The sequence below is a fragment of the Camelimonas lactis genome, assembly GCF_004342915.1.
Lineage (GTDB): Bacteria > Pseudomonadota > Alphaproteobacteria > Rhizobiales > Beijerinckiaceae > Camelimonas > Camelimonas lactis.
In genome coordinates this window covers 1-57,323 of the sequence record NZ_SLWL01000005.1, presented here as the reverse complement: position 1 = coordinate 57,323, position 57,323 = coordinate 1, and the positions used below count along the sequence as shown (strand labels likewise).

Sequence of the window (57,323 nt, the reverse complement as noted above, 5' to 3'; positions counted from 1 at the left end):
TGGCCTGGTGGTGACGCACGCCCACGAGGACCACATCGGCGCCATCGCCCAGTTGTGGCCCCAGCTTGGCGTGCCGGTGTACGGCACCCGCTTCTCGCTGGGCCTGCTGGAGGCGCGCCGGCTGTCGGAGTTCAATGCGCCAAAGATTCCGCTGCGCGAGGTGAAGCAGGGCGGCGTGCTGACCCTTGGGCCGTTCAGCATCGAGTTCGTGCCGGTGTCGCATTCGATCCCGGAGGCGAACGCGCTCTGCATTCGCACGCCCGCCGGCACGGTGCTGCATACTGGCGACTGGAAGCTGGACGCCACGCCGGTGGTTGGCCGCGCCACTGATGTGGAGCGCCTGAAGGCGATTGGCGATGAGGGCGTGCTGGCCCTGGTGTGCGATTCCACCAATGTGGTCCGCGCCGGCTCAAGCCCGAGCGAAGCGGATGTTTCCCATACCCTGAAGGACCTGATCGCCGGCGCCAGCAACCGTGTTTGCGTGACGGCCTTTGCCTCCAACGTGGCGCGCATCCGCTCGGTGGCGGAGGCTGCGGCGGCGTGCGGTCGTGAAGTGGTGGTGGTTGGCCGTGGTATGGACCGGGTGATCCAGGTCGCGGACGAATGCGGCTATCTCAGCGGTCTGCCGCCGTTCCGCGCGCCGGATGCGCTGGCGCGCCTGCCGCGCAACAAGGTGGTGGCGCTGCTGACCGGCAGCCAGGGCGAGCCGCGCGCCGCCATGTCGCGCATTGCCCGCGACGATCACCCGGCGCTGAAAATCTCTCCCGGCGACCGGGTGATTTTCTCCTCGCGCACCATCCCGGGCAATGAACGCGCGGTGGGTGAGATTATCAACAGGCTGATGCTGAAGGACGTGGAGGTTCTCACCGACCGGGATCACCTGGTCCACGTCTCGGGTCACCCGCGGCGCGGAGAGCTGGAGCAGCTTTACAGCTGGATTCGTCCAAAGATCGCCATTCCGGCCCATGGCGAGCCGCTGCACCTTACGGAGCACGCCGCTTTCGCCCGGGCCCAGGGCGTGCCGACGGTTATCCGCGCCCTGAACGGCGACGTGGTGGCGATCGCTGAAGGCAATGCCGGCGTCGTGGGCAAGATCCCATCCGGCGTGCAGTACAAGGACGGCGACATTGTCGTTCCGTCAACCGAGCCGGCGATCGCCGAGCGCCGGCGGCTGTCGTTCGCCGGGGTGGTGTCGGTCGCCATTGCGGTGGACGATGGCGGCAATGTCATTGGCGAAGCCGAGATCCAGATCGCTGGCGTGCCGGCCAGGTCGCCCCAGGGCGAGGAGCTGGCGGGGCTGATTGGCGAGATCGTCGATGAAACCATCGACAATTTCCCACCGCGCAAACGGCGTGATTCCAGTGCGTTCGCCGGGGCTGTCGAGCGGGCGGTGCGCAATGAGCTGCGCAACATCTGGGGCAAGAAGCCGATTTGCCATGTGATGATCGTCGGCGTCTGACCTGACGTCCCGCGTTGGCTGGCGCCGCCAGCCGGGACGACCCGCCGGGTCCGGGAAGCCGGGATGGATTGCCCTTCAGCGCGCGCCGCGCCCGGACGTCGTCCACGCCGCCGCTGCCGGCGCCAACTGGCCGCATGGACAGGCGATGCCTGGCATGGGATGCGCACCGATATTTCACGAACGCCCGTGGGCGTCGCCTGCGCTGGTTGCTGGTCACGCCGGATCAGCAACCCGTTCCGGCATTCTGTTTTGGCGCGTTCTGGCGGCGCATCCATGGCCGCCGGAACGCCGCAGTCAGGGAGAGAACATCATGATCGGTCGGCTGAATCACGTGGCGATTGCCGTCAAGGACATTGAAGCGGCGACGCGCGTTTACAAGGAAACGCTCGGCGCGACGGTTTCCGCCAAGGTGCCCCAGCCCGAGCACGGCGTTTACACGGTCTTCGTCGAACTGCCGAACACCAAGATCGAGCTGCTGGAGCCGCTGGGCGACGATTCGACCATCCAGAAGTTCGTCGACAAGAATCCTGACGGCGGCATCCATCACGTCTGCTACGAGGTGGAGGACATCATCGCCGCCCGCGACCAGCTGGTGGCCAGGGGCGCCCGCGTGCTTGGCGGCGGCGAGCCGAAGATCGGCGCGCACGGCAAGCCGGTGCTGTTCCTGCATCCGAAGGATTTCTGCGGCACGCTGGTCGAGCTCGAACAGGTCTGACCAGGCTGGGGCAGGCGGAGGTTTCGCTGCGCGCGACGCGAAGCCTTCCGCCCCCTGTACGCTCCGGGCGCTTCCCAGTGGTTTTTCTGGGAGCGCCCGCAGGCACACGCCATATCAGGGTGGTTTTCTGCTGCCTGGTTAGACCCGGGTCGTTTCGCCCGAAAACCATCTCATCGGGCATGACGCTCCGAGGCGGAACATGCTCCTGAACAGGAAACCGTTGCCGGCATGAACCTGACCCTGTCCATCGCCATTTATTTCGTGATGTGGTGGATCACCCTGTTCGCGATCCTGCCGTTTGGCGTGCGCAGCCAGCATGAGAGCGGCGAGGTGGTGGAGGGCTCCGAGCCCGGCGCGCCGGCGCGGCCGCTGTTGTGGTGGAAGGTGCTGTGGACGACCGTTGTTTCAGCCGTGCTGTTCGCCTGCCTGTATGGCGCCTATCCCTATCTGTCGTTCTGAGCCGCGTTTCGCGCCAGGGCCGGATCGGTTCGCGCCGGGCGCAAGGAATGTGGCCCTGAGACGCCGGCCGGCGCGTCAGGGCAAATCATCTATGGTCATTGCGTTGCTGGCGCTTGTCTTGCGCGCCGCGCGCGTGTGATCTTCCCTGCGATTCTCCCCGTTCCAGCCTGTCCGGAGCCGTCATGCGCCTCAGCCGTTATTTCCTTCCGATCCTGAAGGAGAACCCCAAGGAAGCCGAGATTGTCTCGCACCGGCTGATGCTGCGCGCCGGCATGATCCGTCAGGAAACGGCGGGCATCTACGCCTGGCTGCCGCTGGGGCTGCGCGTGCTCAACAAGGTGACGGGGATCATCCGGGAGGAGCAGAACCGGGCCGGGGCCGTCGAACTGCTGATGCCGACCATCCAGCCGGCGGACCTGTGGCGGGAATCCGGCCGCTACGACGCCTATGGCAAGGAGATGCTGCGCATCACCGACCGCCACGAGCGCGAGATGCTGTTTGGCCCCACCAACGAGGAAATGATCACCGAGATCTTCCGCGGCTATGTGCGTTCCTACAAGGATCTGCCGCTGAACCTGTACCACATCCAGTGGAAGTTCCGGGACGAGATCCGGCCGCGCTTCGGCACGATGCGCTCGCGCGAGTTCCTGATGAAGGACGCCTATTCCTTCGATCTGGACAAGGAGGGCGCGCGCCACGCCTACAACGCCATGTTCACCGCCTATCTGCGCACCTTCGCCCGCATGGGGCTGAAGGCGGTGCCGATGAAGGCCGACACCGGGCCGATTGGCGGCGATCTCAGCCATGAGTTCATCATCCTGGCCGACACTGGCGAAAGCGCCGTGTTTTGCCACAGCGATTACCTGTCGTTCGACACGCCCGCCGCAGACACGGATTTCGGTGACCGCGCCGGCTTGCAGCAGCTGGTTGACCGATGGACCTCGCTTTACGCGGCGACGGAAGAAATGCACGACGAAGCGGGGTTCGCCGCCGTTCCGGAAGACAGGCGCCTTGCGGCGCGCGGCATCGAGGTCGGGCACATTTTCTATTTCGGCACGAAGTATTCCGAGCCGATGAACGCTGTCGTCGCCGGACCTGACGGGCAGCTGCGTCCGGTGCACATGGGCTCCTACGGCATCGGCCCAAGCCGCCTCGTCGCCGCCCTGATCGAGGCTAACCACGACGAAGCCGGCATTATCTGGCCCGACGCCGTGGCGCCGTTCAATGTGGCGATCCTCGACCTCAAGGCGGGTGATTCCGCCACCGCCGCGGCGTGCGAGGATCTGTACCGGCAGCTGTCCGCCCGCGGCCTCGATGTGCTGCTGGACGATCGCGACGAGCGCGCCGGCGGCAAATTCGCCACCGCCGACCTGATCGGCGCGCCCTGGCAGATTCTCGTTGGCCCGAAGGGGCTGGCCAACGGGCAGGTGGAGCTGAAGCGCCGCGCCACGGGCGAGCGCGAACTGGTTTCGCCGGCCGACGCCGTGGCCCGCATCTGCGGCTGAGGTCCGGCCCGGCTTTCCGGCGTTGCTGGCGAACCGTTCACGGGGTGAGGGCCAGGCGCTGACGTGGAAGCCGTCGCTATGGAAAGTCGCCGCCATGGAAGTCGTCCGGCTCCCCCTGGCGGCTTTCTTCGCCTGACGCTGGTGAAACGTCCCGGGCGCGGAGCTGGCTCAGCAAATTTTAAGCATATTTGGCTTTATTGTCGCGATGTCAGCGCCATCATCCCGCCGGCGGCGACCATCGCCACGGGATGCGCGCACGGCGCCTGTTGCGCCGGGTCTGGCGCGACGTCATGGCGCTTCTTCGTTTCCCCGCAGAAGCGCCATGCTTTTCTGATTTGTCGCAATTTCGGCCGCGAATGGCGGCGGCGGGTTCGCCGGAATTGCAGCGGCTGGTCTGGCGCGACGGGAAAGCGCCGCACCATCCGTCACCGGAGGCGCAGCGTATGACCAGCCCTGCAGGCATATTGGATCAGGACAGGTTCGCGGGGCCGCCGGAAGGGCGCGCCACCCGGCCATTTTCCGCCTTCGAGTGGCTGATCGCCGGCCGTTATCTGCGCGCCCGGCGCAAGGAAGGTTTCATTTCGGTCATCGCCGGCTTCTCGTTTCTCGGCGTCATGCTTGGCGTGGCGACGCTGATCGTCGTCATGTCGGTGATGAATGGCTTTCGCCAGGAGCTGTTGTCGAAGATCGTCGGCGTCAATGGCCACATCTTTCTCCAGCCCATCGACAGGCCGCTGGATGATTACCGCGACCTGACCCGCCGTCTCGACGCCATGAAGGGCATTTCCTTCGCTTTGCCAATGGTGGAGGGCCAGGCGTTGGCCTCCTCGAAGGGCGGGCCGGCCAGCGGCGTGCTGGTGCGCGGCGTGCGCGGCGAGGATCTGGCGCGGGTCGCGTTCATCGCCAAAAACATTCGCGAGGGCACGCTGGAGGGCTTTGACGCCAAGGAGGGCGTGGTGATCGGCAGCCGGCTGGCGATGAACCTCGGCCTGCACGCTGGCGACACCCTGACCCTGGTGGCGCCCCAGGGCGCCTCAACGCCGTTCGGCACGGCGCCGCGGATCAAATCCTATACGGTTACGGCGATTTTCGAGATTGGCATGTCGGAGTTCGACGCCAGCTTCGTCTATATGCCGCTGGCCGAGGCCCAGGCCTATTTCAACAAGGGCGACGAGGTGAGCGTGATCGAGGTGTTCCTCAAGAACGCTGACGCGGTCGACGCCGCCCGCGATGTGATCGACGCCCATATCGGGCGGCCGGTCATGCTGAGCGACTGGCGCATCCGTAACCAGACCTTCTTCAACGCCCTGCAGGTGGAGCGGAACGTCATGTTCCTCATTCTGCTGCTGATTGTGCTGGTGGCGGCGCTGAACATCGTGTCGGGCCTCATCATGCTGGTGAAGGACAAGGCCCAGGACATCGCCATTCTGCGCACCATGGGCATGACGCGAGGCGCGGTCATGCGCATCTTCCTGATCACCGGCGCGGCGATCGGCGTTGTCGGCACCGTGACCGGCGCCATCCTTGGGGTAACCCTGGCGTGGAACGTGGAGGCGATCCGCACGTTTCTGAACCGGGCGATGAACTCCAACATGTTCCCGGCGGAACTTTATTTTCTGAGCCGGCTGCCGGCGGTGGTTGACCCGGTCGAGGTCGCGATCATCGTCATCACCGCATTCGTGCTGTCGTTGCTGGCCACGCTTTATCCAAGCTGGCGCGCCGCCCGGCTCGATCCTGTCGAAACCCTCCGCTACGGCTGATCCTGGAGCACGGCCATGAATGAGCCTCCCGCGCTTTATCTGACCGGCATCATGCGCAGCTATGCCCAGGGCGAGCGTTCCCTGGACATCCTGCGGGGCGCCGAACTGGCGATCTGGCCAGGCGAAATTGTCGCGCTGGTCGCGCCCTCCGGCACTGGCAAGTCAACGCTGCTGCATGTCGCCGGATTGCTGGAAAAGCCTGACGCGGGTGAAATCTACGTGGGCGGCGAGCCAACCTCGTTGCTTGATGACCGGGGGCGCACGTCGCTGCGCCGCACGCACATCGGCTTCGTCTACCAGTCGCACCATCTGTTGCCCGAATTCTCGGCGCTGGAAAACGTCGTGCTGCCGCAACTCGTCGCTGGCCTGAAGCAGCGGGAGGCGGAGCGTCGCGCTGGCGAGCTTCTTGGCTTCCTGGGCCTTGGCGAGCGGCTGAAGCACCGGCCGGCAGAAATGTCCGGCGGCGAGCAGCAGCGCGTGGCGCTTGCCCGCGCGGTGGCCAACGCGCCGCACGTGTTGCTGGCCGATGAGCCGACCGGCAATCTGGACCCCGAAACGGCCGAGCACGTGTTCGGCACGTTGGTGACGCTGGTGCGGGCGACGGGTCTGGCGGCGTTGATCGCCACCCACAACCTGTCGCTGGCGGCGCGCATGGACCGGCGGCTGACGCTGCTTGACGGACGTGTCGTCGATATGGATGAAGCTGCGGCGCGCCAGTAACTCCCGGACAGGTTGGCGCGGCGATTCGCGAAAGGCGCGGCGTGGCTGGCGGAGGCGGGGGCATGAGTGACAGACTGCGTGGCGATGGCGTCGCAGGCGCGGCCCGTTCCGTGAAAGAGGCGCGCCCCGCGAAGGAGCGGATGGGCAAGCCGGGCCGGGCAGGGCTGGGCGCCGTGCGGCGCGATTTCGCGCCGTGGGCTGATCCTGCCGCCGCGCCTGTTATCCGTTTTGAAGGCGTGTGCAAGCGTTTTGGCGACGCCGTCGCTATCGACAACCTCGACCTGTCGATCTACCGCGGCGAATTCTTTTGCCTGTTGGGGCCATCCGGCTGCGGCAAGAGCACGCTGATGCGCATGCTGGCCGGTTTTGAACAACCCGACGCTGGCCGCATCCTGCTGGATGGCGTCGACCAGGCCGGGATTCCACCGCACAGCCGGCCGGTGAACATGATGTTCCAGAGCTATGCGCTGTTCCCGCACATGAGCGTGGCCCAGAATATCGCCTTTGGCCTGCGCCAGCTTGGGCTGGCAAAGGCCGACATCCAGACCCGCGTCGATGAAATGCTGGCCATGGTGCAACTGGCGCCGCTGGCCCGGCGCAAGCCACACCAGCTTTCCGGCGGCCAGCGCCAGCGCGTCGCGCTGGCCAGGGCCCTGGCGCGCCGGCCGCAGGTGCTGTTGCTCGACGAACCCCTGGGCGCGCTGGACAGGAAGCTGCGGGAAGAAACCCAGTTTGAACTGATGGACATTCAGGAGGAACTGGGCGCGACCTTCCTGGTGGTCACCCATGACCAGGAAGAGGCCATGGTGATGGCCGACCGCATCGCGGTGATGAACCATGGCCGCATCGCCCAGCTTGATACGCCCGGCCGCATTTATGAGGAGCCGGCTAACCGTTACGTGGCCGATTTCATCGGCGACGTGAACCTGCTTGAAGGCGTGGCTGTGGGCCGGGTGGACGATCTGTGGCGCATTGCCTGCCCGGCGACGGGCGGCGAGGTTCTCGTGGCCTCGGACGCGATGTTGACCGCAGGGCAGCAGGTGGCCGTCGCCGTGCGACCGGAAAAAATCCGCATCGATCGCGCCCGGCCCCCGGACGCTGTCAACGTCATTCCCGGCGAAGTCTGGGATATTGGCTATCTGGGCGACTGGACAACCTATGTGCTGAAACTTGCCGGCGGCGAAACCCTCAAGACTTCGCGGGCGAATGTGTCGCGGCGCGTGGCGGAGCCGGTAACCTGGGAAGAAACCGTGTTCGCGAGCTTTGCCCCGGATGCGGCGGTGATTCTGACCGGTTGACCCGTGGATTTCCAACAAGGTCGCCGGTTCCGTTCTTCCGTCGCGGCGGGATATTCGCCAGCGCCGGAAGGTCTGGTTGAACCCGCGATGGTTTCATGAACAGGGTGAAGCCCGCGCTGGTTTCCGTTCATCGCATATCTCCGGGTGGCGCCGCATGACGCTGTTTCCAGATCACGATCCGTCCGCGCCATTGGCTGGCCGCCGCGCGTATGAGGCCCGTCCGTGAGCCGGCGCGGCTATCGCGCGCCGGGCGCGCAGCGTCTGGTGCGCTGGGCTCCGGCGATCTGGCTGACGCTGTTCTTCGCCGCGCCGTTTCTGCTGGTGGTGCGTCTTGGGTTTTCGGAGGCGGCCACGGCGCAGCCGCCCTATCGTCCCGTTATCGACTGGAGCGAGGGGCTCGCCGGCGTCTGGGCCGCGTTGCAAGGCTTGCGGCTGGACAACTACGCCCTGTTGCTGTCCGATCCCCTGTATGTCGCCTCGGCGCTGACCTCGCTGCAATACGCCAGCGCCGCGACCGTGCTGCTGCTGCTCGTCGGCTTCCCGATCGCCCATGTTCTGGCGCGTCAGCCGGAGGGGCGGCGGGAGCTGCTGCTGCTGCTGGTGATCCTGCCGTTCTGGACCAGTTTCCTGATCCGGGTTTACGCCTGGATCGGCATTCTGAAGCCGGAAGGTCTGCTGAACGCGGCGTTGCTCTGGCTCGGCCTGATTTCCTCGCCGTTGCAGATCATGAACACCGGCGTCGCGGTGATGATCGGCCTCGTTTATTCCTATCTGCCGTTCATGGTGCTGCCGCTTTACGCCACGCTGGTCAAGATGGATCACAGTCTTCTGGAGGCGGCGCAGGATCTGGGCGCCACGCCGGCGCGGGCTTTCCGGAGCGTCACGCTGCCTCTGGCGGCGCCAGGCATCGCGGCTGGAGCCTTGCTTTGCTTCATCCCGATGATGGGCGAGTTCGTGATCCCCGATCTGCTCGGCGGCTCGGACACGCTGATGATTGGCCGCACCCTGTGGAGTGAGTTTTTCAGCAACCGCGACTGGCCGATGGCGTCGGCCATCGCTGTGGTGCTGCTGGCGGTTTTGCTGGCGCCGATTCTGGCCTGGCGACGGCTCGAAGACCGGGCTGCTGACGGGGAGGCGGGGCAATGACGGCCTTGCGTCGCGCGGCGTCGCCGCTGGTTCTCGGGGGCGGCCTGTTTTTTCTGTATGCGCCCATTGTGATCCTGGTGTTGTGGTCGTTCAACGATTCGCGCCTTGTCACGGTCTGGGGCGGGTTTTCGCTGCGCTGGTATACGGCGTTGTTCAGTAACGCGCCGCTGATGGAAGCGGCTTGGGTCAGCATCCGCATCGCCCTTGTTTCCGCCGCGCTGGCGACGGTTCTCGGAACCATGGCGGCGCTGACGTTGACCCGGCACGGGCGTTTCGCGGGGCGGACGGCCTTCACCGGCATGGCCTATGCGCCGCTGGTGATGCCGGAGGTGATGATCGGCCTCGCGCTGTTGCTGCTGTTCGTGGGCCTGGGCGTGGACCGGGGCTTCTGGACCGTGGTGATCGCGCACACGACGGTCAGCATGTGCTTCACCATGGTCATTATCCGGGCGCGGCTCGCCGGTTTCGACACCAGCCTGGAAGAAGCGGCCATGGATCTGGGAGCGACGCCGGCGCGCGCGTTCTTCCTGGTCACCGCGCCGCTGATCGCGCCTTCCATGGCCGCGGCCTTCCTGCTGGCTTTCACCATGTCCATGGACGACCTGGTGATCGCCAGTTTCGTTTCCGGCCCGGGCGCCACGACGCTGCCCATGCGAATCTATAGCCAGGTGCGCCTTGGCGTGACGCCCGAGATAAACGCCGCCTCGTCCGTGTTGATCGCGCTGGTGGTCGTGGGGCTCGCCGTCGCATTTTTACTGATGCGGCGCAGGAAACCCGCGTTGCGCTGATCCCGGACCATCCGCTTTTTCCCGCTCTGACCTTGCCGTGAAACATACGCCGGCCGCCGCTGCAGGCCGGGCGCGCGTGAGCGTGCGTGCGGCATTAGATATATAAAGTATACACATTTTTTCTGATAATCATCAAAAGTATTTTTAATGAATACCCCAAGAATAATACTTGAAAAAATCAGCTATTCTTTTGATACTTTCATCGTCGCGCAGCAGCGTAGACGACGAGGTGAGCGATGTTCAACTTTCGGACGAGCGGCTGGCGCCGACATGCGGACCGGGTGAACGAAGCGACGGTCCCATTCCCGGAGACGGATTCCGGCGCAGGGGATGACGCCAAGGCGGTCGCGGCGACCCACGAGGCGGCGGGACGCGCCCAGGAGGTCATCCGGGCCCAGCTTGCTGATCTGTCCCAGCGGCATCTGGTTCTCCGTCAGGCTGGGGAGACCCTTGAGGGGCTTGAGCGCTCCGTTGTGCAGTTGTTGTCCGACCACCAGCGGGTGCGGTTGGCGTCCGAGGCGACGCATGGAGAGCTTGAAGCGGAGCGGGAGCAACACACGCGTTTGCGGCAGGAATTCGCAAGGCTGCAGGAAGAGGCGCACGGCCATAAACAGGCCCGGCTACAGCTGGAAACCTCCCTGGATAACCTGCAGCATAATGTTCAGGGGCTGGGCGGCGAACTGGCCGAGGCCAAACGCGAGCACGCCGCATTGCAGGGGGAAGCCGGGCAATTGCGCGGCGACCTTGCCGACGCCTTGGCCAGGGCCAGCGACGCAGAAGACAAGGTCGCCTTCTACCGGGACAAGTTTGAAGAGCGGCAGTCACAGATCAGCGCGCTGGATGCGTCTCTCAAGAAAGAACTGCAGCAGAACGCCGTGTTGAGCGAGGAGGTCCGGGCGCTACAGGAAAGTCTGGAGAACCTGAACCGGACCCTGGCGCGCCGGGACCGGGAACACGCGGCGGCGCAACTGGCGCTGGAACAGGCGGCTGAGCGGCGCAAGGAGCTGGAAAACGCTCTGACCGAGGCCGAGCGAAAACACAAATCGGCTGAAGAAGAGCTGCGCGAGGCGCTGGAAACCACCCGGGCAACCTCAGGCTCGACCACCAACCGGCTGGAAGCCATGGCCTCGCGTTTGCAGGTCACCGAAAATCTGCTTGCCCAGGCGCGGGAGGAAATCGGGACCCGAACCGAGGAGCATTCAGCCGCCCAACGCCAGGTGCTGCAGGTTACCCTGGAGAAAACTTCACTTGAAAAACGCGTCGAAGACACGCGCCGCGAACGGGACCGCGCCGACAGGCTGGCGCGCGAAACCAGCGAGATCAACGCGCGTCTTGCCGAAAGAAGCCATGCCCTGGTTGCAAGTCTGAAAACCCGGGAGCGTGAGCACGAGGTCGCCAAGCAGAAGCTGATATCGCTGACCGAGGAACTGTCCCACCTGAAGGAAACGATGCGTGTCTCCGAACAGCAGTTCCAGTCCCATGTCGCGGAACTGAACGCCCAGGTGGCGCACGAGCGCAGCAGCAGGCAGATGGCCGATGGCTCGCTGGAGGCGGCGCGCAGCACCATCGACAATCTCCGGCAGGAGATCGCGCGGATGCGCCCTGGCGGCGTCCCGGATGCCGGCGCGCATGAGGCGCGCGACGAGCAGGCCAGGCTGCCTGTGGCGGCGCGGATCATTACCCGCGATGAGCTGGACCTGGCGGAAGATGGCCCTGATCTGGCGGTTGATGCGGATCTGGCGGCCGGGGTGGGCGACGAGAAGGCCGGCCGGGCAGCGGACAACGGCGGCGCATCCCGCCGCAATGGCGCCCGAACCCCCATGGTGGTGGTGCAGGCCGAAGACACCGAGCGCTTTCACAGCTAAGGCGGACGCCGGTTCCGCAGACCTGTAACAGGCGCTAGAGGCGCCTGACGAAGGATTCCCGGCCTTTCCCAGGAAGGAATATGGACGCCCGTTATCGGGGCGGCGCCCGACGTCACGCGATGCGGTCAGGGCTCCGGTCGCGTTGAACGGCGTTTTTTCCTCTCCGGCGCCAATGGCGCCGCGCCCCCCCGCCAGATTGCCTGAAACATGCTTTAGCAATAGCAAGGAGGAGCGTTGTCTTGTGGCCATCGTTTGAAAGCCCCCTGCACCTGATCCGCCATCTGAGCGTTTTGCAGAGTCACACAATCCGGATTGGGGCCAATGGGTCCGAGCCCGCCAATGTGCGCCCGCTCTCGATGTTTTTGCGGTTATTCGCCACGCAGGATTGCACGATCTGCCTGGAGAACGTTAACGGCGTCCGCCAGGAAATCGAGGTTGGAGCGCGGCAGGCATGGTTTGTTCCTGCCGATGGCATCTCCCATGTCCATGCCGCCCCAGGAAAAAACTCCGGACGTCTTTACGTCAACGAGTTCGGCTAGCGTTGCGTTCTGGCTGCGCTGCAGGCTCTTCCAATATTCCAAACCGGGGCGACGTTTCGGCATGCGGCCGCATGCGATGACCTGAAGGCCGCTGGTAACGGCGCGGAGGCCGCGCGATCCCGTTGTGGGGGCTGACGCCACGCAATCGACGGCAGGGTTACCACCATGGTTCAGGGAGAACGGGGTTCCGCGCTGTCGGCGGCTGGGAGGCGGGGCGTAATGATGGGCGCCTGCCATGGGCCCGAAAGCTGAAACCGGGCGGCTTGCTTCGCGGCTTCGGGGCCCGCGCCAGTCGTCAGGTCGCCATCCAGCGCCAGAACGCCGTCCGCGTCCATGCTGCCGGCGAGGCGCAGGTTGCCGGCGGCTCCCTGGATCAGCGCCTCGTCAATCATGACGTGGCCGCCGGTCAGCGACCAGTTGGCGCGGAGGCTGGAGAATCTGGTTTTGCCGCGCATTTTGGCCAGTTCCACGGGGCCGTTCTTCTGGCTCGCCAGGTCAGTGAGGCTGATCCCGGACAATTCGCCTTCCCCCATCTGCGCATGGCCGCGCCCGTCCAGGCGCAGGCGCAGTTCCGCCATTGTCGCGCCGCGCGTTTCCAGCGTAAAGGCGCCGGACAGGTTGCCGCTGATGCGCTCTGATCCGCTAAGCCAGGTGGATAGCTGGCTGGCGGCGAGGCTGTCGCCAGAAGCCTGGGCGCGTATTTCCACGCCATTGCTGCTGGCGGGAATGATGGTCATCCGCCCTTTCACGCGGCCGCCAAGCGTTTCCGCCATGCCCAGAACAGCTTCCAGCCTGCCATTGCGCAACAGCAGGCTGGCGGCGGCGTTGCTGACGGTGGGGGCGTCGGGGAGTTGCAGGCGCCCAGCCGAGACTCTCAGATCGATATCCCAGGCGCGCCAGCGTTCTGGCGAGGTCATGACGGCGCCCAGTTGCCGCGCCAGCCCCGGCGCCTGGCTCAGGTCGAGATCGTCCGTCGCCAGCGTGCCGCCGAGGCTCCATCCATTTTCCACGCCACGCAGGCTGAGGGCGCCCTCAAGCACGCTGTCGTTGATGTCGACCGTGGCCGAGGTGAGCGCCATGCCCCGCGCCGTCAGGCTACAGGTCGCGTCGATCGCGAGGGCTGTCGCCACCCCGGTCAGGGGCAAACGCAGGTCTAACCACTCGTCCATCCGGGAGATGCTGGCCGCGGTGAGTCTGGTCTTGCCGTCGAAACGGCGACCGCCGTCCGTGAGCGCGCCGCGCAGGTCAATATTGAGCGGCTCGCTGGCGAGCCGGACGGTCAGGTCGGTGTCGCCGCCGCCAGCGATGGCGCGCGGCGTGAGGCCTCCGAGGCTGAACTGGACGGGCTGGCCGCTGAAGATAGCATTGCCGGACAATGAGAGGGCGGCGTCCGGCGATGACCAGGCAAGCGTGGCGTTGATGTTCCCGGCCAGCGGGCGTTCTCCGCCCGCATCCGTGACCGTTCCGCCGATCACCGTCAGGCGATTGAGATGGGGTGCTCCGCTGCTGGCGCGCCGGTAAATGCCGGCGAACTGGGCCAGCAGACCGCTCCATATGCGTTCGCCGGAAATCCGCGCATCACCTGCGCGCGCCACGGGATCAACCAGGGCCGCATCCGCAAGCACGAAGCGGCCTGAGAGCAGAGGCGCGAGTTGCAACTGGCCGCGCAACTGCCGGGCCACGACCTGTGTGGCCCCATCCGCCGTCGACAGGACGATATCGTCAAATTTGATTCGCGGGGCGGGAAGCACGGCGAGCGTGACAGCGCCCCTGACCTCCAGCCTCAGGCCGGTGAGCGCATTGACATATTTGCTGATCTGCCGCGTGGCGTGGTCGTCGGCAAGTGTCCACGGCGCCATGCCGACGCCAATGGCCGCCAGGCCGACGGCTGCCAGAATCAGAACGCTGCGTCGGCGCATGAGCCTTCCCGGAACATTTCTCCTCCGACGTGGATACCACGTTCCTGAGGAAAAATGCGTCAACCCGATGACCGGCCAAAATTTATGGCCGCGCCGACCGGCGTTTTACCCCATATCCCCGAAGTTCAGGGGGCGGCCGGCTGGCGCGACCGATCTCCGTGGACTCAGGTTATCACCCGCACCATACGCTTGCCGCGATTCTCGCCAGCCAGCAGCCCGATGAGGGCGGCCGGCAGATTCTCGAGGCCATCTATGATGTCCTCCTGAACCTTGAGCTGGCCCGAGGTCGCCCAGGCGCGCAGGTCGGCGAGGGCGGTGGACGCCTCGTCCTGGAAATCGTGGACGATAAAGCCTTCCATGCGCAGGCGCCGGACAACGATCAGGCCGGGAACGCCGCGCACGCCGCGCGGCGTGGCCGTATCATACTGGGAAACCGCGCCACAGCAGACGATGCGGCCGCGCTCGTTCATGCGGAACAGCATGGCTTCCAGCACGTCGCCGCCGACATTGTCGAAGTACACGTCGACGCCGTCTGGCGTCGCGGCCTTCAGGGCTTTGTGGAAATCGCCGGCCTTGTAGTCGACCGCCGCATCAAAGCCGAGCTCACGCACCAGCCAGTCGCACTTCTCCGCCCCGCCAGCCACGCCAACGACCCGGCATCCCTTGATCTTCGCGATCTGGCCGACGAGCGAGCCCACCGAGCCAGCGGCGGCGGAGACGACGACCGTTTCACCGGCCTTCGCCTGACCCACCTTGAGGAGGCCGAAATAAGCGGTGAGGCCGGGGGTGGTGTAGAGGCTGATGAGGTGGCTGAGCGGCTCCGCCCGCTCCAGCCTGGTCAGGCCGACGGCCGGAACGGCGGCATATTCCTGCCAGCCGGCATCGGCAAAGACCAGGTCGCCGGGTTTGAAGCCGTCGGCGCGCGATTCGATCACCTCGGCGAGGGCGCCGCCGGCCATGACCGCGCCAGCGCCCAATTCGGAGCGATAGGTGGCCGCCTGCATCCACGCGCGATTGGCGGCGTCGAGCGAAACGAGCAGCACGCGCAGCAGCGCCTCGCCGTTTTCGGGGCTGGGAACCTGGCCATCGACCAGCCTGAAGTGATGAGGCGCCAGCTTTCCGGATGGCTTCTCGAGCAAGAGAATCTGGCGATTGACGGCCGGCGTTGGCGACATGACTGGCTTCCTCCCGTTTTATTGGTTGCCATTGGCGGGGCGGAATGGCCGCAGGTCAAGCGCGGCGCGCGGGCGGCCGGCGGGAGATTTGAATGGCTGTTAGTTTTTGTTGAAAAAAATCAATAAATTACAACTGGTCGTTGAGATTGCTTGTCAATGTTGAGAATTCATCTAACCAGCATGGAGCCTGTATCTCCGGGACAGTCTGCCGCCAATCTCGCGTGCTGATCGAATGGTTGATGAATTGTCCGCAAGATGTTGATAAAAATAAAGGACGCCGGATATATCCGGCGTCCCGCATCATCCGTCAGGGATGGATGAGATCAGAGGCGTTCGACGATGGTGACGTTGGCGAGGCCGCCGCCTTCACACATGGTCTGCAGGCCGTAGCGCTTGCCACGGGCCTGAAGGGCATGCAGCAGCGTGGTCATCAGCTTGGCGCCGGAGCCGCCGAGCGGGTGGCCGAGGGCGATGGCGCCGCCGTTGACGTTCAGGCGCTCCGGGTCGGCGCCCAGTTCCTTCAGCCACGCCATCGGCACCGACGCGAAGGCCTCGTTCACTTCGTACAGGTCGATGTCGTTGATCGACATGCCGGCCTTCTTCAGGGCGACGCGGGTCGCCTCGATCGGAGCCTCGAGCATGATCACCGGATCGCCGCCAACCACGGTGAGGTGGTGCACGCGGGCGATCGGGGTCAGGTTGTGCTCCTTGAGCGCCTTCTCGTTGACGACCAGCAGGGCGGCCGAGCCGTCGCAGATCTGGCTGGAGGTGGCGGCGGTGATGCGACCGCCTTCCTGGAGCAGCTTCACACCCTTCACGCCTTCCAGCGTGACGTCGTAGCGGATGCCCTCGTCGATGTCGTGCATGACCTTCGAACCGTCATCGAGGGTGACCTCGACCGGAACGATCTCTTTCTTGAAGGCGCCTTCCCTGGCGGCGCGGATCGCCTTGAGCTGCGAGTTATAGCCAAACTCGTCCATGGCGTCCTTGCTAAGACCGTGCTTGACGGCGATGGCTTCGGCGCCAGCGAACTGGCTGAACTGCACGCCCGGATAACGGGCTTCCATGCGGGGGCTCTTGTAGATGCCGAAGCCGTTCTTCATCGGCAGGATAGCCGGCAGGCCCATCGGCACGCGCGACATCGATTCGACGCCGCCGGCGATGACCATGTCCTGGGTGCCGGACATCACCGCCTGGGCGGCGAAGTGCAGGGCCTGCTGCGAAGAGCCGCACTGACGGTCAACCGACGTGGCCGGAACGCTCTCGGGAAGGCGCGAGGCCGAAACGGTGTTGCGGGCGACGTTGGTGGCCTGCTCGCCGGCCTGGCCGACGCAGCCCCAGATCACGTCGTCAACGCGGCTCGGATCGATGCCGGTGCGGTCGAGCAGGGCGTTGATGACCTCGGAGCCCAGGTCAACCGGGTGCCAGTCCTTGAGGCGGCCGGCCTTGCGACCGCCGGCCACGCGCGCCGCTGCAACGATATAAGCTTCTGCCATTTTCTCACTCCCACGGACCAGTCAGGCCCTTGATCTGCGCCATACGGCCGACGCCGCTGGGTCAGGATTTGTTGCCGCGCGGGCCGCACGTCAAGCGCCCCTGGGGGCGGCCTCATGCGGCCAGCCCCCGCATGGGGCGGGCGAAAGCACGCCGGAAGCGCACAACAGCGCGGGCGGACTGTTCACAGCCGCCGCCCGGCGTTCACGCTTCCTTGCATATACACACTTGAAATTCTAACGATCGTTTGGTCAATGTTGTCAAGCTCCGCCGGCATCGTCCTTCGGCCAGGGCAAAAAAAGCGACGGCGGCTTCCTGGCGCAGCGCCTTTCATGGCGCCGGGGCAAGAGGCCAGTCTGTGGCCATATGAGCGCCCGTTTGGGCGCATGGGAGGAGGGCAGCGCAACGATTGCGCCGTCTCAGGAGGAAAAAGGGTATGGATTTCAATATTCCGGCCGATATCAAGGCGTATCTGGGCGTGCTCGACAAGTTCATCGAGGACGAGATCAAGCCGATCGAAAACGCTGATGACAACATCCGCTTCTTCGATCACCGCCGCGAGTACTCCCGCACGGATTTCGAAAACAAGGGCCTGCCGCGCAAGGAGTGGGAAGAGCTGCTGACCCGCGTCAAGCGCCTGGCGGACAAGGCGGGTCATTTCCGTTACGCCCTGCCGAAGGAGTTCGGCGGTCAGGACGGCACCAATCTGGGCATGGCGATCATCCGCGAGCACTTCGCCTCCAAGGGGCTTGGCCTGCACAACGACCTGCAGAATGAGCATTCGATCGTCGGCAACCAGCCGATCGTGCTGATCCTGCGCGACTTTGGCACCGAGGCGCAGAAGCAGGCCTTCATTCCCAAGCTGCTCGACGGCACGATGCGCATCACCTTCGGCCTGACCGACCGCCATCACGGCTCGGACGCCACGCACATGGAGACGCACGCGGTTCCCGAAACCCGCGACGGCGTTCCGGGCTGGCGCATCGATGGCGAAAAGATGTGGATTACCGGCATGCATGTGGCCACCCACTGCATGATGTTCGCCCGTAGCCACGGCAAGGATGGCGACGCGTCCGGCATCACCGCATTCCTCGTTCCGGCCAATGATCCGGGCATCACCATCGACGAATACATGTGGACGTTCAACATGCCGACGGATCATCCGCGCATGACGATCCGCAACGTCTGGGTGCCGGAAACCGCCATTCTCGGCCCGATGGGCGGGGGTCTCGCCCTGGCGCAGCACTTCGTGCACGAGAACCGTATCCGCCAGGCGGCTTCGTCGCTCGGCGCTGCGGTGTACTGCATCAATGAGAGCGTCAAATACGCCCGCCAGCGCCAGCCGTTCGGCGAAGCGCTCGCCGTCAACCAGGCCATCCAGTTCCCGCTGGTGGAGCTGGCCACCCAGGCCGAGGGCCTGCGCCAGCTGATCCGCAAGACCGCCTGGGAAATGGACCAGATGCCGAAGCCGGAAGTTGCCAAGGTGCTCTCGGACAAGGTCTCCATGTGCAACTACTGGGCGAACCGTCTGTGCTGTGAAGCGGCGGACCGCGCCATGCAGGTGCATGGTGGCCTGGGCTACTCGCGCCACAAGCCGTTCGAGCACATCTACCGTCACCACCGCCGCTACCGCATCACCGAGGGCTCGGAGGAGATCCAGATGCGCAAGGTGGCTGGATACCTGTTCGGCTACATGGGCCCGAAGAAGGCCGAGTACAGCGCTATCGAGGCGGAAGCCCGTCGCCCGACCAACAAATAAGCGGGTAGCTGCGTCTCATGACTTCCAACGCGCCTTTTTCGCAGGCGGAACTTGCTGAGCGGCTTGGGCGCGTTGTCGCCCGCCGCATTGGCGGGACCGGTGAAATCCTCGAGTTGCGTCGCCTGACCGGCGGCGCAACCAAACAGACCTGGGCGTTCTCGTCCGTCATCGATGGCGGCAGACGCGACTATATCCTGCAAATGGTCGGCGAATTGCCGTCCGTGGACAGCGACCACCCGCGCGCCGGCATGCCGCGCGTCGCGGGTCGCGATGAAACCCTGCTGATGCTGGCGGGGATGTCGGCAGGCGTGCCAACCCCGCCGGTGCGCGTCGCCTTCGACGCCAGCGATGGGCTGGGCGCGGGCCACATCACCGATTTCGTGCCCGGCGAAACCATCGCCCGCAAGCTGCTGCGCGAGCCGGAATACGCGGAGCTGCGCCGCAAGTTCGCGTATCAGTGCGGCGAGGCGGTTGGCAAACTGCACCGCATCGATCCGGCCAGCCTGCCGTTCCTCGCGCCATTTGGCGCGGAGGTGCAGGTCGCCAAATACAAGAAGATTTATCACGGCTTCGGCTATGCCATCCCGGCGCTGGACGTCGCTTTCGCCTGGGCCGAGGCCAACCTGCCGCGCGGCGTGCCCAATTCGGTGGTGCACGGCGACTTCCGCATGGGCAATATCATCTGCGGCCCGGAAGGCATCCGCGCGGTGCTCGACTGGGAGCTGGCCTGCATTGGCGATCCCATCGCCGACCTTGGCTGGCTGTGCACCAACACCTGGCGTTTCGGCGGCAAGCAGCCGGTGGGCGGCGTGGGAACGCGCGAGGACCTGGTGGCCGGTTATGAAGCCGCCAGCGGCCGCAAGGTCGACCCCGCCCATCTGGAGTTCTGGGAAGCCTGGGGCTCGGTGAAATGGGCGGTGATGTGCCTGCTCAAGGGGCAGGCGCACAAGCGCGACGCTTCCGAGCGTACGGTCGAGGCGTTCGCCATTGGCCGGCGCATGGAAGAGCCGCTGTATGATTTCTACCAGTATCTGACACGGAGGGGCTGAGATGCCGTCCAGTCTGCCGCAATCCTCCGATCTGGTGGCTGTCGTGCGCGAGTTTCTCGAGCGTGACATCCTGCCCGAATCCACTGGCGCGCGCTGGTTCAACGTCCGCGTCGCCGCGAATGTGCTGGCGATGGTCGAGCGCGAACTGCTGCGCGGCAAGGACCTGGACGCCGCCGAGGCGGAGCGCCTGAAACAGTTCGTCTCCGGCGACAGCCGCGAGGCGATGGAACTGGCGCTGTCGGACGCCATCCGTGAAGGAACGCTGGACTGGCGCACCGAAGGCCTGGCCCAGCACCTGCTTGAGACGTGCGAAGGCGCGCTCCAGATCAACAATCCGAAGTGGCTCCGCTGACGCTGGCCAGATCTGGCGCGGCTCCGCGACCAGGCAAATACCTCAGGAGAACAGCATGACGACTGAAGCAACCGGCCCGCTCAAGGGTGTCCGCATCGTTGAGTTCGCCGGCATTGGTCCGGGCCCTTTCGCCGCCGGCATGTTCGGCGACATGGGCGCCGACGTGATCCGTCTTGATCGCGTGGGCTCGAAGTTCACCGCCCAGAAGTTCAGCGCCCGCGGCCGGCGCGTCGTCGACGTCGACCTGAAGGACGCCGACAGCATCGAGGGCGTGCTGAAGCTGCTGGACAGCGCCGATGCGCTGATCGAGGGCTTCCGCCCGGGCGTGATGGAGCGCCTCGGCCTCGGCCCGGACGTGGTGCTGGCCCGCAATCCAAAGCTGGTCTACGGCCGCATGACCGGCTGGGGGCAGGAAGGCCCGCTGGCCCTGGCCGCCGGCCATGACATCAACTACATCTCGATCACCGGCGCCCTGGCCGCCATCGGCCCGAAGGACGGCCGCCCGGCGGCTCCGCTCAACCTGGTCGGCGACTTCGGCGGCGGCGCCCTGTATCTGGTGGTCGGCGTGCTCGCAGCCGTCATTAACGCCCGCGCCACCGGCAAGGGCCAGGTGGTCGACACCGCCATGTGCGACGGCGCCGTGTCGCTGATGAGCATGTTCTACGAATTCCGCGCCCAGAAGATGTGGAAGGAAGAGCGCGAATCCAACTTCCTCGACGGCGGCGCGCCTTTCTACGGAACCTACGAAACCAGCGATGGCCAGTACGTCTCCATCGGTTCGATCGAGCCGCAGTTCTATGCGCTGCTGCGCGAGAAGGCTGGGCTGACCGATCCGGCGTTCGACGCCCAGCACGACCAGTCGAAGTGGCCGGAACTGAAGGCGAAGATCGCCGCGGTGTTCAGGACCAAAACCCGCGACGAGTGGAACGCCATCATGGAAGGCACCGACATCTGCTACGGCCCGGTGCTGACCATGTCGGAAGCGATCGAGCATCCGCACCTCAAGGCGCGCAAGACCTTCGTCGAGGTGGACGGCGTCGTGCAGCCGGCCCCGGCGCCGCGCTTCTCGGCCACTCCGTCCAACGTCCGTCCGGTGGGTTCGGCGAAGCTCGCCGACGTCGTCGCTGAATGGAAGAAGTGATCTGACGCCTGGAGCGCGCGGCGTTCCGGCATTTGGTGAGCAGCAGCCCCGGCGAAGCCTTCGCTGGGGCTTTTGCGTCTCTGGCTAGGGCGTCGCGCAGCGCAGGCTGCAGCCTGGCGACGCCAGCCCGATCCTGACACCCTACCGTTTAACAGCGTCCACATAAGCGGCGAGGGCGCGTTTCGTCGTGTCATCGATCATCGGCGCGGCGTCGCGGGCGAGATCGGCGAGGGTCTGGCCGCGCAGGGAGTCACGCCACAATTTTTCCGCCTGGAGCATGCGCACCCGGATCAGGCAGCTTTTTCTGAAGGCGCAGGGATCCTTGCTGGCGACTGGCCCGCACTGGCGGATTTCCTTGCACACAAACGCGGGGCCGGGGCCATCAATAGCCTCGACAATGTCCAGCATGGTGACGTCGGCGGCTTTACGGGCGAGGCGATAGCCGCCGCGCGGGCCGGAGGTCGCTTCGGTGACGCCGGCGGCGGTCAGGGCGCGCAGGTGTTTGAGCAAATAGCTCTCCGACAGGTCGTACAGTGCGGCGAGATCCCGCCCGGGGATCACCACGCCATCCGGCAAGCCCGCCAGCACCAGCGCGCAGTGCATCGCCGCTTCAACCCCGTCTCCCAAACGTCGCACCAATCGGACTCCTCATGCTTGACAGCGGCATCATAGCCGGTTTGTATCGTGGATACAAAATATCGATGATTGGCGCGACAGGCGCCCGGCCAGCCGGCAAATACGCGGACACCCGAAAAGGAGCACATCATGCAGCAGCGGATGAATATCGCCACGGCGGCGCCGGCGCTCTACAAAGCCGTCTATGGGCTGGAAGTCGCGGTTCTGAACTCGGGATTCGACAAGGACCTGCTGCACCTGATCAAGATCAGGGCCTCGCAGATCAACGGCTGCGCCTATTGCGTCGACATGCACGTGAAGGAGGCGCTCGCCGCCGGCTTGCCGGACCGGAAGCTGCATCTGGTCGCCGTCTGGCGGGAAACGCCGCTGTTCGACGCCAGGGAGCGGGCGGCGCTGGAATGGACGGAAAGCGTTACCCTTGTCGCGCAGACCGGCGCGCCCGATGCGGTTTATGAAGCCGTGCGCGGCGTGTTTTCCGAGGAGGAGCTGGCGCGTCTGACAGTGGCGATCGGAACCATCAATGTCTGGAACCGGATCGCGGTGAGTTCGCGCCTGATCCATCCGGTGGATTGAGCCGGGCCCGCAAACGCAAAATGGCCGGGTTCGTCCCGGCCATTCCATATCCGCATTCAATTGCCGCGAAGGCGTCGTTGGCCCTCAGTCGGCCATGGTCACGCGCAGTTCGCGCTTCAGCAGCTTGCCGGCGGTGTTGCGGGGCAGGTTGTCGACGAAGACCACGCGCTTCGGCACTTTGAACGGGGCCAGTTTCTCACGGGCGTGGGCGATCAGCGCCTGCTCGTCGCCGGCGTGACCGTCACGCAGCACCACCACCGCCGTCACCGCCTCGATCCATTTGGGATCAGGCAGGCCGATCACCGCCACTTCCGAGACGCTGGGGTGGGTGAACAGCACTTCCTCGACCTCGCGGCTCGCCACCATGGAGCCGCCGGACTTGATGATGTCCTTCACGCGGTCGACGACGTAGAGATAGCCTTCCTCGTCCAGCACGCCGATGTCGCCGGAATGGAACCAGCCGCCGGCGAAGGCTTCCGCCGTCTCTTCCGGCTTGTCCCAATAGCCGAGCAGCAACTGCGGCGAGCGGTGAACGATCTCCCCCTGAACGCCAGGCGGGACGTCATTCATGTTCTCATCGACGACGCGGGTCTGAACGTTCAGCACCGGCCGGCCGGCGGAGGCCGGGCGGGCGTCATGCTCTTCCGGCCGCAGCACGGTCGCCAGCGGGCCGATCTCGCTCTGGCCATAACAATTGAAGGCGCGGGCCCCGTTGAGGCGCGCGCGCAGCTCCTGCAGCACCGGCACCGGCATGATCGATGCGCCGTAGTAGACGTTCCTGAGCTGGCCGAGATCGCGGGTGGCGAAGTCCGGGTGGCGCAGCAGGCTGATCCAGACGGTCGGCGGCGCGAAGAAAGAAGTGATGCGATGGCGCTCGATCAGCTCCAGCACCTGCTCGGGAACCGGTGATTCAATCAGCACGGTGAAGGCCCCGAGCATCAGCGCCGGCACGGTGAAGCAGTGCATCTGGGCCGTGTGATACAGGGGCAGGGCGGCGAGCCAGCGGTCGCCGCGCGACAGTTCCAGGTCGTTGATGCAGCTTACGTATTCATACATCTGGGCGCGATGGGTCATCATCGCGCCCTTGGGCATGGCGGTGGTGCCGGACGTGTAGGTGATCTGCGCCAGGTCGTTTTCGTCCTGCTCGACGTCCACCGGATCAATCACCGTGTCGCTGGTCGCCAGGGCCAGCACGTCGATATCGCCGCCATCGGCGAATGTGCCGACGAAATCGAGGCCGGGCCGGCCGCGCATCTTTTCGGCATTGCTGGCCAGGAAGCTGTCATAGACCAGCGCGCGGGCGCCGGACTGGCCAACGATATAGGCAAGTTCGGTCTCGGTGAGCGCATAGTTGATCGGCACGTGCACCACGCCGGCGCGGGCGCAGGCCAGGAACAGGATGAGATAGGCGTCGGAGTTGCGGCCATAGGCGCCAACACGCTCGCCGCGTTTCAGGCCAAGCGCCAGCAGGCGGGCGGCGACCCGGTCGATGGCCTGATCCAGGCCACGGAAGCTCCATGACCTGTCGGAGAAACCGAGCGCGGGCGCGTCGCCCATGCGCAGGGCGGAGCGGCGAATGGCGTCTGAAATGGTGTTGCGACGCGCGCGCGCGCCAGAAGTCGTGTCGACGCTCAAGGGTAACCTCCCGGGCGGTGTCATGTCGTTGCGCGCTGGCCGCCGTTATGGTCATGCCAGCCGCGCATGAACTCTGGAAGCAGAGGTTGTACTCCGGCGTCGCCACCAACGCCATATGGGGACATGGCGCAGGGCGGGCGGCTCCGGCTCCGGGCCTTTTCGGTGAACGCCGGCCCGCAAAAAGCGCTCCAGCTCTCCGGTTTGGCGCTTTTGCCTGCTGTGCGCGCGTCCGCTCGTGAAAAATGGGCGCCACTTTCCCCGCGATGCGTCAGGCGGGCCGCCCGAACGCGCCGTCGAGATAGAGCAGGGGCAAGCCGGCTCCGGCGGCGCTGGCCGCCAGCACACGCCCGGTGATGATCGAATGGGTTCCCGCTGTAACCACCATATCCACGGCGCATTGCGCCCAGGCCTGGGCGCCTTCCAGCACCAGCGCTGGCGCCGGCTGACCATCGATCTGCGGGCGGAACCAGTTGCCGGCGGCGAAGCGGCTGTGACCGGCGCCGCGACGGGCGAATGCCTCCGCGATATCCTGCTGGGCGGCGTCGAGGACGTTCAGGCAGAATCCGTCGCCATGGGTCAGCGGATCATGCAGCGACGCGGCGGTGTTGATGACCACCAGCACCATCGGCGGATCGAGCGAAACGGAACTGAAGGCTGTGACGGTCATGCCGTGGTCCACGCCGTCCCGCCGCGTGGTGACGACGGCGACGCTGCTGGCGACGCGCCGCATCGCCTGGCGCAACGCCTCCGCCGTCGGGTTGCCGGTTTCCTCGCCGGCGGCCGGTGAACCGGTGGGCTTCACAATGTTTGCCATGGCCGCCTGCATGGTCCTTTCAGGCGCCGGGCGCAATGGAAAAATCCAGCGGGGGCAGGTCGTCGATGCGCGCCGCGACGACATCGCCTGGCGACAGGGGACCGACGCCAGACGGCGTGCCGGTGAAGATGAGGTCGCCGGGCGCGAGACGCATGGCGGTGGAGATATTGGCGATGATCGCGGGAACCGGCCAGATCATGTCCGCCATGACCGCCGCCTGCCGCGACTGGCCATTGACCGTCAGGGAAATCCTGGCGTCCGGGGAAACATGACCGCCCGCGCTGACCGGGCGCAGTGGCCCGCAAGGCGCGGAGAAGTCGAAGGCCTTGCCCCACTCCCAGGGGCGGCCGGCCGACTTGGCGGCGTTCTGGAGATCGCGCCGGGTCAGGTCGACGCCCACGCCATAGCCGTAAACATGCGCCAGGGCGTCGTCGGGGGCGATATCAGCGCCAGGCGCGCCGATCGCCACCACCAGCTCCGCCTCATAATGCAGGTTGGAAGTGAGCGGCGGATAGGGAATGGCGCCCCCGTCCGTCACCGCGTCGGCGGGTTTCATGAAAAAGAACGGCGGCTCCCTGTCAGGATCGCCGCCCATTTCACGGGCGTGCTCGGCGTAATTGCGGCCGACACAGACAATGCGGCGCACCGGGAAGCGGGCGGATGTTCCGGCAACGGCAATGCTCGCCTGTGGCGATGGCGCGATAACAAACGGGGTCGTGGCTTCAGGCACTCGACGCCTCCCTGGGAATGAGAGTCTCCAGCCTCGGCCCGTTCGTATCCCCGTGGGCCGGGCGCCGCAACAGCAGGTTGCCAGGCCGCGCCCGTGAGCGGGTCTGAAACGGCGCCAGCCGTCCACCCGTGGCGCGGCCGCGCCAGCGCCGGTTGCCTTTGCCTTTGGACGGGCGCCATGGCTGCGGGGTGGGATTGTCACGGATCGGCGCGGAATATTGATGGCGGCCTGGCTTGCGCTATATTCAACGCAGTCATGTTGTTATCGCATTGGCCGGGACGTTTCTGGCCAGTCTGGAAAGGGGACATGCTGAGCGACACCGCCCTTCTTGTCACCGGCGCCGCCTTCGCCGCCATGCTCGGCGGCGTCTGGCTCCTGCGCCGCCGGACGCTGGTGGAGCCAACGGCGCCGGCGGCGCATGTCCGGCCCGTGAGCGCGGCGGCGACGCCCTCCATTTCATCGGCGTCGTCTCTCCTGGCCGGGGAAGCGGTGGGGCCTGACGCGTCGGCGCAGTCAAAAATTGAGGCGCTGGTTTTGAAGGCGGCGCTGGAAGACGCGCTGGAGCATCTGGCCGAGGTCTATGGGCCGGAATATCTTGATGCTTTCCACGCCAGACGCATGGGGCGCAATGTGGAGCCGTATCGCAAGCTTGTGGCCGCAGTGAATGACCCGGCCAGGGCAAGCCAGGGGCTGCGCCAGGCGCAGGAAGCGGAAGATGCGCTGAATGCGGTCATCAGGGCTGTTCGCAAGAGCCCCAGGATCATGCAGGCCTGAGAGCCTGATTGGATAATGCCGGACCGGATGGTCGGCGGGCTCTTCCGCGCTCCTCGCGATTGAAAATCCGGCGCCGGCGCCGCGTTGACAGCGCGCGCCGGGCAAACGCGACCTTTGACGCGTGCAGGCCTGGACCAGCCTGAATCTCGCGACATAATTCGGGGTCATGGCCCGCTGGGCGCGTCCGTAGTTGTCGCGGCGGTGTCGTCGCATCTTTACTTGAAATTTCTTGGAAATTCCCTACATTGGGGCTGATTATTTTGAAATTACGATTCGGCTTGCATCATGACTGGCGGCCACTGCATGGGTCGCGCCGCCGTCGTTACGGTCGGCTGTTCGCGCGGACTTTCTGTCGTTCCCCCGCTTCAAGTTTGTTGGTGAACGGCCACAGTTTGGGCTGGTATGTGTGAGATGGCGTCAGATCATCATGGGCCGGCGCTGGCTGAGCAGGAGCCTGCCCTGGGGTTGATGGAACGTCATTTGGGTCAGGCACAGGAAAGGAGGGGAGATTGAAGCGTACGGAAGGTTCTCAGGTCGCCGCTCTCCCTTATCGTCGCCTGGTGGACGGCTCGCTGCAAATCATGCTGATCACCTCCCGCGAGACGGGGCGCTGGGTCATTCCAAAGGGCTGGCCGATGAAGCGCCGCACCGCGTCGCAGGCGGCTGCCCAGGAGGCGTTTGAAGAAGCCGGCCTGCGCGGGCGCATTGGCGAACAGCCACTGGGCGCCTATGGCTACGTCAAACGGCGCAAGAACGGGCAATTGCAGCAGTGCACGGTGACGGTTTACCCCCTGCTGGTGCGCGGCCAGGAGGCCGACTGGCCGGAGCACGGGCAGCGGCAGTGTGTCTGGTATGCCCAGGACAATGCGGCGGCGCAGGTGGCGGAGCCTGAACTGGCCGAGATTATTGAAACGCTGGACGAGCGGCTGCTGGGCGCCCTCCCGCGTTCGCGGACCCGTGCGCAACTTCCCATCCTGGGGGGTGACGGCGGCTTGCGGAGCATCCGCGACGTGACGCCGCTGCGGTCTGGCAAGGACCCTGTCGCGGAAACCGCTGACATGGCCCAGGACTGACGGAGCGCCGTTGGCGCGTCGCCGCCAGTCTTGGGTATTCTGGTGGTGAATTTCAGGTAATGGACGGCCTGACGTCAGGTTATCTCCGGGAACCATCTGTTTGTTTCCTGTTTCCAGGCCGCCCCCACACCTGGCGCATGCGGAGTGGTTCGCGTCACGCGTTCACGCAGCGGGATGTTCTTGCTGGTGGCGACTGAATTTACTGATCTCCATACAAAAAATTTTGATGTGAACTATCGTTTTATTCAAGTCCGGCAGGCGTTTTTTGTCGTGGCGGTCTTTGCGGGCGGCGGAGGCGGCGATTTCCGTTGACTGGCCCCGGTTTGGCTGAAACGCGGAGCCGGATCCTGGGGGGCGTTTGCCTCTTGCTATAACCTGTAAAGGCCATGCTATGTTTGCCCCATAACGAACAAATGGGGAGAAACGTCTTGAAAATTGGCAAGCGGACCATTGTGGCCGGGCTGTGCATTGCTTCAGTATTGAGCATCGCCACCGCTTTCCCGGCTCTCGCCGAGAAGAAATATAGCCGTGGAGCCAGCGATACGGAAATCGTCGTTGGCAACTTTGTGCCCTATAGCGGTCCGGCTTCCGCCTATGGCGTTGTTGGCAAGACAGCGGCGGCTTACTTCAGGATGATTAACGAGCAGGGGGGCGTGAATGGCCGGAAGATCCGCTTCCTGAGCTACGACGACGCCTACAGTCCGCCAAAAGCGGTGGAGCAGACACGCAAGCTGGTGGAGAGTGACGGCATTCTGGCCCTGTTTGGCACCGTCGGCACGCCATCGAATACGGCGATCATGAAATACATGAACGCCAAAAAGACGCCGCATCTGCTGCTGGCTTCAGGCGGCACGCGGTTTGGCGATGATCCCGCCCAGTTCCCCTGGACCATGCCATTCAACGCGTCCTACAACTCGGAGGGGCGCGCCTACGCCAAACTGATCAAGACCCGCTATCCCAACGCGAAAATCGGCGTTCTGGTGCAGAACGACGATTATGGCAAGGATATCTACAAGGGCGTGAAGGATGGTCTCGGCGACAGGACGTCGATGATCGTGGCCGAGGCGCACTACGATCTGTCGGACGCGACCGTCGATTCCCAGATGGTGAAACTGAAGGCCTCGGGCGCCGATCTGTTTCTCAATCTCTCGACGCCAAAGTTCGCGGCCCAGGCCATGCGGAAACTGGGTGAAATGAAGTGGCGGCCGGTGCACATCCTCAACAATGTGGCGGCCCAGGTCGGCGCGGTGATCATCCCCGCCGGCATTGAGAACGCCCAGGGCGCCATCACGGCGACCTACATCAAGGATCCCACCGACCCGGCTTTCGTGAATGACGCTGACATGAAGGCGTTCAGGGCGTTCATGGCCAAATACATGCCGGAGGGCGATCTCAACAACTCGCTCTACGCCTATGGTTACGCCATCAGCAGCGCGCTTGTGCACCTGCTGAAGGAGGCTGGCGACAATCTCACCCACGAGAACGTCATGACGGTCGCAACCAGCATGAAGGGATACAAGGCGGACCTGCTGTACGAGGGCATTGCGATGACCACGTCGCCGACCGACCATTTCCCGGTCGAGGACCTGCAGATGATGGTTTTCAAGGGTGACCGCTGGGTCCCGGAAGGCGGGATTATCAACTCCCGGGACAACAGGTAAGCCATTTGCGCGCAGGGATGGCGCTCCGCCAGCCGGCGGGAGCGCCATCCCCGCGTCAACCGGGGGGGCGTTCAGCCGTGATAAGCCGGCCACGTTGTGAAAGACGCGCCGCGTGACGTGATTGAGGCTTGCCATTGGCCCCCGGCGACGGCAAAACACCCGCATGGGGCAGGCCGGCGCAACGCCGGCGCCCGCGTGCGGGACGTCGTTCTGACGCTCCTGATGGATGGGTGGCCGAGTGGTTTAAGGCAGCGGTCTTGAAAACCGCCGTGCGGGTAACCGTACCGTGAGTTCGAATCTCACCCCATCCGCCACACCGCCGATTGCCGCACAAATTGCCGGGCTATTTCTTTAATTATCAGATGGATAGCGCCTTTTGGGGCAGTGGCCTGTGGGCAAGGGGCTCGCGCCAGGCAGAATGGCCCACGGATGTGCGCGAAACATCGATTAAGATTTCTGTGGCCAGGTGTCGGCAATCCGCAAGGGCAATCACAATACAGCTTGCCGTCAGGCGATTGGGCGCTGACCTCCAGCGGTTGCCGCGCGTCGCTTTTCAGTCAGAAAATCGACCACGGCCCGGAGCTTCGGCGGCATCTGTTCGCGGGTGGCGAGGTAGAGATTGAATCCGTCGAAGGGCGGGCACCAGTCCTCCAGAACCCGGATCAGATTACCTGCCTCGATATGGCGGCGCACGGCGAAGTCCATGTGTATGGCGAGGCCGATGCCCTGCAGGGCGGCGTTCAACACCATGTCGTCATTGTTGACGACGAACGAGCCCTGCGGCTGGATGAGGAAGCTGTGTCCATCGTCCGGGTCGGTCAACTCCCATCCTGCAATGGTGCTGCTCATGCCATGGCGAAGGCCCAGGCAATTGTGCCTGTCAAGATCGGCCGGTTTGGCCGGTGCGGGATTGGCCGCGAAATAGGCCGGAGAGCCGACCACAGCCAGCGAGATGGGTGAGCAGAGCGGCACGGCGATCATGCCGTCTCCTACATCCTCGCGCAGCCTCACGCCGGCGTCGCAGCCTTCGCGGATGATATCGCCAAATTCGTCGTCAACGACGATTTCCAGCCGGATATCGGGATAGCGCCGGTGAAACTCCGCCAGATGCGGCAACAGAAGATGACTTGCCGCGATCCGTGAGCTGTTGATGCGCACTTCGCCCGTTGGCCGACGCCGCGCGTCCTGAAGCGCGCCGACGGCGTGGGCGATGGCCGCGAGGCCTGGATCGATCTGCGCCAACAGCACGCGCCCCTCCCCGGTCGCCGAGACGGAGCGGGTCGATCTGTTGAGCAGGCGGATATCGAGCTTTTCTTCCAGAGCGCGGATCGTCTGGGAGAGGGCCGAGGGCGTAATGCCGAGTTTCGCCGCCGCGCGGGTGAAATTGCCTTCGCGGGCCACTTCGGCAAAGGCGGCGATGGCGGGCAAAAGGTTTCGATCCACGAGCTACATCTTTAAGTCAGGCTTCATATTGAATGTAGATATGCCGGCATTCTCTCCCGCGTCCAGCTGTCTATTTAAATCAGGTGACAAGCGATGGTCTGTCTGCCCGGCGCGGCGGCAGCAAAGCGGGGGATAAATCGATGACCAAAACCCTGATCCTCGGCGCCAGCGGGCAGATCGCCCGGCATGTGGTCGATATGCTGGCTGAGCGCAATGACGCAGCAATGACCCTGTTCCTCCGCGACGCCAGGAAGCTGGGCCGCGATGTCCCTGCCAACGCCCGCGTCGTCGAAGGCGATGTGCACGACGCCGCCAGGCTGAAGGAGGCCATGGTCGGCCAGGATGTGGTTTACGCCAACCTTGCCGGCGACGTCGACGCCCAGGCGCAAGCCATCATTACCGCCATGAAAGATGCCGGCGTCCGCAAGCTGATCTTCTGCACGACGTTGGGCATTTATGACGAAGTTCCCGGCAGGTTCGGCGAATGGAACAACCGGGAAATCGGGGCATATCTTCCTCCCTATCGCAAGGCCGCCGACCTCATTGAAGCATCCGGGCTGGACTACGTCGTGCTGCGCCCGGCCTGGCTGACCGACGCCGACGAGATCGACTACGAGATCACCGGGCGCAATGAACCCTTCAAGGGCACCGAAGTCGCGCGCAAGAGCGTGGCGGCCCTGGTTGTCCAACTGATCGAAGCGCCAGGCGCGCTCGGCAACCGCAATATCGGCGTCAACAAGCCCGGCGCCGATGGCGACAAGCCTGCGTTCATGTGAATGCGGGGCCTCTTCGCGGGCCGGTAACAGCGCTCTTCTAACCCAAAAGCAGGAAGATCGGATTATGAAAACCGTCAAAATCCGCAATCACGACATGTATTGGGATATCGCCGCCGATATCCACTTCCCGCCGGACTTCGACACTTCGAAGAAATATCCGGCCATCATCAGCGCGCATCCGATCGGAAGCTGCAAGGACCAGACATCGGGCAATGTCTATGGCGTGGCGCTGGCGAAGGAAGGCTTCGTCGTCATCGCCTTTGACCGCAGCTTCCAGGGCGCCAGCGGCGGCGAGCCTCGCTCCATCGAAGATCCGACCCAGGCGGTCGAAGACTTCCGCCGCGTCGCCGACTATCTGGTGACGCTACCTTACGTCGATGAGGACCGCATCGGCGTGCTCGGCATCTGCGGCGGCGGCGGTTACGCGATCAACGCCGCGATGACCGAACGCCGCATCAAGGCGGTCGGCGCCGTCACAGGCGCGAACTATGGCCGCCTGATGCGCGGCAACTTCACAGCGCTCAACCCGATCGCCGCGCTGGAGGCCATGGCCAGGCAGCGCACGGCGGAAGCCCGCGGCGAGGCGGTCAAGGTCGATGACCTGCTGCCGCCGTCGCCGGAAGAGGCCAGGCGGCTCGGCGTCACCGACCGCGATACTCTTGAAGCGACCGAATATTACCGCACGCCGCGCGGCCAGAAGCCGAACGGGCTCAATCGCTCCGTGCCATCGCATCAGGCCGCGGCTGTCGGCTGGGACGCCTTCCATCTGGCGGAAGTGCTGTTGACGCAGCCGCTCTGCGTGATCGTCGGCGATCAGGTCGGCGCGTTCGGCGCCTATCGCGACGGCTGCGAGATCATCGAACGGGCGGTTTCGAAGAAGAAGGAACTGGTCGTCCTCGAAGGCTGGTCGCACTATGACCTCTACGACAAGCCGGAGCCGGTCGGACAGGCGCTGGCGAAGCTCGTTCCGTTCTACAAGGAAAACCTCTGACAATCAGCGGTCGCGGCCAGGCTGATTTGGGCCGCGACCGCTGTCAGCATGTTGCAGAAGGTTTCAGGCTTCATTTTGGAGAGCGATGGCGTAGGTGTCGTTGGCCGTTTCTTCGTCTTCGGCCCGCCAAAGGCATCCGGCAGACGTGGTGTGTGGGCCGCCGTGACGGCGGCGTCCTGTTTCTTGGCCGCAATCCGGGGATATCGCCGGATGGCGGCGGCGGGGCGGTGATTGCCGCGCGCCCCGGCGCCCGGGGGCAGAATCTGGCAGGGGCGCGGCGTCACGGGTGTCGTAAGGCTATCCTCAATTCACTGCCGTTGAGGCGGGCGTTGCATTGTCGCCCGCCATCGCCGGGTCAGGCGCGGCTCATTGATCGACGGGCCTTGCCTGGCGCGTCAGCCCGAGTTCCGCGGCGACTTCCGCGCTGTGCTGGCCGATTGTCGGCGCGGGCGTGGGCTCGGGGTAGTCAAAGCCCGAGAAGCGGACTGGGGGACGCACCTCTATGTAGGCCCCTTCGGTGGGATGGTCGCGCTGCTGGAACAGGCCGACGGCCTTCAGGTGCTGATCGTTGAGCACTTCATCGATCTGATTGCAGCGGAACGCCGGAACATTGGCCTGTTTGAGGATCGCCAGCCACTCCGCCGTCGTCTTTTCCGGCAAAATGGTTTCCGCCACCTCGTACATCTGCGTCATGTTCATGCGCCGCAGCGTCTTGTCGGCAAAGCGCTCTTCTTCCAGAACTTCCGGGTGGCCGGTCGCCTGAAAGAACCGGACCCAGCGGTCGTCGAGATAGGGCGCGATGGAAATATAGCCGTCGCTGGTGCGCATGGGCTGGCGCGCGGAGTCAAGCTGGCGCGTGTAGCCCCATTGGCCAGCGGGCGGGACAAAGCTGGCGTCACAAAGATGCTCAAGCAGATTGAAGCTGGTGATGGCTTCAAACATCGGCGCCTCGACAAACTGCCCGACGCCATCGCGATTTCGCATCATCAGCGCGGCGAGGGTGGCGTAGGCGGCGTGGAGGCCGGAAACCTTGTCGGCGAACAGGGTCGGCAGATAGCGCGGTTTGGGGTTGCCGTCCACGCGCGGCAGCAGCGACGCCGCGCCAGAGGCCGCCTGGATCACGTCGTCATAGGCCTGCAATCCGGCGTAGGGCCCATCGAGGCCAAACCCCGTGCAGTGGACATAGACGATGTCCGGGCGAATCTTCCGCACCTCGTCATAGCCAAGGCCCAACCGTTTGATGGCGTCCTCACGGATATTGTGAATGAAGACGTCGCTGGTTTCGAGCAGCCGGCGGATCGCCTGCTGGCCCCCGGCGGTTTTCATGTCCCAGGTCACCGAACGCTTGCCGCGATTGAGGCGCAGATGGACTGGCCCCATCATCGGGGTTACCCGCGATGAGCCGATATTGCGGGCGCTGTCGCCTTCCTCGGGTTCGATCTTGATGACGTCAGCCCCGAGATCAGCCAGCATTTGCGTGCAGTAGGGACCGAACACCACCGTCGACATGTCGGTTATCCGGACCCCGGCCAGAGGCGGCTTTCTGCTCATGCTTCACTCCCATATTATTGTATTGTTTTGTGTTTTATTGTGCGCGCCCGCACGGCCGCCTGGCCCGTTTGTCGCCGCTGGAGCCTGGATCATCCGCCAGGACAAAGACAGGGACGCGGAGGCCACGGCACACTGATCAGGTGTGGAGAAACGAATCCACCTGTTCCCGGAGCTTCTCCCTGTATTTTGAGATGACGGGACGTTGAGGTAAAGCGGCGCTGTTTCGCGTCAATGCATTGATGCATGAACACAGAGAAAAAACTCCGCCAGAACTGGCGGAGTTTTTGTCATGTCCTTCAATTTTTCTCGCGCTTTGGCTGGGCGGCTATGAACCGCTGGTTCTCAACGCGGCGTCCATCCCCCTGTAGCGCAGGGGGCGGGGAAACAGCCCGGCGCAGATCACGCCGGCAATGGCCGCGCCGCCGCCAATGACATGCCAGTAGCGCACCGGCTCTCCCAGCAGCGCCATCGCGCCCGCCGCCGTCAGCACCGGCAGGAGGTTCATGAAGGCCGCGCAACGGTTCGGTCCCAGAAGCTGCACGCCGCGAACCCAGAAGAACGGCAGAATGACCGACGCCAGGCCCCCGGCATAGACGATCAGCGGCAGGGTCTGGGCGTTCAGGGCGCGCCCGGCGGGCGGCGTCGCCAGAAAGGCCGGGAACATGATCACGAGGGCGCATAAAGCCTGCATGTAGGTGGATTGCCAGCCGCTGACCGGAAGGCTCCAGCGCTTCAGCAGCACGCCATAGAGGGCGTAAACCAGCGCCGCGAGCAGCATCAGCAGGTCTCCCAGACGCACGCCATTGTGGACCAGGGCCAGCGGATCGCCGCCGCTGACCAGATAGATCAGCCCCGCGAGCGCGAGAACACCGCCGCCCACCACGCCGACGGTGGGCGGCTCTTTCAGCAGCACGACGCTCAACCCCACGGTGAGCAATGGCGTCAGCGCCGTGAATATGGCCATGTTGGCGGCGGTGGTGGTTTCGGCGGCGAGATAGGACAGGGCCTGAAACAGGCACATGGCGAGGAAGCCGAGGATCGCGAACTGCCCGAGATGGGGCCAGATGACAGCGCGGTTCCGCCAGGCTGGCGCGGCGACGAGCGTGCTCATCAGAAGCACGGCCAGCAGCAGCCGGTAGAACGTGATCGCCTCCGGGCCTATGGCGTGCGCCGACATGCGCGACACAATGACGTTTCCCGACCAGAGCACGATGGCGATGAGCGGATAGAGAAAGGCGGTTCTGGTCTTCATGGCTGGCGTTCCGGTTGTGAAAGGAGACGCCAGTTATGGTTTTTCGGGCTGGTCTGTATCACTCTAACAAGACCGGAACTGTCGAGGATGGGACATGCTGGACCAGCTGATCCGCAAGCATCTGGATTTTCATGACACGGATCGCCCGATGGCGGGCATGGACATCGACTACCCGGATGGCGCCGAGACGGGATGGCACGCCCATCCGCGCGGACAGCTTCTCCACGCCGTCGAAGGCGTGATGATCGTTCGCTCTGCCGCCGGGCTCTGGGTTGTGCCGCCGAGCCGCGCGCTGTGGATCACCGCCGGGCTGGAGCACACTGTCAAAATGTCCGGTCATGTCCGCATACGCACCGTTTTCGTCGATGCGACCACCTTCGATCATTTGCCTGACCGGACTTGCGTGATGGCGGTGTCGTCGCTGTTGCGCGAGCTTGTCGTCGCGGCGGCGCGCGTGCCGCTCGATTATGCGGAGGACAGCCGGGACGGGCGTCTCATGCGCCTGCTGGCCGACGAGACGCGGGTGGCCGATGTATTGCCGCTGCATCTGCCCGAGCCGGGCGACGTGCGTCTGCGCCAGATATGCGACGCGATCATGCGGCGACCAGCCGATACGACAACTGTCGGGCAGTGGGCCAGCCGTCTGAACGTCACGGCCAAAACGGTGCACCGGCTGTTTGCGAGGGAAACTGGCATGACATTCGCGCAATGGCGCGAGCAGGCCCGGCTGCTGTTCGCGCTGCGGCGTCTGGCCCATGGCGAGCGGATCATCGATATCGCGTTCGATTGCGGCTACGCCAGCCAGAGCGCGTTCACGGCGATGTTCCGTCGCCATTTCGGGGCGCCGCCGTCATCGTTCTATCAATAGCCGCCGGGGCGGCGCTACTGCCAGGCGATGCGCCATGCCCCAAAGCGCCTCCCGGCCAGGACAGGGGCCTGATCCTGTCTGGCCGGATTCCGGGCTGGCGGTCAGCTGTTTTTCCGCAGGCGGACCACCGTGATCTGTCCATTGACCCGATCGGCGTCGAACAGGATGCGGTCGCCAGCTTTCAGCCCCTTGAGCATCGCTGGATCGCCGGCGCGAAACACCATGGTCATGGCGTCCATGTCGAGATTTTTGATCGGGCCGTGATCAATGGTGAGTTTTCCCTGGGCCGCATCAACTTTGGTAACCGTTCCGCTGACCGATTGCGCCGCCGCTGGCAGGGCGAAGGCGATGAAGGCAAGGGCCGCCGTTGTGGTCGCTGTGGTCCTGAACATGGAAATTCCTTTCGTGTGTGAAGGGTTTGACGCGGCGATGTCAGTGGCCGGAGTGGCCGCCGGCAGGCGGGCGCGCCTGGCCCTGCGCGCCTGACACGGGTTTGCGCGGATCTTTCACGCGCCATGCGGGAGCGTCGGCGCCTGGCGGCGCGGCGCGCGCTGGCGCAGGCAACTGGCCCTGGTATTCAAAGGCCACCGTTCCCTCGGGATTCTTGAACCAGCCCGGGTCCTTGTAGTCGTTCTTCGCCAGTCCCTCGCGCACCTTCACCACGGAGAACATGCCGCCCATCTCCACCGGGCCGAACTGGGCGAAGCCGGTCATCATCGGCAAGGTGTTGTCGGGCAGGGGCATTTCCATGGAGCCCATTTCGCCCATGCCCGTCGCGCCCATGGGCATGTAGCCGGGCGTAAGCTTGCGGATGCGTTTGGCCAGCTCCTTCTGGTCCACGCCGATATAGGTTTTTACCGAATGTCCCATGGCGTTCATGGTGTGGTGCGACTTGTGACAGTGGATCGCCCAGTCGCCTGGTTCGTCGGCGACAAAGTCGAAGGCGCGCATCTGGCCGACGGCGCAGTCGATGCTCACCTCGTCCCAGGCGGCGGCGGGATCGACCCAGCCGCCATCGGTGCAGGAAACCCTGAACTCATAGCCATGCATGTGGATGGGGTGGTTGGTCATGGTGAGATTGCCGAAGCGCACCCTGACCCTGTCATTCCTGCCGACGACAAGGGGATCGATGCCCGGGAACACCCGGCTGTTCCAGCACCACAGGTTGAAGTCCAGCATGGTGTTGACCTTGGGCACATAGGCGCCAGGCTCGATGTCGAAAGCGTTGAGCAGAAAGACAAAGTCGCGATCGACGCGGCGGAAGGCCGGGTCCTTCGGGTGGACCACGAAGAAGCCCATCATGCCCATGGCCATCTGCACCATCTCGTCGGAATGGGGGTGGTACATGAAGGTGCCCGAGCGCCGGAGCTGGAACTCGTAGACGAAGGTTTTCCCTGGCGGAATGTGCGGCTGGGTCAGGCCGCCGACCCCGTCCATGCCATTGGGCAGACGCTGGCCGTGCCAGTGAACGGTGGTGTGCTCCGGCAGCCTGTTGGTGACAAAGATGCGGACCCTGTCGCCCTCGACCGCTTCGATGGTGGGGCCGGGTGACTGGCCGTTGTAACCCCACAGGTATGCCTTCATGCCGGGCGCCAGCTCCCGCTCGACCGGCTCCGCCACCAGGTGAAACTCCTTCCAGTCGCCGTTCATGCGCCAGGGCAGCGACCAGCCGTTCAGGGTGGCGACGGGCTGGTAGTCCGGGCCGGTGGTGGGCGTCAGCGGCGGCTGGGTGGCGGCGTCCGCCATGGTGGGCGCTTCGGGAACACCGGCGAAGGCGGCGCGGCCTGAAACGGCGCCGGCCGTCAGGCCGCTCGCCAGGGCCAGCCCGGATGAGCCGAGAAATCCCCTGCGTGACAGATTGGTCATGGCTGGGCTCCCTTAATGACCGGCCGCGGCGGCGGGGGTGGGTCCGACCATCGCGCCGCCGCTGCTTCCCACGCCGCCGCCAATGAGCGCGTGCCGGAAGTTGGTGTGCGCGATCCAGAAGTCGCGCCGCGCGTTGATGGCGGCGACATTGGACAGGATGCGGTTGCGGGCGTCGGTCAGCAGTTCCGTCACGTCCGTCAGCATGCCGTTGTATTGCAGGAGGGATTCGTCCTGGATGATCTTGCGGAGCGGCAGGACGTTGTTCTGGTACTGGCGAACGATGTCATGGCTGGCGCGGTAGCTCGCGTAAGCCTCCCGGGCTTCGGAGCGTATGTTGACGGCCTTTTCCGCCAGCCGGTTGGCCGCCTGCATGTAGGTCTGCTCCGCCATGGCGACCTTCGACTGTCCAAAATCGTAGATCGGGATTTCGATCTCCAGCTCCAGCGTCGTGCTGCGCGCGCTTTCCCGCCGGACCGGACCATGCTCCGTGATGTCGCGACCCCGGTCATAGGTGCGGCGGCCCAGCAACTCTGCGTCGTTGATGAAGCGCACCGCCTGGGTCATCCCCAGGGAGCGCGCCAGCATGGCCAGTTCGTCACGGGCGATCTGCATGTCGATGCGCTGGCGCAGGGCCTCGGCCTCAATGGCTTTCGCGGTCTGGGGACGGGGCGTCGCCGGCAGGTCGGACGGGAGCCGGAACCGGGCGTCAGCGCCCCATAGACCAAGCTGCCGCACCAGACGTTCACGCTCCTCGCCCTGGCGTCGCCGCGCCTCCGCGAGTTGCACGGTGAGTTCGGCGTCGAAGGCGAACTCGCGCGCCTGGTCGATCTTGTTGACGCCGCCGCTTTCGCCAAGGCGCCGGAACAGCTCCGTCGTTGCCGTCGCGGTGGCTTTGGCCTGCTGGTAGAAGGCGACTTCAGCGTTGGCGGCGACAGCGCGCCAGTATTGCCGGCGGGTGTCCGCGGCCAGTTTCAGCACCGCCTCGACCGTTTGCCGCCGGGCGATGCCGAACTGGTCCCGCGCGATCTCCGCCCGCGCCGGCAGGGTGGCGAGGGCCAGCAGATTGCCGACGACCTGCCGCTCGATTTCCACCTCAAACCGGCCCGAGAGTTTCGAAATGCCGAAACGCGGGTTGGGCGGCAGGCTGGCGGCGACCATCTGCGCCTCGGCGACGCCCAGCTGGTTGAAGGCAGCCTGCAGGCCGCGATTGTTCAGCAGCGCCACCTGCACCGCGGCGTCCGCCGTGAGCGGCTTGCGCAGCAGCCGGTCGACCCGCTCTTTCGCCACGGCGGCGGACTGGTCGTCGCTGATGCGAACCACATCCTTGCCGATGCTGGCGCTGGAGCCGCTGACCACGCCCGCCATGCCGCCGTCACCGGAAAAGCCGACGCAGCCGGCCAGCAGCAGGGCGACGCCGGAGGCCAGGCCAGGCCGGAGCAGGGCAAGGGCGCGCTTGCCGGGAGCGGGCGTGGCGTCAGCTCTGCCGGAAGGCGCGCGGGTCCGGTGGGAAGGGCCGATGCGACTGGTCATGTGGCGGGCCCCTTTTGGGGGGTGACCCGGCGGTTGATTTCGCGCCAGTTCATGGGGCCGACAGGCCGCAACGTCGCCGCGCCGGCGGTCACGCTGTGGTAGGCCGGCGGCGGAACCGGCGCATCGGGATTGGCGGGGCGCGCCAGGCTATCCGGAATCACCGGCGCGGCGCAGGCGCCAAGCGCCAGCAGCGCCACCGGCAAAAGCAACCGGCCGCCGCGCGCCGCCCACGCGGCGCGGCCCCTGGCGACAGGCGGCTGGTATGACGCGTATTTTTCACGGGAAGCGGCGTTCGCTTCGCTGAAAAATGCTGTGGCGACACGCACGGCTTCTGTTCCTCCCGGTCGTGATGGGCAGGCTGGCGAAAAGTCGCCGCGCCGTCCCGACTGGTGGAAGGGGTAGCAACCCGCTGCGCCGCGCGTCCGTTACAAATTGTTTCAAACCGGCGGGGGCCAGAGGCGGGGAGGCGCGCTATGTTCTGGCGGATGGAATGGGCCCGGCTGATCGGCGCCAGGCCTTTTCGAGGCATCAAAAGAAACAACGTCGTGCTGACGTAAAACCCCATGCACGCCAGAGACTTGATGACAGATGCAACAGCCAGGGCGGCCGGCGCGGACCGGCGCGGACGAACCGGGACAGGATGTGGCGCCGGACCACGGGCTGGAGGGGCCGGGGCTCGACTACGGGCGCGTGCTCATCGTGGACGACGATCCTGAAATCAGACTGCTGGTGGCGCGTTTTCTCCAGCGTCACGGTTACCAGGTCGCCGGCGCGCCCGATGGCGTCGCCATGATGGCGGCGCTGGCGCATGGCGACGTCGACCTGGTGATTCTCGACCTGATGTTGCCGGGGCGCTCGGGCTTCGACCTGTGCCGCGACGTGCGCGCCGCCTCGCAAATCCCCATCGTGATGCTGACAGCGCGCGGCGATGAGGCGGACCGTATCCGTGGGCTGGAAGGCGGGGCTGATGATTACATCGCCAAGCCCTTCAGTCCTCGCGAACTGCTGGCCCGCGTGCGCGCCGTGCTGCGGCGGGCGCGGGCCGCAAGCGGCGGACGCGCCGCCGACAACGCTGTGGTGACATTCGACGGCTGGGTGATGGATTTGCGACGGCGCGAGCTGTTTTCGCCGCCGGGCGTGCTGATAGACCTCTCGACTGGTGAGTTCGATCTGCTGGCGGTTTTTGTCGAACACGCCAATCGGGTGTTGTCGCGGGAGGCGCTGATGCAATTCGCCAAAACCCGGACCAGCGACGACCCGTTTGACCGGACGATCGACGTGCAGATCAGCCGGCTGCGCCGCAAGCTGGGCGCGGACGCCAGCGGCGGACAATTGATCAAGACGGTGCGCGGCGCCGGCTACATGCTGGCGGCTGAGGCGCGACGCCAGCATGGAGAAGCCTGATGAAAGCGATGCTTCGCAGGCTCTGGCCGGATACGGTCGCCAGCCGGGCGATCCTGATCCTGATCGCGGCCCTGCTTGGCTTCCACGCATTGGGATACTGGGCCTGGCGTGTGGGCGCGGACACCCTCGCGGCCTCAGCCTCCGACCGGGCGCTGGCGGCGCGCATGCTGTCCATCAGCCGCGCCGTCGCTGGCGTTTCCGGCGATGCGGAGCGCAGCCGGGTGGCTCACGACCTCTCCGACGCCAGCCTTGAAGCGCACTGGAGCCGGGTCGGTCTCACGCTGGACAACGGGACGGATGACGAGCGCGCCGGGATGATGGCCGCCCGGCTGCGCGAGCAGGCGCCTGGTCTTGGGGCGGAGGCGTTGCGGATCGGCTTCGCCGCCGCCGGAACCCATGACCACGGCGCCGGCGCTGTCTGGCGACACATGATGCTGGCGTCTCTGCGGCTTGATGACGGCTCCTGGGTCAACTTTTCCATCTCCACCCTGGAGCCGGGATCGCATGAGGGCTGGGGCGCCTTCGCAATGATGATTTGCGTCGGCGTCGCCATTATCGGCGTGGCGGTCCTGCTGTTGCGCTGGGCGACCTGGCCGTTGCGCGAGCTGGCGCTGGCGGCGGAGCGGTTCAGCATCGACCAGGCGCCGCAGCCCCTGGCGGAAACCGGGCCTGTCGAGGTGCGGCGCGCGGCGCGCGCGTTCAACACCATGCAGGAACGCATCCAGCGGCTGGTGACCGAACGCATGCAGGCCATGGCGGCCGTCTCCCACGATCTGAGAACCCCCATCACCCGGCTGCGGTTGCGCGCGGAGCTGCTTGAGGACGCGGCGACCCGCCGCCTGGTCGACGCGGATCTGGGCGAGATGGAGACGATGATTGATTCAACCCTCGCCTATCTGCGCGGCGGCAAGTCGGACGAGCGCATGCGGCCGCTGGATCTCGCCCCTGTGGTGGAAACCATCGTTGACGAATTTCAGGATCAGGGCCGTGATGTCTCGCTCAGCGGCGTTGGCTCCGCCCCGGTGCTGGGGCAGGCGCCTTCATTGAAGCGCGCGTTTTCCAACCTCATCGGCAACGCCCTGAAATATGGCGATGTGGCGCGGGTCAGCGTCGCCGCCGCCGCTGGCCATTTTACCGTGACGGTGGAGGATCAGGGGCCGGGCATCCCGGCGGAGGCCCGGCAGCGGGTCTTCGAGCCCTTCGTCAGGCTGGAGGAATCGCGCAGTCGCGAAACGGGTGGCTCGGGCCTTGGGCTCACCATCGCCCGGGCCGTGATCGTCGCCCACGGCGGCGAGATCAGCCTGGAAGACCGGCCGGGCGGCGGCCTGCGGGTCGTCGTGTCAATTCCGAAGCCGGGAGAGGAAATCCGGACAGGTTGAGCGTTCCGGCGCCACGGCGTTCACCGGAAGCGCCCGCTTCCCTGGTTAACAGCTTTGCGGGCCGTCCGCGCCCCTTCAGGCGGAACGGCCCGCGTCTTGCTGACAAATACGCTGGTGGGCGCGGCCGGTTCTCAGGGCCGCGTCAGCACGGTTTTGATCACCCCGGCCTCGCGCGCCTCAAACATCCGGTAGGCTTCGGCGCCGGCGTCCAGGGGCAGGCGATGGCTGATGTAACGCTCCGGGCGCAGGCGGCCGGACTGCACAAGCGGGAACAGGGCCGGCAACTCCTCGGGCACTGAACATGTGCCGATGCGGAACGTCAGGCCGGCGGCGAAGGCCCGTTCGAGCGGGAATGCGTAGCGGCGGGACTGCTGGACGCCGATGACGGAAACCGTTCCACGGCGCGTCACCAGACGCAGCGCCAGATCGACGGTGGCGTCGAGGCCGACCGCCTCGATCACGCAATCCACCTTGCGGCCGCGGGTTGCTTCGCGAATGACGTCCACGGCCTCGTCAGGCGACAGGGCGATGGCGCCGGATTGCCGCGCCAGCTCGCGCCGCTCCTCCACCGGATCGATGGCGTAGACCACGTGGGCGCCCATGACGAAGGCGCTGTCCACCGCCATGAGCCCGATGGGACCAAGGCCGATGACGGCGACGCTGGCGCCAGGGCGGATGTCGGCGTTGCGGGCGCCAAACCAGGCGGTGGACAGGGCGTCGGTCATCATCAACGCCTGTTCGGCGCTGACGCCCTCAGGAATCTTCACGGCGTTCATGTCGGCGGCGGGCACGCGGAAAGCCTCGGCCTGAACGCCCTGGAGCTTCGCCGACAGCCCGTAGCAGGCGCCTGCGCCAAACTCGCAATGAATGACGTTGCCGGCGAGGCAGGAGCGGCAGGCGCCGCAGCCGACGGCCGCCGGCATCATCACCTTGTCGCCCACCTTGAGCCGCTGCACGGCGCGGCCGGTTTCGACCACCTCGCCTACAGCTTCGTGGCCAACGCAAAATCCCACGTCGGTCGAGAACCCATGGCCGTGATAGATATGCAGGTCGCTGCCGCAGATTGAGCAGGCTTCCATCTGCACGATGACGTCGCGATCGGACTGGAGCGTCGGGTCGTCCATGGAATCGCAGCGGATGTCGCGCGGTCCAAAATATCGCAAGGCCTTCATTGGTCGTTTCCCGCCATGTTTTGCGTTTCGTTGTTGTCGCGGCGCAGCGCCCTGGCCGGGGCCGGCCCCAGGGGCAATTACGACTCTTTGCCTATATTCGCCAGAGCTGGCCGCCACCATTGGCGGATGCTGTGAATTTGTTAACCGCGAATACCCTTCAGGCAGGGCGAACATTCGTTTTTAACTGCCTGTTTTCGCCATTCACCGCAGTTTGCATGTCCGCGCCGGGTGCGCAGCCGCACGCCAGCCGCCGCATCTTTTGCGCATGTTGATGTGCAGGAAGTGACCCCATGGAGCAGGAGGGCGCCATGTCCATTATTTTCGCTGTGATCGCGGGCCTGTTTGTCGCTGGCGCAGTGGGCGCCGCTGAATGGCTGAGCGCCGGTCGCCGTTACCAGGGCTGAACCGGACTGGCCAGAAGCGGGCCGGGCTTATTCCGCCGCCTGGCTGAAGGGCTGTTGCAGACGCGCAATGTCCGCGTCCACCATTTCCCGCATGGTGTCCGCCGCGCTGGCGCGGGGACGCCAGCCGAGCAGCGCCCGGGCCTTGCTGGCGTCGCCGAGCAGGGCGCCGACTTCGGCCGGACGGAGCAGGGCGGGGTCATGGGTCACATGCCGGTCCATATCCAGACCGGCGTGGGCAAAGGCGATCCGGCAGATGTCGCGAACGCTCATGCTGGTTCCGGTGGCGATCACCAGATCGACCGGATCGGGTTGTTGCAGCATGAGCCACATGGCTTCCACATAGTCGCGGGCATGTCCCCAGTCGCGCCGCGCATCCATGCAGCCGAGTGAAAGTTTCTCCCGGGAGCCGCAGCGGATGGCGGCGACAGCGCGGCTGATGCGGCGCGTCACGAATTCCTCGCCGCGCAACGGCGACTCGTGATTGAAAAGAATGCCGCAACTGGCGTGCAGCCCGAAGCTCTCGCGATAATTCACGGTCATCCAGTGGGCGTACAGCTTGGCCGCGGCGTACGGTGAGCGCGGGCGGAACGGCGTTGTTTCGTTCTGCGTGGCGGCGGCGGCCTGACCGAACATCTCGGAGGATGAAGCCTGGTAGAAACGGGCGGACGGGCAGGCGATGCGCATTGCCTCCAGCATGTTGGCGGCGCCCAGGGCGGTGACGGAGCCGGTGAGAAGCGGCTGCCGCCAGGACGTCATCACATAGGATTGCGCCGCCAGGTTATATATCTCGTCGGGGCGGGCCTCCTGCATCGCGCGCAGCAGACTTGAAAGATCAAGCAGGTCCCCTTCAAGTATTGTGATGCGCCCGGTGACGCCCAGCCAGTCCAGTCGCTCCGCCGCGAAGCCACCAGAGCCCGAACGGCGCGCCAGCCCAAATACCTCGTAGTTCTTTGAAATCAGAAATCGCGCCAGCCAGGCGCCGTCCTGTCCCGTGACGCCGGTGATGAGGGCGCGCTTTGCCATGGTGGTGCATTCTCACGACAGATCGGATGTTGTTTCAAGTTAATTTCATGTATTTAATTTTATCAAGAAGAAAATTTTCGAAATTTACTGTTGTGCAAACAGGCGGGGGCGGCGCCGGCCTTTGCCCGTTGCTTCCCGCCTGACGAGCCCGGCGACGTTGGTCATGCGGGCGCGACGTTGGTCATGGGGGCGCCTCGGGGCCCGGCGGAATCACGCGGGAGCAGGCGGCGCGCGCCCGTCAACGGTCTGGCTACGGAGATATGCGTGACGGCCAGTGGAATGTCGGCGAAAGGTTAATCGCCGGTTGCGATTGTGGCGATTGTCGGGCGCTGGGCGGGGGCATCCGCGCCATGGAGATCGCGGCTTGCAGAAAAATGTTGCTGCGCTTCAGGTTGAAGGAAGGACTGCCGGCGGATTTCAGGGGCGTATGACGTGAAATTGGCGCCGTTTTGACAAACACGCCTGTCCAGGCCAGGTTCTGCGCGCGGCTGGATTGTTTCATTTTGATCCGTCGCGCCCCGCATCTGGAGGCTGCATTAAGGCTTTGTTAACGCGATGGGCCGGAAATGCAGTTTCAATCCTGTGACCAGGCGATTTTCTGCGCCTCTACAGAAGCGAGCCCAGGCTGCCCATGCCCGAATGCTATTCCCCGGAGATTTTTCCGGCCTCCGCCATGCCAGCGCACCCAGGCGACGCGCGGCGGGATGGCGTCAGGAAGCGGACCGTGAGCGCGGTTGTCCTGCGCGTCGCGGGGGTAACGGCGGCGGCGCTGCTGGTCGCCAATTGCGCAGGGCAGGTGGGGCGTCAGGGCGGCGCCCAGGATCGTTACAACAAGAAATACGGCGTCAATTCCAGCCCGCGCGTGGTGCGGCCGGGCGACCCGGTGCCCAAGGGCGGCGGGCGCGCCATGGTGGGCAAGCCTTATACGGTTGCGGGCAAACGCTATACGCCGGTCGAGAATCCCCATTACTCCGCGAAAGGGGTCGCCTCCTGGTATGGCATGAATTTCCACGGCCGCCTGACTGCCAATGGCGAGGTGTTCGACAAGGAATCCATCGCCGCCGCGCATCCGACCCTGCCGCTGCCGAGCTATGTGCGCGTCACCAATCTGGATAACGGCCTGTCGCTGGTGGTGCGCGTCAATGACCGCGGCCCATACCATGGGCGGCGCGTTATCGACGTGTCGCGGCGCGCGGCCGATCTGTTGCAGTTCCGTCGGGTCGGCACGGCGCGGGTGCAGGTCGATTACATCCGCCGCGCTTCAGTAAATGGCAGTGATGATCAGGTGCTGGCGGCGACCCTCGCGGACGGCGTGCCGGCGCGGCTGGACGGCCAGCAGTCGCCGGTGATGGTGGCGAGCGCCAGCGAAGAACCGGCGCGGGCCACGCCGCGCATGTCGACGCGCGACGCCGCAATGGCGGAGGCCCCGGCCGGGGAGAAGCAGTTCGCAGAGCAGGAGGTCGTCGCGACGTCGACCCACATCCAGGGCGGTGAGACCAGCATGAGCATGGCCGGCCTTGTTGAGGAAGCCGTGTCGACGCTGCCGGACACCGCGCCGCTGCCGCCGGTTCGCCCCCTGCTCGTGGCCTCGGGTAACTGAAGCCCGATCAGCGTTTCAGGCCTGGCTCCCCATGCCCGGGGGCGTGGCGATGCGGTGGGCTGGCGGCGTCCTGGAGTGGTGGCGCAGGGGCTGGCCAGCGCCGTGGAAACGTCGTCCAGGATCAGGGTCAGACAGGTTGCTGGCGTATCAGGCGTTTGCGCTTGCATGGGAAGTGGCGCAAGGCGTCACCGCACGGGATGGCAATTTTCCCCGGGTAGACGGCAAATGTCGCCGCCAGATTTTCGGCGATCATGATCCGGCGGCGGGAAGGGCGGCGCCGGGTGGAAAGGGCGCGGGTTTTTCGCTCCGGCTATTCCGGCTGGTCAACCGGTTTGGCGTCCTGTCAGCTTGTCTTTGCGCCGCCGCCGCCGCACATTCCCCTTATGAGATTGTTCGCCATGATATTGGGGTTGAAACGGCGACCAGGTCAGCGCGCGGCCTCTGCCGGCGCCTTGCAGGCATCGCGGCGCGCCCTTGTGGGCGTCATGGCGGCGCTGTTGGCCGCGCCGACGCTTTCCGTGGCGCCCGCCGCAGCCCAGCATGGACGGGATGCGGCCGCCAGGGCGCCGGCGGCGTTCGAAACCGGGGCTGCCCAGGCGATCCTGATCGACGACGCCACGGGCTCCACGCTCTTCGACAAGGCCGCCGACGCGCCGTTCGCCCCGGCCAGCATGGTCAAGATCATGACCGCGGCCCTGGTGTTCGAAGCGCTGTCCTCCGGCAAGATAACGCAGGACACCCAGTTTCGTATCTCCGAGCACGCCTGGCGCACGGGCGGCGGGCCATCCGGCGGCTCGGCCATGTTCGCCATTCTGAACAGCGAGGTGCGGGTCGGCGATCTGTTGCGCGGCATGCTGGTGCAGGCCGGCAATGACGCCGCCATCGCGCTGGCTGAGGGCATTGCCGGCAGCGAGCCGGCGTTCGTCGACCGCATGACGGCGAAGGCGAAGGAAATTGGCCTGACCCGGACGACGTTCGTCAACGCCTCGGGGCTGCCTGATCCGGGGCAGATGACGACGGCGCGCGACATGGCGCGGCTGTCGCGTTATGTGATCGCCACCTGGCCGGAGCTCTACCGGGTGTTCAGTGAGCCGGAGTTCACCTGGAATAAAATTCGTCAGCGTAACCGCAATCCTCTCGTGCATGTCGTGAACGGCGCGGACGGTTTGCAGACCGGTTACACCAGGGAAGGCGGTTTCAGCCTGGCTGGTTCGGTGGTGCAGAACGGCCAGCGCCTGGTGTTCGTGCTCACCGGGCTCAAGACCGCCGCCGCGCGCGCGGATGAAGCGCGCAAGCTGGTCGACTGGGCGTACAGGACCTTCGAGGCGCGCAAGCTGTTCGAGGCCGGGGAAAAGGTGGGGGAGGCCAGCGTGTTCGGCGGCGCCCGTGGCTCTGTCGCGCTGGCGGCGCGGGGGCCGGTCAGCGTGCTGGTGCGACGGGAGGGCGATGAACGGCTGACGGCGCAAATCGTCTATACCGGCCCGGCGCCTGCGCCCGTTGCGGCAGGCGCCGAAATTGGCAAGCTGATTGTGTTGCGCGGCGATGCGCCGGCCCTCGAAACGCCGCTATACGCCGCCGAGGCGGTGGCGCGGGGCAGCATACCGCAGCGGGCGCTGGACGGCGCGATGGAACTGGCGGGCGGCTGGGTCCGCAAGGCATTGAGGCGCGAATGAGCGACAGGGCGAAGCGGCGCGGACGGTTCATTACCTTTGAAGGCGGCGAGGGCGTTGGCAAATCCACCCAGATACGCCTGCTGGAAGCCCGGTTGCGCGACGCGGGTCTTGACGTGGTGGTGACGCGGGAGCCGGGCGGTTCTCAACGCGCCGAAGCCATTCGCGCCTACATCCTGGGCGGCGGCGCCCGCGAACTCGGCCCCATGGCTGAGGCCCTGCTGTTCAGCGCCGCGCGCATCGATCACATCGACAGCCTGATCCGTCCGGCCTTGCAGGCGGGGAAATGGGTGCTGTGCGACCGCTTCGCTGATTCCACCCGCGCCTACCAGGGTGCGAACGGCAAGCTTGGCGATGAGGTGATCGCGGCGCTGGAAAAGGTGACGCTGGCTGGCGTCAGGCCGGATCTCACGCTGGTGCTGGACATGCCCCCGGCCATTGGCCTGCGCCGCGCTGCGGCGCGCCGGGAAGCCGGCGCCCCGGCGGACCGTTTCGAGAGCGAGGGCCTCGGGTTTCACGCGCGACTGCGCAAGGCCTTTCACCAGATCGCCAACGCCGAACCGGAGCGCTGCGTCATCGTCAACGCCGACCGGACGGCGCCGGAGGTGGAGGCGGACATTTTTCGTATTATCGACGAACGTCTGGGCGATACGGTCAGGCGATTGCCGGCGCTGGCCCGATGAGCCGGGCGCCCGGGCGGCGTGGCTGCTGATATACCGGACGTCGGGGCGTCCGGGGCAGGGCCGCTCCAGTGCTTGTCGGGCGGCGGAAGAAGACTGTCCCATATAAAAGGTATGTGGCGTTTCCGCCGGGCTGGTTTCACTGAAATACCCTGGCGGGTGAAGGAGAGGCGGCGGCATGGCGAGCGAGGCGGATGGAGCGATCGGGCCGGACCAGCACCCTGGCGCGCCGCATCCGCGCGAGCAGCCGTTGCTGTTTGGCCATCAGGAAGCCGAGGCGGCGTTCCTGGAGGCCTGGCGCGGCGGCCGGCTGCATCACGCATGGCTGGTCGGCGGTCCGGCGGGCATTGGCAAGGCCACCTTCGCCTGGCGGGCGGCGCGCTTTCTGCTGGCCAACCCCGATCCCTCCATGCCCGGCGCCGCCGGAACCACCAGCCTGGATGTGGCGCCGGATACACGGGTCTTTCGCCAGATCGCCAGCGGCGCCCACCCGGATGTGGCGGTCATCCGTCGCGGGCCGCGCAAGGACGGCAAGGGATTTTCCGCCGAGATCGCCGTCGCTGACGTACGCCGGGCGCTGGATCTGTTCGCCGCGACAGCCAGCGGCTGGCGGGTGGTGATTGTTGATTGCGCCGACGATCTCAACGTCGCTGGCGCCAACGCCCTGCTCAAGGCGATCGAGGAGCCGCCGCCGCGCGCCATCGTCTTCGTGATTTCCCATGCCCCGGCGCGGACCCTGCCCACCATCCGCTCGCGTTGCCGGAGGCTGCAATTGCGGCCGCTGGCCGACGCCGACGTGATGCGGGCGGTGCGCTCGCTGGGCGCGCCATGGAGCGACGCGGAAGAGGCCGAACTGGCGGAGGCGACGGCGCTGGCGCATGGCTCGGTGGGCGAGGCCCTGGCCATGCTGGACGAAAACCGGCGCGCGCTGATCCGCCAGACCCGCGCGCTGCTGGACCTGCTGCCGCGCATGGATGTTTCCCGCGCCCTGGCGCTGGCCGACCGGGTCGCCGGCCGCGATCAGGACGAAGCGTTCCGCACGGTGCTCGAAACCGTTGGCGACTGGACTTCCGCGCTTGTGCGCCGCCAGGCGGGACTGGGGCCGCATCGCCTTGCGCCCCTGGTCGAGGTGTGGGAGAAGAACGCCCAGGCGGCGCGCGAGGCGGAAAGCTATAATCTGGATCGGCGGCCGCTGGTCATGTCCATGTTCGGCGACCTCGCGGAGGCTGTCCGGCGGCTCTCCGCCCCGTAAGCGCGCGTCGGTCAGGCCGGGAGGATTCCGGCGGCGCGCCGCTGCCCGGGGTCCGGCTCAAAACCAACGGGTTATCGCAGATGGCAGCCGGTCGGCCGACCTACTACATCACCACAGCCATTTCCTATCCCAATGGCGCTCCGCATATTGGCCACGCCTATGAGGCGATCGCCACCGACGCCATCGCCCGCTTCAAGCGGCTGGACGGCCATGACGTCTATTTCCAGACGGGGACGGACGAGCACGGCCTGAAAATGGTGCAGACGGCGACCAGGGCCGGCGTGACGCCGCGCGAGCTGGCGGACCGCAACTCGGCGCTGTTCCAGGCCATGTGCGATGGCCTGTCGGTATCCTATGACCGGTTTTTCCGCACCACCGATCCGGCCCACTACGCAGCCTGCCAGGAATTGTGGCGGCGCATGCGCGCCAATGACGACATTTATCTGGGCGCTTACGCCGGCTGGTACTCGGTGCGCGACGAGGCGTTCTACGACGAGAGCGAAACCACGCTGCAGGGCGATGGAACGCGGCTTGGCCCGCAGGGCACGCCGGTGGAGTGGACCGAGGAGCAGACCTGGTTCTTCCGTCTGTCGAAATATCAGGACCGCCTGCTGAAGCTCTATGAGGAACAGCCGGATTTCGTTGGTCCCGACAGCCGCCGCAACGAGGTGGCCAGCTTCGTGCGCGGCGGCCTGCAGGACCTGTCGATTTCCCGCACCACCCTGGACTGGGGCATCCCGGCGCCGGACGCGCCGGGCCACGTCATGTATGTGTGGATTGACGCCCTCGCCAATTACATCACCGGCGTCGGCTTCCCGGACGAAAACAACCCGAAGTGGCGTTACTGGCCGGCGGACGCGCATATCATCGGCAAGGACATCATCCGCTTCCATGCGGTGTACTGGCCGGCGTTCCTGATGTCGGCCGGCGTTGCGCTGCCGAAACGGGTGTTCGGCCACGGCTTCCTCTTCAACAAGGGGGAGAAGATGTCCAAGTCGCTGGGCAACGTCATTTCGCCGGCTGATCTGGCCGCGGCCTATGGCGTCGACCAGATGCGCTATTTCCTGCTCCGCGAAGTATCGTTCGGTCAGGACGGCAGCTACAGCCACGAGGCCATCGTCAACCGCATCAACGCTGATCTCGCCAATGACCTGGGCAATCTCGCCCAGCGTTCGCTGTCGATGGTGGCGAAGAACTGCGACGGCAAGATTCCGCAGCCGGGCGGCCTCACGGTGGAGGACGCCGCCATGCTCGCCCAGGCGGACGCCCTGGGCGACAAGGCGCGCGCCGCCCTCGACCATTTCGCCCTGCACACATATCTGGCCGAGGTCTGGGCGGTGGTGGCTGAGGCCAACCGCTATTTCGCCGCCCAGGAACCGTGGAAGCTGCGCAAGACCGAGCCGGACCGCATGGCCACGGTGCTGTATGTGACGGCCGAGGTGATCCGCAACGTCGCCATCATGGCCCAGCCCGTGACGCCGGCGGCGGCGGAAAAGCTGCTCGACCTGCTGGCTGTGGATCCGGACAGGCGCAGTTTTGCATATCTTGGCCAGCCGGGCCGGCTGATCGAGCATACGCATCTGCCGGCGCCGGCGCCGGTGTTTCCGCGCTATGTTGAACCGGAAACGGAAGCGGTTTCCTGATGCTCGTCGACAGCCACTGCCACCTCGACTATTTCGCCAACGACTTCGATGAGGTGATGGCCCGGGCGGAGGCCGCCGGGGTGACGCGGATGGTGACCATCGCCACCAATGTGCGCAAGGCTCACATCTACCGCGAGATCGCCGAGCGTGATCCGCGCGTCTGGTTCACCGTCGGCACCCATCCGCTGCACGCGGGCGAAGAGCCGGACGTCACCGTGGACGAGATCGTCGCCCTGGCGCAGCATCCGCGCTGCGTTGGCATTGGCGAGGCGGGGCTGGACTATTTTTACGACAAGGACCCGCCGGAGGTGCAGAAGGCGGTGTTCCGAACCAATATCGCCGCGGCGCGCATCACCGGCCTGCCGCTGGTGATTCACGCGCGCAAGGCCGACGACGACATGATCGCCATCCTGCGCGAGGAGATGGCGAAGGGCGCCTTCAAGGCGCTGTTGCACTGCTTCTCGTCCGGGGCGGAGCTGGCGCGCGCTGGCGTGGAGCTGGGGCTGTATGTGTCATTCTCCGGCATCCTGACCTTCCCGAAGTCGGAAGACATCCGCGCCATCGCCGCCGACGTTCCGGCGGACCGGCTGCTGGTGGAGACGGACTCGCCGTATCTGGCCCCGGTTCCGGTGCGCGGCAAACGCTGCGAGCCCGCCTATACGGCCCACACGGCGCGGGTGCTGGCGGAGGTGCGCGGCATGGACGCGGCGGCGTTGGCCAGGCTGACGACCGACAATTTCTTCCGGCTGTTCGACAAGGCCGCCGCCCTTGAGAAGGCCGGGCAACACTAGCGTTTTCCGGCGGGGCGGGCGCCGCGCTGCATCGAAAACGCGTCAAACCAAGGCAGGGAAAAATCCGGTTCAGTACAAGGATTTTTCTCTCAGAACTGGGGGAGCGCATGAGCCTGAAGGTCACCATTCTCGGCTGTGGCTCATCGGCCGGCGTGCCGCGCGTGGGGCAGGGGTGGGGCGCCTGTGATCCCGCCAACCCCAAAAACCGCCGCCGGCGTTGCGCCCTGCTGGTGGAGCGGACCGGGCCCGATGGCGCCACCACGGTGCTGGTCGACATGGGGCCGGACCTGCGCGAGCAGTTGCTGGACGCGGACGTGCGCAAGCTCGACGGCATCCTGCTGACGCACGAGCACGCCGACCATACCCATGGCATCGACGACGTGCGGCCGCTGGCCATCGCCATGCGGCGGCGCCTCGACGTGTGGATCGACGACAAGACCTTTGCCTTCCTCGAAGACCGCTTCGACTACATTTTCCGTACGCCGCACGGCAGCTCCTATCCGCCGATCCTGCGTCGCCACCCCATGGCGATCGGCGGGGAGGTGGTGATCGACGGGGCTGGCGGCGCGGTGCGGGCGCTGCCGTTCAACATGCTGCACGGCGATACCACGGCGCTGGGTTTTCGCTTCAATGACCTGGCTTACGCCAGCGACGTCCACCTGATGCCGGAGGAAAGCGTCGCCATGCTGCATGGCCTCGACGTGCTGATCGTCGATGCGCTGCGCCACACGCCGCATCCGACACATTTCAACGTCGCGGAAGCGCTGGAGCTGATCGCCCGGGTGCAGCCGAAACGCGCGGTGCTGACCAATTTGCATACGGATCTGGATTACGCGACGCTGGCGGCCGAACTGCCGCCGCATGTGACGCCGGCTTTTGACGGCATGGTGCTGGAGACGGCGTGAACACAAAAATGGCCAGCGACCAAGCTGGCCCAAAAGGGAGGAACCGTCATGTCGAAAGCGTTCGCTACCGAAATCCATGACGACGGCGCGGTGATATCGGGGCCGCTGCGCGGACCGCGCCAGATGTTGCAGGCGCAGTCCTACGACGATCACGCCTCGATTCACGATGACGCCACGGCGCAGAAGCTGGGTTTCAAGGGCGGCACCATCGAAGGGCCTACGCATTTCAGCCAGTTCGCGCCGCTGGGCGAGCATTTGTGGGGCAAGGCCTGGTTCGAAAACGGCTGCATTTCCGCCCATTACCGCAGCCCCTGTTATGAGGGCGATCTGGCGCGCGCCTTCATGCGCAAGCCAGCGGACGGGGCGACGCACACCGAAATCTGGATGGAGCGCGAGGACGGCGAGGAAGTGCTGCGCGGCAGCGCCTCGGTTGGCGCTGGCAATCCGCCAACGGCGCTGGAGCAGCGGCTGCAAACCCTGAAGGCGCCGGACGTTCTGGTGATCCTGGCCGATGTGAAGATGGGCCGTTTCGGCGGTCGCATTCCGGTGCGCATGGCCATGAACCAGAACATGGGCGCGCTGTATCCGTTCAGCCTGGCCGACAAGCTGAAGGTCATCACGGAGCCGTCGTCCTGGTATAATTCCGGCGATAATCCGTGGGGCCGGGCGATCATCCCCATGGAGATGATCAGCGTGTTGCTCGGTTCGCCGGAGAATGGTCGCCTGCCGGCGCGCGGTCCGGCCGTTGGCCTGTTCGCCGACCAGGAAATCCGCATGGTTAACGGTCCGCTGTTCGTCGACGAGCCGTATGAACTGGAGCGCGAGGTGGTTGGCCTCAGCGGCAGCCGCCGCACCGAAAGCGCCTGGGTGTTGACCCGCGTTTACCGCGCCGGAACCGACGATCTGGCGGCGACGATGCTGCTCAATAGCGCCACGCTCAAGGATTCTTACGCGCCTTACGAGGCCGAGCTCCAGCAGATCATGGCGACGCGCCAGAGCGCCTGACGCCGGCGGCGTTTTTACATCGGAGCATTCTGCCTGGCGGAAAAATCCCTCAGGCGGGGCCCCATATGCTCCGCCTTCAGGACGGCGGAGACCAGATCGGCACGGAGGTCGCGTCGATTTTCTGTGGGATCAGCCCGGCAGCGAGGAAAACGTCGGCGATGCGCTGCTGGTCGCCCAGCCTGTCGCGCCGCACCGGCAGCACCTGATAGCTCCGCCGCTGGTTGACGGCCCTGACGACCTCCGGCGGCACGTCGCCCCAGATGGGCGCCAGCTTCTTCGCAGCGGCTTCCGGGTTGGCCTTGACCCAGCGGCCCTGTTCAGCCAGCGCTTCGAAAACGATCTTCACCACATCCGGGCGTTCGTCGGCGAAGCTGGCGTTGACCGTATAATAACGGCTGTAACCGCTGAGGCCGGTGGCGTCGGCGATGGTCCGCACCGGATGCTGGTGCTCGGTGATCGACAGGAACGGATCCCAGATCACCCAGGCGTCGATGCTGCGCCCCTTGAATGCCGCCGCGCCATCTGGCGCTTCCAGATAGGCTGGCGTGATATCCGTGAATGACAGGCCATCGCGCGCCAGCGCCGCCGCCAGGATGAAGTGACAACCGGAGCCGCGCGAGACGCCAACCCGTTTGCCTTTAAGATCCCGCACGCTCCGTATCGGCGAATCCGCATGCACGATAATGGCTTCGGCGGACGGCGAGGGCGCCTCTGTCGCGTAGAATGTGAGCTTTGCGCCGGCGGCCTGTGTGAAGATCGGCACGGCGTCGGCCACATCGGCATGAAATTCCACCGAGCCGGCGTTCATCGGCTGGAGCACCGATGTGAACTGCTTCCAGTTCACCTCCAGACCCAGCGGCGCCAGCCGCCTTTCAAGAACCCGGTCCTCCCTCAGCAAGGTCAGCAGCGTCGAGGAGCGCTGGTAACTGAAGCGCACCGGAGCCGCCGCGCCAGCGCGGGAAGCTCCTGACAGCACGACGGGCGCGGCGAGCGCGCCGGCAAGTACATGGCGACGTGTCAATATCATGGGCCTACATCCTGAATGTCTGGATGCAGTGTAATTTTGTTTGCATGGACAGCAATGTATTTTTTGAACTATTATGTATTGGCGAAAGTAAATTGAAATATTATTTCTGTACAGTGTGGATGCGAGGAAAAAATGTCTCAAAACGAGCTACGTTTTGGCATATGGGCTCTGGTGCATGGCAACAGGGCTGCGTTGCATGACCCGGAAGAGCCATATGACGCGTCGTTCGCGCGGAACCGCGCGCTGGTTCTGGAGGCCGAACGGCTCGGATATGCGACGACGCTTGTGGCCCAGCACACCGCCAATCCGCTTGACCGGGATCTGGACCAGCTTGAGGCATGGACAACCTCGGCCGCCCTTGCGGCGCTGACCAGCCGGATCGAGATCATCGCGGCGATCAAGCCGTATCTCTATCATCCGGTCGTTCTGGCCAAGATGGCGCTGCAGATTGAGGAAATCAGCCAGGGGCGGTTTGGTCTCAACCTGGTCAACGCCTGGAACCGGCCCGAGCTGGAGAAGGCCGGATTGCCATTCGCGGAGCACGACGCGCGCTATGCCTATGGCGCGGAATGGCTATCGGTGGTCAGCCGGCTGATGTCCGGCGAGGCGGTGACCCATCACGGCGCGCATTTCCATGTTGACGATTATCAGCTCAGACCGGCGGGCAAGTTCCGGCGGCGGCCGACGATCTATGTGGGCGGCGAATCCGGGCCAGCCCGGGCGCTGGTCGCCGCCCAGGGCGACGTCTGGTTCATCAATGGCCAGCCGCCGGACGACGTGCGCGGCCTGATCGCCGATTTGCGGGCGCGCCAACGCGCCGGCGCGCCGCTGCGCTTCGGGCTGTCGGCATTCGTAATCGCGAGGCCGACCCAGGCTGAAGCGGACGGTGAACTGGCGCGGCTTGCCGGCCTCGCGCGACTGGATGCGCCGCTACGCGACATCCAGCGGAGCAACACCGATCCGGCTGTGGTGATGATGCAGACCATCGCGCGCACGCCATCAGTCGGCACCAATGGCGGCACGGCCGCCGGGCTTGTTGGCGACTACGATACGGTGGCGCGACGGATCGCGGCGTTTCATGGCCTGGGCGTCGACACCTTCATGCTGCAGTTCCAGCCGTTCGAGCGTGAGATGCGACGCTTCGCGGCCGAGGTCATTCCGCGCGTCCGGCGGCTGACCGGGGAACTCCCGGTCGCGCCGCGCCGTGAGGCCTGAGCGTCCGGCGAAGCGATCGGCTGGCGGGGCGGATATCGTCGCGGCGGACGCAAGTCGGCCCGCCAGATCCAGCCGAACTGTTTCAGGCCCTGGCTCATCCCGATGCACGGGCTTCGGATATCCAGGGGCTGAAAACCGCTGAAATCGCCAGGAGCATCGCCGAGGCTCAATCGGCGATTCATTTTTGGTTCCATAATATATCTTCTGCGAATTAAATATCAGGCTGGAGGCATCGATCCTGCTCCGCCGGGATTCACGCCGGGCCTGAATTGTTTGCGAAACCCGTTCGATCACAACGGTTTCCACAGCGATTCCCGTGACGACGTTCGTCTGGCGACGCCCTGCGCAACTGGCTTCCACACCGGCCGTTTTTCCGATTGCCAGGCATCACTTTGTCTCCGGGACAGCAAGGTCGCTGGCCCGACCCATCGCCTGAACCCGTCAGGATCAGCATGGCGCGCCTGGTTGTGGGCCCCAGCCATGACCGCGCGAACCCGCGCCCTGGCTTTTCCGTAAGCGGTGTCCCGGCGCCACCTTTCGCTCTGGGGTGCGAATGGTGATGCTCGAAGCGTTTGAGGGCTTCGACATATGCCGATTTCAGAGTTTACGCTTAAGTCCAGGGATGATGAGCCGGTCCGCCGGCTTGAGATCTTCACGGGCTCGGGTCGCCGGCGGGACTGGTCGCCGGAGGAGAAGGACCGGATTGTCGCCGAAAGCCACGAGGGGTCCGGGACGGTCTCTGCCGTGGCTCGTCGGCACGGCCTGACGCCGCAGCAACTGTTCACGTGGCGTCGGGAAGCGCGCCAGCGCATGGAAGCAGAGACGCTGCCCGCTTTC

52 protein-coding genes and 1 tRNA gene (1 of these 53 running past the window's edge) are annotated in these 57,323 nt (G+C 65.4%); 36 read left to right on the top strand and 17 right to left on the bottom strand.

What is annotated here, in order from left to right:
* The 11 genes from EV666_RS07610 to EV666_RS07560 form a co-directional block, all read left to right on the top strand.
* Positions 1-1,459, top strand: partial view of a ribonuclease J gene (locus EV666_RS07610; protein WP_132005574.1) — the 3' portion only. 215 nt of this gene lie to the left of the window's left edge; only the last 1,459 of its 1,674 coding nucleotides appear in the window; its start codon lies beyond the left edge, outside the window; it ends in the stop codon at positions 1,457-1,459.
* Positions 1,460-1,769: 310 nt separating this feature from the next.
* Positions 1,770-2,174, top strand: a complete 405-nt coding sequence (mce, locus tag EV666_RS07605; protein ID WP_132005571.1) for a methylmalonyl-CoA epimerase — start codon at positions 1,770-1,772, stop codon at positions 2,172-2,174.
* 228 nt (positions 2,175-2,402) lie between these two features.
* Positions 2,403-2,633: a DUF1467 family protein gene (locus tag EV666_RS07600; RefSeq protein WP_132005568.1), complete on the top strand. Its 231-nt coding sequence runs from the start codon at positions 2,403-2,405 to the stop codon at positions 2,631-2,633.
* Between the two features lie 182 nt (positions 2,634-2,815).
* Entirely contained in the window at positions 2,816-4,138 is a 1,323-nt protein-coding gene (gene proS, locus EV666_RS07595; protein ID WP_132005565.1) for a proline--tRNA ligase, read from the top strand.
* 443 nt (positions 4,139-4,581) lie between these two features.
* Positions 4,582-5,898 carry a lipoprotein-releasing ABC transporter permease subunit gene (locus tag EV666_RS07590; RefSeq protein WP_132005562.1) on the top strand — a complete coding sequence of 439 codons (1,317 nt, stop codon included), beginning with the start codon at positions 4,582-4,584 and terminating at the stop codon, positions 5,896-5,898.
* 15 nt (positions 5,899-5,913) lie between these two features.
* Positions 5,914-6,618, top strand: a complete 705-nt coding sequence (locus EV666_RS07585) for an ABC transporter ATP-binding protein (RefSeq protein ID WP_132005559.1) — start codon at positions 5,914-5,916, stop codon at positions 6,616-6,618.
* 140 nt (positions 6,619-6,758) lie between these two features.
* Positions 6,759-7,916 (top strand): ABC transporter ATP-binding protein, encoded by a 1,158-nt coding sequence (locus EV666_RS07580; RefSeq protein ID WP_245514300.1) that lies wholly within the window; start codon positions 6,759-6,761, stop codon positions 7,914-7,916.
* A gap of 222 nt (positions 7,917-8,138) precedes the next feature.
* The gene (locus EV666_RS07575) at positions 8,139-9,062 is read left to right on the top strand and encodes an ABC transporter permease (protein ID WP_132005551.1); all 924 of its coding nucleotides are present in this window, start codon (positions 8,139-8,141) and stop codon (positions 9,060-9,062) included.
* Positions 9,059-9,850, top strand: coding sequence for an ABC transporter permease (locus EV666_RS07570; RefSeq protein ID WP_132005548.1), 792 nt, complete (start codon positions 9,059-9,061; stop codon positions 9,848-9,850). The genes EV666_RS07575 and EV666_RS07570 overlap by 4 nt, the downstream gene beginning before the upstream one ends.
* A 281-nt stretch (positions 9,851-10,131) precedes the next feature.
* Positions 10,132-11,715 carry a hypothetical protein gene (locus EV666_RS07565; protein ID WP_132005545.1) on the top strand — a complete coding sequence of 528 codons (1,584 nt, stop codon included), beginning with the start codon at positions 10,132-10,134 and terminating at the stop codon, positions 11,713-11,715.
* A 239-nt stretch (positions 11,716-11,954) separates the two neighbouring features.
* Positions 11,955-12,254, top strand: a complete 300-nt coding sequence (locus EV666_RS07560; protein WP_132005542.1) for a hypothetical protein — start codon at positions 11,955-11,957, stop codon at positions 12,252-12,254.
* A gap of 170 nt (positions 12,255-12,424) precedes the next feature.
* Here the strand turns inward: EV666_RS07560 and EV666_RS07555 are convergent, their stop codons facing one another.
* From EV666_RS07555 to EV666_RS07545, 3 genes are all read right to left on the bottom strand, one after another.
* Entirely contained in the window at positions 12,425-14,173 is a 1,749-nt protein-coding gene (locus tag EV666_RS07555; RefSeq protein WP_132005539.1) for an AsmA family protein, read from the bottom strand.
* A gap of 164 nt (positions 14,174-14,337) precedes the next feature.
* Positions 14,338-15,348, bottom strand: coding sequence for an NADP-dependent oxidoreductase (locus EV666_RS07550; RefSeq protein ID WP_132005536.1), 1,011 nt, complete (start codon positions 15,346-15,348; stop codon positions 14,338-14,340).
* Positions 15,349-15,671: 323 nt separating this feature from the next.
* A complete protein-coding gene (locus EV666_RS07545) occupies positions 15,672-16,844 on the bottom strand; it encodes an acetyl-CoA C-acetyltransferase (RefSeq protein ID WP_132005533.1) in 1,173 nt (390 codons plus the stop codon).
* Positions 16,845-17,278: 434 nt separating this feature from the next.
* On the opposite strand from EV666_RS07545, the gene EV666_RS07540 reads away from it, so the two are divergent.
* From EV666_RS07540 to EV666_RS07525, 4 genes are read left to right on the top strand one after another with little or no spacing between them, the layout of a single operon-like run.
* The gene (locus EV666_RS07540; protein WP_132005530.1) at positions 17,279-18,601 is read left to right on the top strand and encodes an acyl-CoA dehydrogenase family protein; all 1,323 of its coding nucleotides are present in this window, start codon (positions 17,279-17,281) and stop codon (positions 18,599-18,601) included.
* Positions 18,602-18,618: 17 nt separating this feature from the next.
* A complete protein-coding gene (locus tag EV666_RS07535; RefSeq protein ID WP_132005527.1) occupies positions 18,619-19,650 on the top strand; it encodes a phosphotransferase family protein in 1,032 nt (343 codons plus the stop codon).
* 1 nt (position 19,651) lies between these two features.
* A complete protein-coding gene (locus EV666_RS07530) occupies positions 19,652-20,002 on the top strand; it encodes a DUF6285 domain-containing protein (protein ID WP_132005524.1) in 351 nt (116 codons plus the stop codon).
* Between the two features lie 55 nt (positions 20,003-20,057).
* Positions 20,058-21,143, top strand: a complete 1,086-nt coding sequence (locus EV666_RS07525; RefSeq protein WP_132005521.1) for a CaiB/BaiF CoA transferase family protein — start codon at positions 20,058-20,060, stop codon at positions 21,141-21,143.
* 141 nt (positions 21,144-21,284) lie between these two features.
* Here EV666_RS07525 and EV666_RS07520 read toward each other — a convergent pair whose 3' ends face one another.
* The gene (locus EV666_RS07520; RefSeq protein WP_132005518.1) at positions 21,285-21,779 is read right to left on the bottom strand and encodes an RrF2 family transcriptional regulator; all 495 of its coding nucleotides are present in this window, start codon (positions 21,777-21,779) and stop codon (positions 21,285-21,287) included.
* Positions 21,780-21,908: 129 nt separating this feature from the next.
* Here EV666_RS07520 and EV666_RS07515 point away from each other — a divergent pair, with 129 nt between their 5' ends.
* Positions 21,909-22,352, top strand: a complete 444-nt coding sequence (locus EV666_RS07515; protein WP_132005515.1) for a carboxymuconolactone decarboxylase family protein — start codon at positions 21,909-21,911, stop codon at positions 22,350-22,352.
* 84 nt (positions 22,353-22,436) lie between these two features.
* On the opposite strand, the gene EV666_RS07510 is transcribed toward EV666_RS07515, so the two are convergent.
* The 3 genes from EV666_RS07510 to EV666_RS07500 form a co-directional block, all read right to left on the bottom strand.
* Positions 22,437-23,987: an acyl-CoA synthetase gene (locus tag EV666_RS07510; protein ID WP_280990827.1), complete on the bottom strand. Its 1,551-nt coding sequence runs from the start codon at positions 23,985-23,987 to the stop codon at positions 22,437-22,439.
* 268 nt (positions 23,988-24,255) lie between these two features.
* Positions 24,256-24,801 carry a flavin reductase family protein gene (locus EV666_RS07505; protein ID WP_165909928.1) on the bottom strand — a complete coding sequence of 182 codons (546 nt, stop codon included), beginning with the start codon at positions 24,799-24,801 and terminating at the stop codon, positions 24,256-24,258.
* A 19-nt stretch (positions 24,802-24,820) separates the two neighbouring features.
* On the bottom strand, positions 24,821-25,531 hold the full coding sequence (locus EV666_RS07500; protein WP_132005505.1) for a fumarylacetoacetate hydrolase family protein: 711 nt from the start codon (positions 25,529-25,531) through the stop codon (positions 24,821-24,823).
* Positions 25,532-25,837: 306 nt separating this feature from the next.
* On the opposite strand from EV666_RS07500, the gene EV666_RS07495 reads away from it, so the two are divergent.
* From EV666_RS07495 to EV666_RS07480, 5 genes are all read left to right on the top strand, one after another.
* Entirely contained in the window at positions 25,838-26,305 is a 468-nt protein-coding gene (locus tag EV666_RS07495; RefSeq protein WP_132005502.1) for a hypothetical protein, read from the top strand.
* A 509-nt stretch (positions 26,306-26,814) separates the two neighbouring features.
* Entirely contained in the window at positions 26,815-27,378 is a 564-nt protein-coding gene (locus EV666_RS07490) for an NUDIX hydrolase (protein WP_245514284.1), read from the top strand.
* A 144-nt stretch (positions 27,379-27,522) separates the two neighbouring features.
* Positions 27,523-27,690: a hypothetical protein gene (locus tag EV666_RS18190; RefSeq protein ID WP_165909927.1), complete on the top strand. Its 168-nt coding sequence runs from the start codon at positions 27,523-27,525 to the stop codon at positions 27,688-27,690.
* 116 nt (positions 27,691-27,806) lie between these two features.
* Positions 27,807-29,039, top strand: coding sequence for an ABC transporter substrate-binding protein (locus EV666_RS07485; protein ID WP_245514283.1), 1,233 nt, complete (start codon positions 27,807-27,809; stop codon positions 29,037-29,039).
* Between the two features lie 224 nt (positions 29,040-29,263).
* Positions 29,264-29,353, top strand: a tRNA-Ser gene (locus EV666_RS07480).
* 193 nt (positions 29,354-29,546) lie between these two features.
* Here EV666_RS07480 and EV666_RS07475 read toward each other — a convergent pair.
* Complete coding sequence (locus tag EV666_RS07475; RefSeq protein ID WP_245514282.1) at positions 29,547-30,467, bottom strand: LysR family transcriptional regulator; 921 nt, start codon at positions 30,465-30,467, stop codon at positions 29,547-29,549.
* 155 nt (positions 30,468-30,622) lie between these two features.
* On the opposite strand from EV666_RS07475, the gene EV666_RS07470 reads away from it, so the two are divergent.
* The gene (locus tag EV666_RS07470) at positions 30,623-31,258 is read left to right on the top strand and encodes an SDR family oxidoreductase (RefSeq protein WP_132005493.1); all 636 of its coding nucleotides are present in this window, start codon (positions 30,623-30,625) and stop codon (positions 31,256-31,258) included.
* Between the two features lie 64 nt (positions 31,259-31,322).
* Positions 31,323-32,249, top strand: a complete 927-nt coding sequence (locus EV666_RS07465) for an alpha/beta hydrolase (RefSeq protein WP_165909926.1) — start codon at positions 31,323-31,325, stop codon at positions 32,247-32,249.
* Between the two features lie 366 nt (positions 32,250-32,615).
* Here the strand turns inward: EV666_RS07465 and EV666_RS07460 are convergent, their stop codons facing one another.
* Positions 32,616-33,800: a CaiB/BaiF CoA transferase family protein gene (locus EV666_RS07460; protein ID WP_132005487.1), complete on the bottom strand. Its 1,185-nt coding sequence runs from the start codon at positions 33,798-33,800 to the stop codon at positions 32,616-32,618.
* Positions 33,801-34,125: 325 nt separating this feature from the next.
* Positions 34,126-35,052, bottom strand: a complete 927-nt coding sequence (locus tag EV666_RS07455; RefSeq protein ID WP_132005484.1) for a DMT family transporter — start codon at positions 35,050-35,052, stop codon at positions 34,126-34,128.
* Between the two features lie 157 nt (positions 35,053-35,209).
* On the opposite strand from EV666_RS07455, the gene EV666_RS07450 reads away from it, so the two are divergent.
* Positions 35,210-35,920, top strand: a complete 711-nt coding sequence (locus EV666_RS07450) for an AraC family transcriptional regulator (RefSeq protein WP_245514281.1) — start codon at positions 35,210-35,212, stop codon at positions 35,918-35,920.
* Positions 35,921-36,021: 101 nt separating this feature from the next.
* On the opposite strand, the gene EV666_RS07445 is transcribed toward EV666_RS07450, so the two are convergent.
* From EV666_RS07445 to EV666_RS07430, 4 genes are read right to left on the bottom strand one after another with little or no spacing between them, the layout of a single operon-like run.
* Positions 36,022-36,312 (bottom strand): copper-binding protein, encoded by a 291-nt coding sequence (locus tag EV666_RS07445; protein ID WP_132005478.1) that lies wholly within the window; start codon positions 36,310-36,312, stop codon positions 36,022-36,024.
* 40 nt (positions 36,313-36,352) lie between these two features.
* Positions 36,353-37,786: a multicopper oxidase family protein gene (locus EV666_RS07440; RefSeq protein ID WP_132005475.1), complete on the bottom strand. Its 1,434-nt coding sequence runs from the start codon at positions 37,784-37,786 to the stop codon at positions 36,353-36,355.
* Between the two features lie 12 nt (positions 37,787-37,798).
* The gene (locus EV666_RS07435) at positions 37,799-39,316 is read right to left on the bottom strand and encodes a TolC family protein (protein ID WP_132005472.1); all 1,518 of its coding nucleotides are present in this window, start codon (positions 39,314-39,316) and stop codon (positions 37,799-37,801) included.
* Entirely contained in the window at positions 39,313-39,642 is a 330-nt protein-coding gene (locus EV666_RS07430) for a hypothetical protein (protein ID WP_132005469.1), read from the bottom strand. Before EV666_RS07430 ends, EV666_RS07435 begins: the two co-directional genes overlap by 4 nt.
* A gap of 316 nt (positions 39,643-39,958) precedes the next feature.
* Between EV666_RS07430 and EV666_RS07425 the strand changes: the two genes are divergently transcribed.
* Positions 39,959-40,720 carry a response regulator gene (locus EV666_RS07425; RefSeq protein ID WP_245514280.1) on the top strand — a complete coding sequence of 254 codons (762 nt, stop codon included), beginning with the start codon at positions 39,959-39,961 and terminating at the stop codon, positions 40,718-40,720.
* Positions 40,720-42,099 carry an ATP-binding protein gene (locus EV666_RS18425; RefSeq protein WP_207906359.1) on the top strand — a complete coding sequence of 460 codons (1,380 nt, stop codon included), beginning with the start codon at positions 40,720-40,722 and terminating at the stop codon, positions 42,097-42,099. The genes EV666_RS07425 and EV666_RS18425 overlap by 1 nt, the downstream gene beginning before the upstream one ends.
* A 131-nt stretch (positions 42,100-42,230) precedes the next feature.
* Here EV666_RS18425 and EV666_RS07415 read toward each other — a convergent pair whose 3' ends face one another.
* Positions 42,231-43,271: an alcohol dehydrogenase family protein gene (locus EV666_RS07415; RefSeq protein ID WP_132005463.1), complete on the bottom strand. Its 1,041-nt coding sequence runs from the start codon at positions 43,269-43,271 to the stop codon at positions 42,231-42,233.
* Positions 43,272-43,702: 431 nt separating this feature from the next.
* Complete coding sequence (locus EV666_RS07410) at positions 43,703-44,698, bottom strand: GDP-mannose 4,6-dehydratase (RefSeq protein ID WP_132005460.1); 996 nt, start codon at positions 44,696-44,698, stop codon at positions 43,703-43,705.
* Between the two features lie 724 nt (positions 44,699-45,422).
* Between EV666_RS07410 and EV666_RS07405 the strand changes: the two genes are divergently transcribed.
* The 8 genes from EV666_RS07405 to EV666_RS07370 all read left to right on the top strand — a co-directional run bounded on the left by EV666_RS07405 (position 45,423) and on the right by EV666_RS07370 (position 54,244).
* Entirely contained in the window at positions 45,423-46,298 is an 876-nt protein-coding gene (locus tag EV666_RS07405; RefSeq protein WP_245514279.1) for a septal ring lytic transglycosylase RlpA family protein, read from the top strand.
* A 485-nt stretch (positions 46,299-46,783) separates the two neighbouring features.
* The gene (locus EV666_RS07400; protein ID WP_132005454.1) at positions 46,784-47,971 is read left to right on the top strand and encodes a D-alanyl-D-alanine carboxypeptidase family protein; all 1,188 of its coding nucleotides are present in this window, start codon (positions 46,784-46,786) and stop codon (positions 47,969-47,971) included.
* Positions 47,968-48,651: a dTMP kinase gene (gene tmk, locus EV666_RS07395; RefSeq protein ID WP_132005451.1), complete on the top strand. Its 684-nt coding sequence runs from the start codon at positions 47,968-47,970 to the stop codon at positions 48,649-48,651. Before EV666_RS07400 ends, tmk begins: the two co-directional genes overlap by 4 nt.
* Positions 48,652-48,826: 175 nt before the next feature.
* The gene (locus EV666_RS07390) at positions 48,827-49,900 is read left to right on the top strand and encodes a DNA polymerase III subunit delta' (protein ID WP_132005448.1); all 1,074 of its coding nucleotides are present in this window, start codon (positions 48,827-48,829) and stop codon (positions 49,898-49,900) included.
* 80 nt (positions 49,901-49,980) lie between these two features.
* Complete coding sequence (gene metG / locus EV666_RS07385; protein WP_132005446.1) at positions 49,981-51,543, top strand: methionine--tRNA ligase; 1,563 nt, start codon at positions 49,981-49,983, stop codon at positions 51,541-51,543.
* Positions 51,543-52,334 carry a TatD family hydrolase gene (locus EV666_RS07380; protein ID WP_132005443.1) on the top strand — a complete coding sequence of 264 codons (792 nt, stop codon included), beginning with the start codon at positions 51,543-51,545 and terminating at the stop codon, positions 52,332-52,334. Before metG ends, EV666_RS07380 begins: the two co-directional genes overlap by 1 nt.
* 107 nt (positions 52,335-52,441) lie before the next feature.
* A complete protein-coding gene (locus tag EV666_RS07375) occupies positions 52,442-53,239 on the top strand; it encodes an MBL fold metallo-hydrolase (protein ID WP_132005440.1) in 798 nt (265 codons plus the stop codon).
* Positions 53,240-53,287: 48 nt separating this feature from the next.
* On the top strand, positions 53,288-54,244 hold the full coding sequence (locus tag EV666_RS07370) for a hypothetical protein (RefSeq protein WP_132005437.1): 957 nt from the start codon (positions 53,288-53,290) through the stop codon (positions 54,242-54,244).
* 76 nt (positions 54,245-54,320) lie between these two features.
* Here EV666_RS07370 and EV666_RS07365 read toward each other — a convergent pair whose 3' ends face one another.
* Entirely contained in the window at positions 54,321-55,271 is a 951-nt protein-coding gene (locus EV666_RS07365) for an aliphatic sulfonate ABC transporter substrate-binding protein (RefSeq protein WP_132005434.1), read from the bottom strand.
* Between the two features lie 132 nt (positions 55,272-55,403).
* On the opposite strand from EV666_RS07365, the gene EV666_RS07360 reads away from it, so the two are divergent.
* Positions 55,404-56,486, top strand: a complete 1,083-nt coding sequence (locus EV666_RS07360; protein ID WP_132005431.1) for an LLM class flavin-dependent oxidoreductase — start codon at positions 55,404-55,406, stop codon at positions 56,484-56,486.
* 588 nt (positions 56,487-57,074) lie between these two features.
* Positions 57,075-57,323 (top strand): transposase (locus EV666_RS07355; RefSeq protein ID WP_132005428.1); only part of this gene is annotated, 249 nt, incomplete at its 3' end.

Bases quoted from the DNA above. Each gene is read 5' to 3' on its own strand.
- mce (WP_132005571.1), top strand. From the start codon at position 1,770: ATGATCGGTCGGCTGAATCACGTGGCGATTGCCGTCAAGGACATTGAA.
- EV666_RS07600 (WP_132005568.1), top strand. From the start codon at position 2,403: ATGAACCTGACCCTGTCCATCGCCATTTATTTCGTGATGTGGTGGATC.
- proS (WP_132005565.1), top strand. From the start codon at position 2,816: ATGCGCCTCAGCCGTTATTTCCTTCCGATCCTGAAGGAGAACCCCAAG.
- EV666_RS07590 (WP_132005562.1), top strand. From the start codon at position 4,582: ATGACCAGCCCTGCAGGCATATTGGATCAGGACAGGTTCGCGGGGCCG.
- EV666_RS07585 (WP_132005559.1), top strand. From the start codon at position 5,914: ATGAATGAGCCTCCCGCGCTTTATCTGACCGGCATCATGCGCAGCTAT.
- EV666_RS07580 (WP_245514300.1), top strand. From the start codon at position 6,759: ATGGGCAAGCCGGGCCGGGCAGGGCTGGGCGCCGTGCGGCGCGATTTC.
- EV666_RS07570 (WP_132005548.1), top strand. From the start codon at position 9,059: ATGACGGCCTTGCGTCGCGCGGCGTCGCCGCTGGTTCTCGGGGGCGGC.
- EV666_RS07555 (WP_132005539.1), bottom strand. From the start codon at position 14,173: ATGCGCCGACGCAGCGTTCTGATTCTGGCAGCCGTCGGCCTGGCGGCC.
- EV666_RS07550 (WP_132005536.1), bottom strand. From the start codon at position 15,348: ATGTCGCCAACGCCGGCCGTCAATCGCCAGATTCTCTTGCTCGAGAAG.
- EV666_RS07545 (WP_132005533.1), bottom strand. From the start codon at position 16,844: ATGGCAGAAGCTTATATCGTTGCAGCGGCGCGCGTGGCCGGCGGTCGC.
- EV666_RS07540 (WP_132005530.1), top strand. From the start codon at position 17,279: ATGGATTTCAATATTCCGGCCGATATCAAGGCGTATCTGGGCGTGCTC.
- EV666_RS07535 (WP_132005527.1), top strand. From the start codon at position 18,619: ATGACTTCCAACGCGCCTTTTTCGCAGGCGGAACTTGCTGAGCGGCTT.
- EV666_RS07530 (WP_132005524.1), top strand. From the start codon at position 19,652: ATGCCGTCCAGTCTGCCGCAATCCTCCGATCTGGTGGCTGTCGTGCGC.
- EV666_RS07525 (WP_132005521.1), top strand. From the start codon at position 20,058: ATGACGACTGAAGCAACCGGCCCGCTCAAGGGTGTCCGCATCGTTGAG.
- EV666_RS07515 (WP_132005515.1), top strand. From the start codon at position 21,909: ATGCAGCAGCGGATGAATATCGCCACGGCGGCGCCGGCGCTCTACAAA.
- EV666_RS07505 (WP_165909928.1), bottom strand. From the start codon at position 24,801: ATGGCAAACATTGTGAAGCCCACCGGTTCACCGGCCGCCGGCGAGGAA.
- EV666_RS07495 (WP_132005502.1), top strand. From the start codon at position 25,838: ATGCTGAGCGACACCGCCCTTCTTGTCACCGGCGCCGCCTTCGCCGCC.
- EV666_RS07470 (WP_132005493.1), top strand. From the start codon at position 30,623: ATGACCAAAACCCTGATCCTCGGCGCCAGCGGGCAGATCGCCCGGCAT.
- EV666_RS07465 (WP_165909926.1), top strand. From the start codon at position 31,323: ATGAAAACCGTCAAAATCCGCAATCACGACATGTATTGGGATATCGCC.
- EV666_RS07460 (WP_132005487.1), bottom strand. From the start codon at position 33,800: ATGAGCAGAAAGCCGCCTCTGGCCGGGGTCCGGATAACCGACATGTCG.
- EV666_RS07455 (WP_132005484.1), bottom strand. From the start codon at position 35,052: ATGAAGACCAGAACCGCCTTTCTCTATCCGCTCATCGCCATCGTGCTC.
- EV666_RS07450 (WP_245514281.1), top strand. From the start codon at position 35,210: ATGGACATCGACTACCCGGATGGCGCCGAGACGGGATGGCACGCCCAT.
- EV666_RS07445 (WP_132005478.1), bottom strand. From the start codon at position 36,312: ATGTTCAGGACCACAGCGACCACAACGGCGGCCCTTGCCTTCATCGCC.
- EV666_RS07440 (WP_132005475.1), bottom strand. From the start codon at position 37,786: ATGACCAATCTGTCACGCAGGGGATTTCTCGGCTCATCCGGGCTGGCC.
- EV666_RS07435 (WP_132005472.1), bottom strand. From the start codon at position 39,316: ATGACCAGTCGCATCGGCCCTTCCCACCGGACCCGCGCGCCTTCCGGC.
- EV666_RS18425 (WP_207906359.1), top strand. From the start codon at position 40,720: ATGAAAGCGATGCTTCGCAGGCTCTGGCCGGATACGGTCGCCAGCCGG.
- EV666_RS07415 (WP_132005463.1), bottom strand. From the start codon at position 43,271: ATGAAGGCCTTGCGATATTTTGGACCGCGCGACATCCGCTGCGATTCC.
- EV666_RS07410 (WP_132005460.1), bottom strand. From the start codon at position 44,698: ATGGCAAAGCGCGCCCTCATCACCGGCGTCACGGGACAGGACGGCGCC.
- EV666_RS07400 (WP_132005454.1), top strand. From the start codon at position 46,784: ATGGCGGCGCTGTTGGCCGCGCCGACGCTTTCCGTGGCGCCCGCCGCA.
- tmk (WP_132005451.1), top strand. From the start codon at position 47,968: ATGAGCGACAGGGCGAAGCGGCGCGGACGGTTCATTACCTTTGAAGGC.
- EV666_RS07390 (WP_132005448.1), top strand. From the start codon at position 48,827: ATGGCGAGCGAGGCGGATGGAGCGATCGGGCCGGACCAGCACCCTGGC.
- metG (WP_132005446.1), top strand. From the start codon at position 49,981: ATGGCAGCCGGTCGGCCGACCTACTACATCACCACAGCCATTTCCTAT.
- EV666_RS07380 (WP_132005443.1), top strand. From the start codon at position 51,543: ATGCTCGTCGACAGCCACTGCCACCTCGACTATTTCGCCAACGACTTC.
- EV666_RS07375 (WP_132005440.1), top strand. From the start codon at position 52,442: ATGAGCCTGAAGGTCACCATTCTCGGCTGTGGCTCATCGGCCGGCGTG.
- EV666_RS07370 (WP_132005437.1), top strand. From the start codon at position 53,288: ATGTCGAAAGCGTTCGCTACCGAAATCCATGACGACGGCGCGGTGATA.
- EV666_RS07365 (WP_132005434.1), bottom strand. From the start codon at position 55,271: ATGATATTGACACGTCGCCATGTACTTGCCGGCGCGCTCGCCGCGCCC.
- EV666_RS07360 (WP_132005431.1), top strand. From the start codon at position 55,404: ATGTCTCAAAACGAGCTACGTTTTGGCATATGGGCTCTGGTGCATGGC.